Consider the following 57,671-nt stretch of genomic DNA (forward strand, 5'->3'; position numbering starts at 1 on the left):
AGAGCATAGCTATTCCTGTTCTTTCGGCAGCTTTATATGACACCGCACTTTTTCATTGATTATTGCATAAATATTATCTGTTGCTCAGTTATTGGATTTTTCATTTCTGCTATGGGCTATTAGCTGCTTTGTATTAGGTTCAGTACTTTTTGTCCATATTGACACTTGCTGGTCATGACATTGAGGCCCTAGTTTATAATAGTTGTACTCTTAAATCTAGTTTATCTCACGTTATAAGAATACTGGTATTAAACCATTTCTTCTTTTTTTATTATAGATCGGTAATCCTCGACGTCTACTTATATAAACACTTTCCTTACTTTACAAAATAGTGTACAGTATTTATATTAAATCGCTGTAAAAGATATTATATTTTTTAAAAATTTGGATATGGCCACTCATTCAGTTTGCTTATTTATCAATATTATTTTATTAAACTAATTGTTTGAAATAAGCAAAACTGGTCTGTAATTACTATTTCATTAATAAGAGAAGTGGTTTTGGCTTATCAGGCCTATCCTAATTATATCTTTGATATTTTCAGTGTTACTAATTATAGGTAAATATAAAGTAGTATTTGATGTGTTTTATAGTAAGGAGAAATTTTTGTTATTTGACCTAATGAAACAAGTATCTTGATGGTAGCCATTTTTTTGCCATAAACTCTTTATTATTAGTAATTTTTCGAAACAACTTCACCTATTTTTTATACTAAATAACCATACAAGCTGCATTACTATTTGTAAAAAGTAGTTGAAACTCATCATTTATGTTAAAACATTATTAATGTGATATAAATGTGTGACGAATGTTATTTTTTTTGGTTATCGCCATCATTCTAATGTCATAAAACAAGCTCTACTTTTGGTAAGGAAATCAATATTATAAGTATGCAGTTAGAGCAGTTTAATTATGACAATAAGATTGTCAGAAATTTCGGTATCGCTACCATTATTTGGGGGATAGTTGGTATGTCCATAGGACTACTTGTAGCTACTCAACTGGTGTGGCCTGCGATGAATTTTGGGATTCAATTTTCCACTTTTGGTCGGATCAGACCTGTACATACAAATGCAATAATCTTTGCATTTGTCGGAAATGCAATTTTTATGGGTGTTTATTATTCGCTACAACGTGTTTTAAGAGCGCGGATGTTCAGTGATATGCTCAGTAAAATTCATTTTTGGGGTTGGCAATTAGTGATTGTTGCGTCGGCAATTACATTACCACTTGGATTGACGACAAGCCATGAATATGCTGAGATGGAGTGGCCCATTGACCTTGGTATCACCTTAATTTGGGTGGTCTTTGGTATTAATATGTTTGGAACAATTATAAAACGTAGAGAGCGACATATGTATGTAGCAGTTTGGTTTTATATTGCAACGTTTGTTACCGTAGCAGTTCTCCATATTGTAAATTCTGTTCAATTACCGGTATCAGGTTGGAAAAGTTACTATGTTTACTCTGGTGTACAAGATGCTTTAGTACAATGGTGGTATGGTCATAATGCAGTTGCATTTTTCTTAACTACACCATTTTTAGGTATGATGTATTATTTCTTACCTAAAATGGCAAATCGCCCGGTATATTCTTATAAATTGAGTATTCTTCACTTCTGGTCATTGATCTTCATATATATCTGGGCTGGCCCGCATCACTTACTTTATACTGCTCTTCCAGGATGGGTTCAATCATTGGGTGTTGCATTTTCAATTATGTTAATTGCTCCAAGCTGGGGTGGTATGATCAATGGTCTGCTTACGCTACGTGGTGCATGGGATAAAGTACGAACAGAACCTGTATTGAAATTTATGGTTGTTGCCTTGACTTGTTATGGTATGGCGACATTTGAAGGACCAATGCTATCGCTGAAACAAGTAAACGCAATTGCCCATTTTACGGATTGGATAGTGGCTCACGTACACGTTGGTGCTCTAGGATGGAATGGCTTTATGACTTTCGCTATTCTTTATTGGTTGATTCCTCGCATTTATAGAACTGAATTGTACTCTAAAAAAATGGCATCTGCTCACTTTTGGATCGGTACATTAGGAATTTTATTTTATGCAATTCCGATGTATTGGGCAGCTGTTGTGCAAGGGTTAATGTGGAAAGAATTTACACCAGAAGGTGTTTTGAAATATCCTAACTTCCTTGCGACTACGTTGGAAATTATTCCAATGCATATGATGCGTGCTGTCGGTGGTGCTCTTTATTTAAGTGGTGCTATTTTGATGACATATAATTTGGTAAAAACAATGCGTCAAGGTAAGTTATTGGCTAATGAGCCCGCGCAAGCACCTGCATTATTGCCTGTAACGACCAATGAGCAATCTACACATAGACGTTTAGAACGTAAACCTATTATGTTTATGGTGCTGGCGTTAATTGCTATTTTGATCGGTGGAATCGTGGAAATGATTCCAACATTTACAATATCTTCTAATATTCCAACAATTGCAAGTGTTAAGCCATATACTGCATTGGAATTACAAGGACGTGATCTGTATATCCGTGAAGGCTGTGTGAATTGTCATACGCAATCGATACGTCCTTTCCGCTCGGAGACTGCACGCTACGGGGAATATAGTAAAGCCGGTGAATATGTGTATGATCATCCATTCTTATGGGGCTCTAAACGAACAGGTCCTGACTTGCATCGTATAGGCGGGAAGTATCCTAATAAGTGGCATTTTGACCATTTACTCGATCCTACAATAACATCTCCTGGTAGTATTATGCCTACGTATCCTTGGCTAATTGATCAAGAATTGGATAATTCTTTATTAACCGCAAAATTGGAAGCAATGAAAACATTGGGTGTCCCTTATACGGATAAGGACATTGCACAAGCACAGGCTTCTTTGGATAAGCAAGCGCAAGAGATTGCGGCGGATTTGAAAAAGAACCAAGTTCATGTTTTACCAAACCGTGAAATCATAGCCATGATTGCTTATCTACAGCGATTGGGTACGGATATTAAAGCTGAACCAAAAGCTAAGGAAATAGTTGATGAACTAAATTAAAATAGAAGATTATGTTCAAACAAATAACAAATTTAAATGGTAGCGAGCTGTATTTGATCGCTTCATTATGGATATTTTTAGTATTCTTCATTATCGTAGGAATTATGTTGTTCAGAATGAATAAAGAACATATTACCTATATGAAGGAGCTTCCATTTCAAGAGGATGATATTAACAAAGGTGAATCATCAGATAGTCTATAAATATGAGTTTATTTTTAAATACAACAGTTGTAAATGCAGAAACTTGGAGCATAAGTTCTGGTAATATATATCAGAATATTTTAATCATCGTACTCGTTGTAGTCATGCTTGCTTTATTGGCTTCGGCATTGATGGTGAACAAGGCGATGCGCTCAATTTTGCGTATCACGATGCCTGAGATTTTAAAAGAGGAGCAAGTTACTAAAATTAGAAAAAAAGAGTCACGTAAGGCTTCCTGGAATAAATTGCTAGGGCTACGTCCTATTTCGGAAGAGAAGGATTTAATCATTGATCACGAATATGACGGTATTAAGGAATTAGATAATCCAATTCCAATTTGGTTCAATGCTTTATTCTATTCGACAATGACTTTTGCGGTTGTTTATATCTTAATTTATCATGTTTTTGGCTGGGGTCTAAATCAAAATCAAGAATATGCTCAGGAGATGGAGAAGGCTGAAATCGCAAAACAAGAATACCTAGCGCAAGCGGCTAATTTGATCGATGAATCCAGTGTGGTATACGATGAATCAAAAGTTGCAGCCGGTCATGCTGTTTTTCAAGCAAATTGTGTTGCATGTCATGGTGGAGCTGGTGAAGGCGGAATAGGTCCTAATTTGGCTGATAGATTCTGGTTACATGGTGGGGAGATCAAGGATATTTTTAAAACGGTTAAGTATGGTGTTCCTGATAAGGGGATGGTGCCTTGGGAACAGACTTTGACTCCGGGACAGATTGCGGAGGTGAGTAGCTACATTATTTCGATCCGTGATACTAAGCCTGCAAATCCTAAAGAACCTCAAGGTACTGAGGTTACATATGCAACGGCTGATGCTAAAGCAACAACCGCCGATTCTACAAAAGTTCAATAAAAAAAGTATTTATGAAAGCAGTAGCAACAAATCTTCCTGACAACCAGAGTAATAAAACAAAACGAGCCTGGATATATGCAAAGAAACCTTCGGGGCAATTGTATGCAATAAGGCAATGGGTCGGGTATGGGTTGCTGCTGTTTTTATTCGGAGCTCCTTTTATTAAAATTGGAGGTGAGCCATTATTGATGTTTAATATTCTTGAGCGAAAATTCAGTATTTTGGGAAGTATTTTTTATCCTCAAGATTTGCACATTTTTGTTTTCGGAATGCTTATCGTGATGGTTTGTGTCGTTCTATTTACAGTTGTTTTTGGTCGCATCTGGTGTGGCTGGACTTGTCCACAGACAATTTTTATGGAACTGATATTTCGTAAAATAGAATACTGGATTGAGGGGGACTGGCAACAGCAGAGAAAATTGAATGAAGGACCTAATACGGATGATAAAAAGTTAAAAAAGGTATTAAAGCATAGTATATTTCTATTGATTTCATTTTTAATATCTAATATTTTTTTATCTTATATAATTGGTGTTGATGCACTTTATAAAATTGTAACCGACCCGATTGACCAACATTTAGGGGGGCTTTTAGCCATTACGATATTTACATTTGTTTTCTACGCAGTGTTTGCACATATCAGAGAAATAGTCTGTACAACAATATGTCCGTATGGACGGTTGCAAGGGGTATTGTTAGATGATCAAAGCATAACAGTTGCTTACGATCACCGCCGTGGTGAGCCACGGGGAAAACAGAAAAAAGATGTAGAACAAGTAAAAGGAGATTGTATTGATTGCCAGTTATGTGTCCATGTCTGCCCTACAGGGATAGATATTCGAAATGGTCTGCAGATGGAGTGTGTCAGCTGTACTGCTTGTGTTGATGCTTGTGATGCCGTGATGGACAAAATAGGTAAGCCGAAAAAACTTATTGGTTTTTATACCATGGGTGAGATTCAAGGAACTATAACCAAAAGAAGCAATACTCGAGCTATTGCGTATTCTGTTGTATTGGTTGCATTAGTTTCTGTCTTTGTTTCGCTTATATTGATGCGATCTGATGTAGGTGCAACTTTGTTAAGGGCCAAAGGAAGTTCTTATCAATTACGAGATGATCATACAATCAGTAATTTGTATTCATTGGAGTTAGTGAATAAAAGTAGTGCTGAAATGCCTTTTACACTCGTGCCTCAAGATGAAAAACTAAAAATACAAGTTGTAAATCCGATCAAATCGTTGACAAAAGGAGGATCGGCTTCTTTAAGCTTTTTTCTCATCATCAATAAAGATGATGTAAAACGCTATAAAGAAGATGTGAAAGTTGATGTATATTCGGGAGATCGAAAAATAGAAACCTTAAAAACGACCTTCATTGCTCCTCCGGGGATGTGATAAAGGAAGGGTTAAATTATAAAGAGATAAAGGATGAATTGGGGTACTAAAATATTTTTAAGCTTGGGTATATTTATGCTCTGTATCATAGGTGCTGGGATTTATATGATCAGTCATGATACAGATACATTAGAAGATACAGATTATTATGAGCAAGGTCTAAATTATGATCAGGTTTATAATAAGAAATCAAATGTTGCCAAGCATAAAGCTGAACCTGTTATTAAAATTAATCATGATACTTTGTATATTCAGTTTGCCACTGTTGCAAATAGCGGTAATCTGATCTTTAAACGTCCTTCGGATCGCAGTATCGATTTGCAGTTACCATTTGAAACAAATACAGGTGTATATCAGTTACCGATTTCTACTTTAAAAAAAGGAGCGTGGAATCTGGAAATTGTTTGGAAGAGTGAAGGTTTAGAGTTTTTGACAGATCAGCAACTGCATTTATAAGATGAGTTACCAATATTTTGCTTTTTTTATGGGTTTGTTTGGCAGTGTACACTGTGCGGTGATGTGTGGTCCTTTGCTTTTTGCTGTGCAGGGTAATCATGAACTGACCTGGAAAATAGCGTTCAATAAGATATTATATCAGATAGGGCGGATATTGACCTATGGTGTTTATGGTCTTGCGCTCGGTATGATTGGTAGAATTGCATCGATCCAGGGATGGCAAATGGGATTGAGCATTTTAACGGGATTGATACTACTTGTTATAGGTTTAGTGCAATTATTTAAATTTAAAAACCAGGATTTTATAAAATTGCAGACACGTTTGGTTCAACCGATAGCTAAACTTATGGGACGTTGGTTATACCGTCCAGGTGGAAGTTTTTTTGCGGGTGTATTGAATGGTATTTTACCTTGTGGCATGTTGTATATGGCCGCAGCTGCAGCAATGAATACAGAATCAAGTTTAACAAGTTTCTATTTTATGGTCATGTTCGGTTTGGGAACATTGCCACTGTTATTAATCTTCTCTTTTTTAGGCAACTTTATTCGGACATATTTTAAAATGAATTTTTCGAAATGGTTACCTTTTCTCTATATCTTAATGGGAATCTGGTTTCTGTTGCGTGGAGCAAATTTAGATATTCCTTATTTAAGTCCATTGCTCCATGTCGACGGAGCAATGAACTGTCATATTATTTAGTTTCTGCCCATCCACCTCCTAGGGATTTGTATAGTTCAACGAATGAATCCAGCTGGGATTGCTTTATGGAAACGAGGTTAAGTTCGGATGTCAAGGCATTGGATTGCGCTGTAATAACTTCGAGATAGGTTGCATATCCAGATTTAAACAATAAACTAGCATTTTTTACTGCCAAATGAGAATTTGCGACTCGGGCTTCTGCGAGTACCAATTGCTCTTTTAATTTCGCAAGTGATGTGAAGCTATTGGATACTTCGTTGACCGAACGTAATACTGTTTTCTGTAAGTTGATCTCTGCTTTTTCACGTTCTAATTTTGACACTTCAAAAGCTGTCTTTAGTTTTTTGTTTTTAAATATGGGAGTTGTAATATTTCCCAATGCGGAACCTAGCAATGATCCGGGAATATTAAACCAATTTTCAGGTAACATGGAGTTTAGACCCAGTGTACCTCCGAGCGTCAATGAAGGGTAGCGTAAAGCTTGATTAATATTAACTTGTGCATTTGATGCGATTAAACTTAATTCTGCTTCACGGATATCTGGTCTGTTGCGGATCAGATCTATAGGAGATCCCATTGAGATCTTAGATTCATCAATTAAATACTGTAGACTTTTGCCCCGTTCAATTTTATCGGGCATTCTACCGGTCAATTCTAAAAGTGAATTTTCTTGAATCTGTATTTCTTGTTCCAACTGCGGAACTAGTGATGCTGCGAGCAATCTTTGGGATTGCGTTTGCTGAATGGCTAATGAGGTGATTTCTCCGGCATCAAACTGTAATTGAATCATACGTAAAGTGCTATCATTGAGTTGTACATTACGTAAGGCCACTTCAATCTGAGCATCTAGCTTTAAAAGATTGAAATAACCCTTAGCAATATTTGCAATCAGACTAGTTTGAATCGCTTTTTTTGCTTCTGCAGTACCTAAATAGTTAGCGAGTGCTTCTTCTTTCTGGGCAGATATTTTACCCCAGATATCAATTTCCCAACTGAGGTTTAATTCCGTTAAATACTGAGATTGGGTTCTAAAAAGATTATTTTTTGCTTCTTTACCATTATAGATTTTGGAAGCAGGTCCTGCGTAATAATTTTTGGAACGCCATTCTTGGCCTACACCTGCAATCGTTGCATCCAATTCTGGCAGATAACCTGCTTTAGCCTGCGTTAATTGACGATTTGCGATTTGAATATTCAAGATAGCGCTACGCATATCATAGTTATTTGCCAATCCGGCATCAATTAGTTTTATCAGGCTTGAATCTCTAAAGAAATCGCGCCAATTGACATAGGCGAGTGTCCCTACACTATCTTGATAGGTCGAATCCGCACGGTATTGATCTGGAAGATTATATTTTGGAGCAGTATAGCGTTGTCCAACTTTACAGGAAGAGAACAGAAGTAAGATAGCCCCGAATAGGAAGATATGGCGATTGATAAGATTCATATATATCGGACTAATTTGATTTGAATTTAATTTTTAAACGTTCATCTAAGGTTTTGAAGATGATATAAAGTACTGGGATAATAAAGATCCCGAGCAATACACCGAAAAGCATACCACCAGCGGCACCAAAACTAATGGAATGATTTCCTTTTGCTGATGGTCCTGATGACCACATAAGGGGTATTAATCCTGCTACAAATGCAAATGACGTCATTAGGATAGGACGCAGACGTAATTTGGCTCCTGCAATAGCAGAGTCGTAAATGCTCAAACCTTTGTTTCTTTCCTGTACGGCAAATTCAATAATCAGAATGGCATTTTTGGCAAGCAACCCAATCAGCATGATGACACCAACCTGTACGTAAATGTTATTTTCTAATCCTACGAGTAAGATTGTGGCATAAACGCCTACTAACCCAACTGGAATGGATAACAGAACGGCCCAAGGTAAGATGTAGCTTTCATATTGTGCCGATAATAGGAAGTATACAAAAACAATACTCATGATGAAAATCAGTATGGTTTGGGAACCTGATTCCGATTCTTCTAAGCTCATACCTGTCCATTCATAACTATAGTTTCCAGGTAATTTTTCCAAAGCTAATTTCTCTATCGCCTTCATGGCATCACCTGTACTGTACCCTTCATTTGGATTGGCATTAATGGTAATTGCATTGTACAGATTATAACGAGTGATGGTTTCCGGTCCCACTACCTTTTTTAAGGTAAGTAATGTACTGATGGGGACCATCTCGTTGTTTTTGTTTCTGACAAAAATGGATTTAAAGGATTCGGGATCTGTTCGGTAATCGTAATCTGCCTGAATGTATACACGATATTGTCTGCCGAAACGACTAAAATCGCCGGCCTGTACACGGCCGTAGTAAGCTCGTATGGTAGACATCAAGGATTTAATATCGACTCCCAATGATTTTGCTTTAACAGCATCGATATCCACTTCATATTGTGGGAAGTTTGCTTTAAAGGAAGTGTATGCACTTTTAACTTCTGGTAATTGATTGATTTCATTGATGAAGTTGTCTGCAATACTGCTAAAATCCAAGATCTCTCCACCTAATTTATCTTCTAAAACCAGCTGTATACCTGCGAAATCCCCAAAACCTTGAACAGTGGGACGAGGAAAGACATTGAAAGTGGCTTCATTGATTACTGATAAGTCCTGACGGATCGAATCCATAAAGGCTTCAATATCTTTAATTTTTTCTCTTTTATCGTAGCTTTTTAGGTTAATGTAACCAACTGCATATGCAGGACTTGTACTTCCATCTAATGCATTAAATCCTGAGATGGTGGTCATTCCTGCAATATCTGGATTTCTTTTTTGAAGAATACTATCTGCTTGTTTTAAAACTTCTGTAGTTCTTGCTAGTGAAGCACCTGGTTGCATGGCCAGCGAATAGGTCACAAAACTATCGTCTTCCGTAGGGATAAAACTTTTGGGTGCTAAAAGTAATAAGGTAAATCCGATTGCTGAAATACCGATCAATCCTGTAATGGCAATCTTCTTATTTCGGATCAGATATTTAACACCGACAATGTAGCGTGAGGTTAAGCTATCAAATGAGGTGTTAAAGGCCGTGAAGAAGCGCTTTTTATATGCGGTAAATTTATTTTTTTCTTTCTGATCCGTCTGATCTTCATGTTCGGGTGCTTTTAGAATCAAGGCACATAAGGCCGGACTTAAAGTCAAGGCGGTTAGAGCAGAAATCAAAATTGCTGTTGCCAGGGTATAAGCAAATTGACGATAGAATATACCTGCTGGTCCCTCCATAAAACCGACCGGAATAAATACGGCCGCCATGACTAAGGTAATGGATACAATGGCTCCGGAGATCTCGGACATTGTAGAAAGCGTTGCCTCCCTGGCTTTCATACCTGTCTCATGCATTTTTAAGTGAATGGCTTCGACGACGACAATGGCATCATCAACAACAATACCTATCGATAGTACCAATGCAAACATGGTGAGCACATTGAGTGAGAAACCGAATAGATTGAGGAAGAAAAAGGTACCTATGAGGGAGACCGGAATTGCAATCGCTGGAATTATGGTTGATCTAAAATCCTGTAAAAAGATAAAAACAATAATAAATACCAAAATAAATGCTTCAAATAAAGTATGTTTTACTTGAGAGATCGATGCGTCAATCTGATCTCTTACAGAGTAGGAAACTTCATATTTAATGCCTTCTGGAAAAGTTTTGGATAACTCTTCCAATACTTTACGCACTTCGATATCAATATCGTGGGCATTGGAACCTGATGTCTGTGTGATATTTAAGGTTAATCCGGGTTTTCCATTTACTTTATTGTCCGAACCTAAGTTAGAAGAGCCAAACTCTATACGGGCTAAGTCTCGTAAATATAATACGGAACCATCTTCATTTGTTTTTATAACAATGTTTTCAAATTCCTCGGGTTGACTGAATCGTCCTTTATGCTTAATTACGGTTTCAAATACCTCATCGGATGTTTCACCAAATTTTCCGGGAGCAATTTCGAAATTCTGATCTTTAATGGCTGTTATGACATCGTCAGGAACTAGATTAAACAAAGCTAGCTTTTCAGGATTCAACCACATACGCATGGAGTAATCACGTGCTCCAACACGAGAAACTTGGGCAATGCCATCAACACGAAGTAATGGCCGGATGATATTGATTTGGGAATAGGCTTGAAGAAAAGTTTCATCAAACATACTTTCTTTGGAATCTGCAAAGAGGTTGATGGTCATGATTACCCCAGATTGACGAGGCATTACCGTTATACCGGCTTCATTGACTTCTGAAGGAATAGAACCTATTGCTTTCGATATTCTGGTTTGGACATTTACAGAAGCTATATCTGGATTAATACCTGTTTTAAAGAACACCTGAACAGATCCTGAGCCGGAATTACTGGCCGTTGAACGGATGTAAGTCATATCTTCTACACCATTTACGGCTTCTTCAATTGGAAGGAGAACAGATTTAGCAACGGTTTCTGCATTCGCGCCAGGGTAACTTAATGAAACGACCACAGACGGAGGAGCTATTTCTGGGAAACGGGATACAGGTAACATCTTTAGCCCCACAGCTCCTAATACTACTAAGAGCATGGAGACAACGGTAGCCAATACGGGTTTATTAACAAATGTTTTTAGCATTTATAGTGCGTTTAATTAAAAATTGGAAAAGTATTTTATTGGGTCTTGTTGATCGGAATGATGGTAGCTCCTTCCGAAATCTTGTCGAAACCGGACATTAAAATTCTGTCTCCTACAGCTAACCCTTCTGAGATAATATAGTTCGAATTGGATTTACCCTCAATTTTGATAGACCTGCGGTGAACCGTATTTTTGTTATCAACAACGTATACAAAGGTTTTATCTTGTAGCTCCGATGTTGATACTTGTGGGATTTGTATCACTCCTTTTTGCGTTTCCACAAATTTTAATGTACCGGTACTACCTGTACGTAATATATTGTCAGTATTTGGGAAAGTGGCACGTAAAGAAATTGCACCAGTGGTTCTATTTACTTGACCATTTACGGCATCAACTCTTCCTTTTTGACTGTAGGCTTCTCCGTCTGCAAGTACCAATGATACTTCTGGAAAAGCAAGTTTTCGGATTTTTCCATCCGATTTATAGGATTCATCTTGCTGGTCTTGTTTTGCTTGTTTCTTTGTGAAATATAAGAAATCGGATTCGCTCATCGAAAAATATACATAGACTTCTTGCACATCGGATAGTACGGTAAGAGACTGGGAATCATTTTTAGTCACTAAATTTCCTACGCGTTTGGGAATACGACCTATATAACCTGAAACAGGTGCTTTGATTGTTGTAAACTGTTTGTCAATATCGGCTGAACGTACCGCCGCGGATGCCTGCTGTAAGGATGCTTTTGCGACATCATATTCTGATTGCGCAGATTTTAAGCGTACTTCTGAAATGACCTCATTTTCTACTAAAGGACGGAGACGCTCTACTTCTAAACGTGCATTCTGTAATTTTGCTTTGGCTACATTTTCTGTCGCGACCATATTATTTAATATCTCATCATAGGCTGAGGCATTAATTTTAAATAATTTTTGATCAGCTTTCACAAAATCACCCTCATCGACATATATTTCTTCTAAAATCCCTTCAACTTGTGGGCGGATCTCAACATTGACTTTTCCTTCAATCGTACCAATATAATCTTTTATTGTATTCGCAGAACTTGTATCAATTGAGTATATTGGTAGTGCAATAGCGTTGTTTTTTTTGTCTAATTCTTTGGTTTTACCCGAGTTACAGCTAAAAAAGAGTACTCCGGTCGAGGCAAGGGCTAGGGTAAAAAGTGCGATTTTATTCATAAATATTATTTAGAGTTAATTGTTAATTAACTTTTGACTTTTAGATTATTATACATTAATACATAAATGTTGCCAATAAGTTCTGTATAGTATGATTTAACATTTGTTAACAAAATAAATTAATCAGATTTGACTTCATTTAGAGATACTTTATTTCCAAATGTATCTGATATGTTACAAATGTTAACGTTTGATAGGGCTATTTGTTACTTATAAGATTAAAATAAGTTGATTTTTATATGCAAAACTTCTTTAATGAGATTGAAATAGATTGGAACCAATTGTGGCAATGGCTATTAAATTGGTATTGGCTTCCCTTATTTGTGTTATATTTTGGGGTAATAAGTACAATACTGATTGAAAATAGGAATCCAACGAAGACGATTTCATGGGTAATGGTTATTGTATTTCTTCCAGGTATTGGATTGGTTCTATATTATCTATTCGGACAAAAATTTAGAAAAGTTAGGCGACTGCAACATATTAATCGCGAGCAGAACACAAAACTGTTAGCAGCATGGCAGGAAAGTTTAATACGAATGGACGAGCAACTGGAAACAATTCATGAAAAAATAGGAACTTTATCCCGCGTTTTTGACTATCTGAAAAACCAAAAATTATCTTTTTTCTCTTTAAATAATAGGGTCGAATTGTTTATCAATGGCGAGGAGAAATTTCCAGTTTTATTAAAAAGACTTCGAGAAGCAAAACATTCCATACACTTGGAATATTATATTTTTGAATTGGACAATATTGGTCGTCAGGTGCTTGAAATTTTGGAAGAAAAGGCAAAAGCGGGGGTAAAAGTGCGACTAATACTGGATAGTTTTGGTTCTCCTGATGTGATCAAATATTTAGTTAAAAATCCACCTGGTTATCCTTTTGTTGCATTTTTACCAGTCAATTTTACTTCTTTAGCAAATAGTAATTATCGAAATCACAGAAAGATTGTAGTGATTGATTGTCAATATGGTTTTGTGGGGGGAATTAATATTTCTGATCGATATATCAATACTCCGGATCAGATTGATTATTGGAGAGATACTGCAATGGCTGTAGAAGGAATAGCAGTTAATAATCTGCAGATCCAATTTTGGAACAGTTGGAATCAAACTGAAGGTGAACCCTTTTTATTGACTGATGAATATTTAAATTTTAGTGTACCGCACATTCCCGAGCGTGCCGCTGTTGCATTTTCTTCTAGTGATCCGGGCTCCCTTGGTCCTTTTAATATGGAAGCTATCATATTGGCGATCAATGATGCCAAGGAAAGCATTCAATTGTGTACGCCTTATTTTATACCGAGTGAGCAATTATCTACGGCTTTGGAGATAGCTGTTTCCTCTGGGGTAAGAGTGGAGCTGATGCTCCCAGAGAAAGCCGATTCTTATATTGTACAACATGCTTCTTTTTCCTTTTTGAAGCCTCTTTTGCAACGTGGTGTGCAGGTTTATCTGTATAAGAAAGGTTTTATCCATGCTAAGACAGTATGTATTGATGGTCAATTGGCTTTCGTAGGGACTGTAAACCTTGATATGCGGAGTTTCTACATCAATTATGAAATAGCAAGTATTGTTTCTGATGAGGCTTATTGTAAACGTCTTGAAAATCAATTTGAAATCGATAAGGAGGCGTCTGATCTGATTACTTTGTACATCTGGGCACATCGAAAAAAATGGAAAAGGGGTATTGATTCTTTATGCCGGCTTTTGGCACCTTTATTATAGCCTAAAAAATGTTAAAAACTTGTGATACTTCCGATATCTAATTAAAATTGAATATATTTATCTATTCTATTTTAATTACCAATAGTATTAGATGAAGTATATAAAATTATTGACGCTTACGATGGGGGTTTGTGGAGTAAAGCATGCCGTTGCCCAGACAACCGAAGCTACACTACCTATCAATACAATAGTCGAAAGAGTACAAAAGTTATTTCAAGTATTTCCTGTTGAAAAAGTGCATCTTCACTTTGATAAACCATATTATGCGGTAGGTGATACGTTGTGGTTTAACAGTTACTTATCACGCAATCTTGCGGAGTATGAACCGAGTAAGGTTACATATGTTGAGATTCTTAATAGCAGAGATTCGCTGATTCAAACGTTAAGGATTCCGTTGGATAAGGGAGTGGGAGATGGTTATCTTGTTTTGGATCCGCAGTACCTGGCGCAGGACAATTATCGATTTCGAGCGTACACGAAATGGATGAGTAACTTTTCATCGGATTATTTTTATAATAAAGTGGTTCCTATTGGAGATGCTATTAGTAAAAAACTAATCACTGATATTACATTTGTTAACAATGATCAGAATGCTGCTAAAAGTCAGGCTGTTATTCAATTTAGAGATGCTGTTGGTAAGCTATTGATTAATTCGAAAGTGAATTGGTCTATGATTTCTGGATGGGAAACCATTGCTGATGGCAAAGGTGAAACGGATAATATGGGTAAGGTCACTGTGAATTTAAGTGCTAAAGATAAAGAAATCCTGAAAAAGGCATATCTAGAAGTCTCACTTCAAGAGAATAAGAACGACAAGCCACTAAAGAGTACATTTTCCTTAAAAAATGCCTTGTGGGATGCCGATGTTCAATTCTTTCCTGAAGGGGGTGATCTATTAGCTGGAATCGCTAAAAACGTTGCTTTTAAGGCTGTTTCTGCAGATGGAAAAGGTATAGCTGTTAAAGGCCGTATCTTGGACGGTAAAGGAAAACAAGTCGCAGAATTTTCAGATTTAGGCTTAGGTATGGGTTTTTTTAGTCTTTTACCTCTCCCAAATGAAAAATATGTAGCCTCGATTACATTTGCTAATGGTCAGGAACGAAAGTTTAAATTGCCGGAAGTGGTTCAGAATAAAGCGAATGTTGTTTTTGTAAAACAAGATGAAACAAATCTGAATATGGCGATTGTGACGAGTGAAGAAGATTTTGCTAAAAATCCAAATCAATCGTTCTATGTGCTGGTACAATCAAACGGTCATCTCGTATATGCGGCACAGGCGAACTTGAAAAGTGCAACAGCATTGATTACTATTCCGAAGGAACGTCTTCCTAATGGTATTGCTCAAGTAACCTTGATGACCCCCGCAGGTAAGGTGATCAGTGAACGTCTTACTTTTGTTAAAAGTGAGAAACTACTGGATATCAATTTAGCGGTCAATAAGGAACAGTTTAAAGCGAAGGAAAAGGTTAATCTGAAACTTTCTGTACTTAATAACGGTAAAAAATACCCGGGTAGTTATTCCATTTCTGTTATTGATGAATCTAAAGTTCCTTATGATGATAATCAGGATTTATCAATTGTCAGTAATTTCTTGTTGACTTCTGATCTGAAGGGATATATTGAAAGTCCAAATACGTATTTTGATGAAAAGAATGTGAATCGCGATAAAGCATTGGATGCTTTATTAATGACACAAGGATTCCGTCGATTTGATTATCAAGACCTGGTGGCTGAGAAACTTCCTGTACTATCATTTATGCCTGAACAGGGAATTGAGATTGGTGGAACGTTAAGACTGAACACGGGTAGAACTGTGCCGAATGGGGGCTTACTCTTATCTATTCCTTCTAAGAGTATTCGTAAAGATACTTATACAGATGATAAAGGGCGTTTCCTATTTAAAGATCTTGTATTTACAGATTCTTCAAAAGTTACTGTTAATGCCCGGGGAAATGATAATTACCGCAGTATGGTGATTAATATGGATCAGACTTATTTTCCGGAGATTGATAAAAACAATGCTTATAAGAATAATTTTGTCATGAATATTGATCGGGCAATGGTTCCGTATCTAGAAAATAGCAAAAAGGAATATCGTAAATCTATTCTTTTGGATGAGGTCGCGGTTACTGGTGTGCAGAAAAAGGTGATCACCAACAGAGATTTTCCTTCCATTTCAGGATTGTCGATGCCTGAACATCGTATTGATGCAGAGCGTTTATCGGGATGTAATGTATTGACGATGTGTCTGAACACATTGTTGACTGGTATTACTTACGATTCGCAGACGCAGAAATACTATGTTACACGATCTTATAATAGTGGAAGTCGGGTGCCCGTTCAATTTTTCTTAAATGGAATGGCAATCGATGAACCAGGATTAAATAGTATTAATGTTCCGGATATTGAGGGAATTGAGATTTTCCTAAAGGATGACCTCGGAACTGTTTCCAGAATGTACCAGAATAATGGGGTTGTGTCTATCTATACGAAGAAAGTAGAGAAAAAACCTAGAATGTCATTGACGGAAATTGAAAAATTATTACCAAAATCAAATGTGATTGATCTGTTTCCTTTGGGTTATATAAAAGAAAGAAAGTTTTATGAGCCAAAATATGAAACACCAGAAAGTAAAGCTGTGAATGATTTGAGGACAACAATTTATTGGAATCCAAAAGTTAAGGTTACTGAAACGGGTGAGGCTGCTTTAGAATTCTATAATGCTGATGGAAATGGACAATATAAAGTCATTGTGGAAGGTATGGATGAAACAGGTAATGTGGGTCGAAAAGTGATTCGTTATAACGTTACTCCATAGGGAAGTAATCAATATTATTATAGAAGGGTGCATTTTGTTATAAAGTGCACCCTTTTTTTATTTTAGAACATGAAGAATTTCTCCTTCTTTGGAATCGGCTTCTTCGCCAACTTTTTTAATGCGTTCTGTTTGTTCGATAACAACAGCGAATGAGGAAGGTTCAATACCGCCACCTAATTTTTGAGCATAGAACTTGGTGAATTCAGCGCCAAAATATAAAATTGCTGCAGAGTAGTATATCCACAATAACATAACGATGATCGAACCTGCGGCGCCGTACAAACTTGCTGTAGAGGATAAAGTCAAGTATAGTGATATAAAATAGCGACCTAACATGAATAATAAAGCTGTGAAGATTGCTCCACCAAGTATATCTTTAAATTTCACCTTTGCATCTGGCAAAAATGAAAATATGAAGCCAAAGAGCGTCGTGATAATGATAAACGTGACACTGGTATTGATCCAGTCAATTAATGTAATCGGGATAAAAGGAAAATATTGTAGCACAAGATTTGTAACTGCTGCAATGACGCCATTGATCATTAATGAAGCGATAAGAAGGAAACCTAATGCAATAATAATCGAGAAGGAGATGAGCCTGTTAATGATTAATTTTAACCAGCCTTTTTTTGGTTTGGGTTTCACTTTCCAGATTTGATTAATAGAATCCTGAATGTCGACAAATATCGTTGTAGCACTAATAATAAGGGTTACAATACCAATAGTAATTCCTAAATTAGATTTATTTTCAAAGTTTATTTTTTCGATAAAGGATTGAATTTGTTTTGTAACATCTGCTCCGAATAAGACCATTAGCTCATCAAAAACTTCCTTCTGTCCAGTAGTTTCTTTACTCAAATGCTGTCCATAAAAGAAACCGATACACCAGATCACGATCATCAATAATGGACCAATAGAAAACACCGTGTAGTAGGCTAATGATGCACTTTTTTTCATGCAGTTGTCGTCCATAAAGCCATTAAAGGCATCATAAACTAATCTTAAAACTTGTTTCCAGTAGGTAGGGGTCAATAAATCTTTAAAGTATACTTCTTTCATAATATGATGGCGGATAAACAAATTTTATTTCAAAAATACCCTCTATTTTTTAGATAGAGGGTATTTTTTCTAATTTTCCTGATAGAGCTTCTCAATTTTCTCATCAAACTCTTTGAGAATGACTTTTCTTTTTAAGCTTAATTTTGGTGTTAACTGACCATCGTTGATGGTCCATTCTTTAGGAAGTAAGATAATTTTTTTGACTTTTTCCCAGTGACCGAATTCTGTAGATAACCTGTCGATTTCTTGATTATATTTTTCGATTACTTTTTGATTTGTAACGATCTCTTCTTTGGAACCTACAGGAATGCCTTTATGTTTCATCCATTTTTCGATTTCTTCAAAAGCGGGAACGATTAAAGCTGATGGAAATTTTCTATTTTCTCCCACGACCATAATTTGTGCAATGAGGGTAGATTCCATTAGTTTTGTTTCAATAGGCTGTGGTGCGATGTACTTGCCACCTGCTGTTTTGAACATTTCTTTTTTGCGGTCTGTAATTTTCAGAAATCCATCAGTCGATATTTCGCCAATATCGCCTGTTTTGAAGAATCCGTTTTCATCAAATGATTCTTTTGTTGCTTCATCATTTTTGTAATAGCCAGAGGTGACACTTGGTCCTTTTACTAAGATCTCTCCATCTTGAGCTATTTTTACTTCTAAATTTTTCAGAGGCCGACCAACTGTTCCGAATTTGATACCCGTGTCAAAAAATGTGTTGACTGCTATAACTGGAGATGTTTCGGTTAGACCATACCCTTCTAATACTTTCATATCAGAAGCCCAGAATACACGCGCTAATCTTTCCTGAAGAGCTGCACCACCAGAAACAATAATTTTTATGTTACCACCAAGGGCTTCTTTCCATTTTGAAAAGATTAATTTTCGAGCAATGGCTAATTGAAAATTGTACCAAGCGCTGTTTTTTGTTGGCTCTTGGTAACGAAGGCCAAGGTTTAATGCCCACATGAACAGTGATTTTTTGATTCCAGTTAAGTCTTTTCCTTTCGCAACGATTTTATCATATACTTTTTCGAGTACCCGCGGTACAGTGGTAAAAAGATCCGGTTTAACTTCGTTGATATCCACAACAACATTGTCCAGTGTTTCACAAAAATAGATCTCTATACCTTTTGAATAATACATGTATACAACCATCCGTTCAAAAATATGACATAAGGGTAAAAAGCTGATCGCTTTTTTAAAATCGGGTCTTATGAGATGGTAGCAGGCGAGTACATTACTTAAAATATTTTTATGGGATAAGTATACTCCTTTCGGTTTACCGGTGGTACCTGATGTGTAGATTAACGTGAGTAGATCATCTTCCTGTATAGCGTCATTGTAAGGCTTTAGATCTGTATCCAATGTTTCACCAATTTGATATAAGGATTCTAGATCTTTATGATGTTCAGTCTTCTCAAAAGTATAGAGCGGAATTGTTAATTGATGATCTTTTAATGCTGTGTCAACACGTGCAGCAAGCTCGGCATTACTGACGAATATCAATTTAGCTTCTGCATCATTGACAATATAGGATAGGTCCTGTGGAGCTAATGTAGGATACAGCGGTACAAGTGCAATACCCAATTGATTACAGGCAAAATCAATGATACTCCATTCAGGACGGTTTCCGGACATCAGCGCAACTCGATCTCCTTTTATTAAGCCGATACTTAGTAGCGCTCTGCTGAGACTATTTATTTTATCAATGAATTCACTGGTCAAGTAGGTTTTCCAACGACCATTTTTATCGCGTCCAGCAATAATCGTTTTATCGGAGAACTCGGATTTATAATTTGTGATGAGGTCAAAAATTCTACTTTGTTGTGCCATAATGAAATATTTAAAATATTTGCTTAATTGGTTTATTACTAAGTATTCAAATACAATCTAATATATGAAAAATGTTTTGATGTACATTTTTTATATTTAAAATTGTTAATAACAATTTAGTATTTGCGTCGTTTAATTATTGATATTAACTTTGAACGAATAAATTGAAAAACAAATAGGCACGTTAAATATGAAAAAATTATCTTGGATCTTTGGAGTGACAGTTGGCTTATTGGGCGTATCGAACGAAGCTTCCGCGCAATTAGATTCAAAAGGGGCAATTGGGGCTCGTTTTGGTTCTGCTCAGGGAATTACCTATAGACATACACTTTCAAATGACCGAGCTTTCGAAGGGCTTTTGAGCATTCAGAGCAACTCAAATTATAGACGTTTTAGAGTCGTTGGATTGTACGAATATTATAGGCCTATATCAGGTGGTTTTAATTGGTATTATGGATTTGGTGGTGGCCTGGGGTCTTATAAGGAAAAAGACAAAACGATTGATGGAAAACGTGTTGAATATGATTCGGAGCTGGCGCTTAGTATTGATGGAATTATAGGGATTGAATATAATATTCCTGAAACTCCTTTCCAGGTTTCTTTGGATGTTAAACCTTATTTTGATTTCTTGCAATCGAGTACTATTAAGCTTATAGATCCAATCGGTTTTTCATTTCGATATAAATTTTAGATATCCTCTAATATAAAAAAAGGTCACTTGATAAATCGAGTGACCTTTTTGCATTTTTATGATAACCAGAATTCTGCTAATTGTTTTTGCTTTTCCGATTGTTCTTTGAGGGGTTGTATACGGAATAATTTTTTATTGGCCGCCCGTATCTCAATTTTCAGTTCTTTTATAATACCATCTCTTGCTATTAAAATATCTAATATATCTCCTTCATTGCTATGCTGCATAAAATAGTCGTATTCTTTATCTTTGAGGTCGAGTCTGATGCCATTGATGGCTATTAATTCATCACGGACATTTAATCCTCCATCCCAAGCTCCCGAACCTCGTTCTACTGCAGTAACGGTTTGAATCCCATCATTTTTTTGATGACTTATTCCAATTCCTAAAGTTTTGCTTTCGGCATTAATGTCTATGATCTCATAACCTACTAGGTTGAAATATGCATTATAGTCAAGTTCACCATTTTCGTGTGCAGCTTTGAAGATATCGGAAACGGATATACCTGTAAATTCTTCTACGAGTCGCTGAAATTCATCTTCTTCAAAACCCCTGTTCTGATCTAAATAGAAATGGTTATATGCTTCTTTTAATACATGATCTAATTTTTTTGTTCCTTTTGAAGCTGCTATAATTTTTAAATCCAGCAACACCGTGAGCATAGCTCCTTTATTATAATAGGATATACTTGAATTAGGTGAATTTTCATCTTGTCTATAATATTTGATCCAGGCATCAAAGCTTGCTTCTGCGGCTGATTGTATGTGATGTCCAGGACGATTCAGTACTGTTGTGAAATCATTTGCTAGTAGATTCAGATATTCTAGTTCTGAGAAGAAACCACATCTTTTGATGATCAGGTTATCGTAGTATGAGGTAAAGCCCTCCATAATCCACAGCCCCGTGGTGTAATTTTCCTGATCATAGTTAAATGGTCCCAATGCTTTGGGACGAAGTCGTTTAACATTCCATAAATGGAAATACTCATGGGCAATTAGGCTGAGGTATGTCTTGTATGATCCTTCATTACTATATGCTGTCCTTGATGCTCCCAGTACGGTCGAATTGAGATGTTCTAATCCTCCCCCTCCGGATTGGTAGTTATGGGTAATGAAGACGTATCTTTTATTGGGGTTAGAACCCCAAATGCGGGTTTCTTCTTCGACTATTTTTTTGACATCGGCACTTAATCGTTCTTTGTCATAAGTACCACCACCTACCATGGCAAATTCATGCTCTACGTTGGAAGCTTGAATGGTCCAAATATCTTGATTACCGACTTCAAAGGGTGAATCGTAAAGAATATCAAAATCGGGTGCATAAAAAGTATGCGTATCGATTTGTTCAAGACCTGTTGAAATACTGCTCCAGTTTTCAGCGGGTCTGATGGTAACAGTTACTGGGCTGTCAATGTTGCCGTCTATATGTAAAAAGGTTGCAGTCGGTACTATAAAGGCATGCTCGTCATTAATAAAATTAGTACGTACGGATGTTTCAAAACCATAGATATGGTAGTTGATAACAATTGAGCTTTTATTTTTGGTAAATATACGCCAAGTATTTTTGCTTATTTTTTCATATTCTACTTGATCTTCAACAGAGAATCGTTCTACTTGTTTAGAATATTCGCGTACTAGGTAGGATCCTGGAGACCAAACGGGCATTTTAACATCAATAAAATCAGACTGAATTTCTTTGATGGACATTTTTACGGCTGCGTAATGTGCTTGAGGCTCACTAAAGGAAACATCAAAATGTATTTTTGACGTATAATTACTTTTTTCAATCATTTTAAAGCGTTAAATAACTGATAGCTATACCAGTTCAAAATTTATTTGTGGTATGCAAAAGTACAAGGTTATGAGGGTTATACAAAATTATTTGACGTAATGTTTTGTAATGGTAGGCCATTTTATTTTATGGCTACATCTTTGGTTAATTTAAACTTGAAAATTTTGTATATTTGATACGCTCGATGTAGCATAATCTTATAATTTATGATTTTAGTCGTTGATAGCGGTTCTTCTAAGTCAGACTGGAAATTAGAGCTTCCAGATAGTCCACCTTTGTCTTTTTCGACAAATGGGCTTAATCCTTTTTTTGTAAACGATAAAGAAATAACCCGAGTAATTAAAGAAATACCTGAGATAATACCTTATGCGAATGAAATAACGGAACTTTATTTCTATGGCGCAGGTTGTATATCTCCAGATCGTAGGGAAATGGTTTCCAATGCGCTGACTCCTTTGTTTGAAAATGCTTTTATTTCGGTTGAGAACGATCTTGTAGGTAGTGCTTTAGCGACTTGTGGTACTAATAAAGGGTATATTGCCACATTGGGTACTGGCTCTGATATTAGTTTTTTTGATGGACAGGAGGTGCAACCCTCTAACCATGGAAATGGATATGTGCTGGGAGATGAGGGATCGGGTGCCTGGTTTGGCAAAAAGTTAATTACATTGTTTCTTTATGGTCGATTGCCTAAGGATCTGTCAGAGAATTTTGCAGAGAATTATCGCATAACAAAGGAGATCGTTATTAAGAATGTGTATCAAAAGGAGAGACCGAATGCTTATTTGGCTTCATTTGCACCATTTTTATCTGCGAATATTACGCATCCGTTTATAGATGAAATTATTCGTTCGGGTTTCGAGGAATATGTACAGACTTGTGTATTAACTTATCAGAATTATCAGGATTACGAGTGTCACTTTGTGGGATCAATTGCTTATTATCTGGATCTGATATTACGTGATGTCTGTAATGGATATAATATTAAAATTGGAAAAATATTGAAATCACCGATCAATGAATTGTTTGATTTTGTGATAGAAAGAGAAAAAAGTTCACTTATTAATTTTTAAAATAACATGATGATTTTATCAACGATTATTGCTTGTTTTTCCATGATATTTGGAAATCCTAGCATTTACGATTATAGTTTTAAAAGTCTCGATGGTAAAGATGTTAAAATGTCGTCTTTTAAAGGGAAGAAAATTTTAATAGTCAATACAGCCTCAAAATGTGGCTTTACTAAACAGTATAAAGATCTGCAAGCATTGTATTCGGAGTATGGAAATGATTTGGTGATCATTGGGTTTCCGGCGAACAATTTTGGGAATCAAGAACCTGGTACGAATGGAGATATTCAGGAATTTTGCGAACAAAACTATGGTGTAGAGTTTTTAATGGCAGAGAAGGTTGAAGTAAAAGGTGATCAGATTGATCCTTTATTTAAATACCTGACTTCGCAAGATAATCCGGATTTCAAAGGTGATATCAAGTGGAACTTTGAAAAGTTTCTAATCGATGAGAACGGAAAGCTGGTTCATCGCTATCGTTCGGCAGTTAATCCACTTGCAGATGAAATTGTCAATTGGGTGAAGAAATAGAAATTGAGAAACCAGGAAGTAAATCTTCTTGGTTTTTTTTGTGAAATTAGATTGTAAAAAAGAAAGTCCACCTTGGGAGGGTGGACTTTAACTAACCAATTATAAACCTAAATTATGAAAAGTATTTTGTAGCTATTACTAGCTGTTATTATCTTGTTATTATAGTTATACAAAGGTAATGCCAAAATATGCCATCATATATTAAGTAAATGTTAATAATTTGTTAAATTATAGTAACATCTCCTGCATCTTGCTTCGTAAGCTTCTTTTTCACCCAAAAGGACTGTTTTTGTATCTGTAGAAGTCCTGAAAGAGTAATTTGCTGGCGCTCCGCATTGCATGCATACGGCATGTACTTTTGTTACATGTTCGGCAATTGCCATTATATGGGGTATAGGACCGAAAGGTTGTGCTTTAAAATCCATATCTAGACCTGCAACTATGACACGAATTCCTTTATTTGCCAAATTGACACATACCTCTGTCAAACCTTCATCAAAAAATTGCGCTTCATCTACACCGACAACCTGAGTATCATTGCTCAGTAATAAAATAGAAGAGGAGTGTTCAACAGGGGTAGATGGTATACTGTTGCTGTCGTGCGAAACAACTAAGCGATCATCATATCTTTTGTCTACTGCTGGTTTGAAAATTTCGACATGGAGTTTAGCATATTGTGCCCGTTTTAGTCTACGGATGAGTTCTTCGGTCTTACCGGAAAACATCGAACCGCATATCACTTCGATACTCCCGTATACTGGGCCCCTTTGTGTGAAATTATGTTCAGAAAAAAGCATTTAAATGAATTAAAATCAATAAATTGAATATTACTTTCAATCAGTATTAAATCTGATTTTTTAAATAAAATAATACTACTTATGTCCTGCTAATATCAGAATTTAATATTAAATTTGAGTCTATAAAAGCTACAATACTTAACAATAAAGTATAAATCAGTAAGTTGAAAATGAAGTTTTATTCCTTTTGTAAAATTTAGTGTTTTACTGGAATTACGAACAATGAAATGTATTAATTTATGGTTACGAAACAAAATTTATTTGATAAAATAGGAGATTTATTGCAGGAGTTGGAAGCGCAATATCTTGCGCTTTCAAAGGATGGCTTTGAAGATAAGAAAACTGATTTAGCTCTTTTTGAAGCTACCGCACAATATATTGCCGCTCAGATTGGTGTTTTAAAAGCACAGAATCTGTTGGGTATAGCTCAGAAAATTGAAAGAGCTGATGAACCTGCGGCTCCAAAAGTAGTGCATGACCGGATAGAAGAGGAGAAAGTTTCTTTTAATAACTACTTTACACCTCCTTCCAATTTGTTTCAAAGTGTTCCTGAAAAGAAAGAAGAACAACCTAATGTGGTAACTGAGGTGGTAGATCAAACAGCTGATATCAGTTTGAATACATCACAGAAAGAAGTTGCCCCTGTCGAAGATTTAAATTTGAAAGAAGAGCCTGCCAAAGAAGAACTTACTCAAGAGGAGGTCATTCCTGAAGCAGAGAAAGTGACTTTTGACAACAGTATCCCTGAGCCTGTGTCTGCTACTACTCAAGAGGATAAACCACGAGATCGTGTAACTCCAACATATGAAAAAGAGGAGGCAAAGCCTCAACAGGTAGCTGTTAATCCGGTGGAACAAGAGAAGCTAGTTGTTAATGAAGTTATTGAAGAATCAAAACAAATCTTGATTGAAGAAGAGATTCGTCCAGATGTGGAGCAAGAGACTCCTTCAAGACCGTTAACGTTAAATGAAATTATTTCACAACAGAAAAAAGCTGGTGTACAAAACCGGGTTTATGAGATGAACAATGCCTCCGGAAATTCGGGGCAGGTTAAAGATATCAAATCGATCATTAATTTGAATGATAAGCTACTGTTTATTAAGGATCTCTTTAATGGGTATAGTTTAGCTTATAGTGAAGCTGTTGAATTATTGAACAGATGTAACGATTATGCGGAAGCGGATGCTTTTCTGCAAACGAATTATGCGGTTAAAAATAGATGGGTTGAAAAACCACAATCGGTTGAAAAGCTGTATTTATTGATTCGTAAAAGATTTGCATAAAAAAAAAGCTGACTTCAAGTCAGCTTTTTTTTTATTGTAATTGAAACTGTATCCAGGTATTTCCCTCTAAGCCGTAAAAAAAATATTTGGGCTGCAGTATTTCCGCTAATGTTTCTAATTCTAAGCAATAGTCAGCTCCCGGAGTTTTTCCAAATTCCTCCTTATTGATTAAAAAAACTTGATTTAGCTTAACGGCATTACTATCAGACCAGTTTGTGTCAGATAATAGTGCGGGAATTTGTGCTATTGTTAATTCTTCTGAATTGATAATAATAACTTTATCTGCTTCCGAAATGGTGTAAGTAGGTATACCACCTGCTATTTTAATACACTCTTGTAAATAGTCACTGGTATTGATTACGGCAGGGTTGAGGCCATCTAAAAGAATTACTTTAGGGCGATCGCTTGCTACAATAAATTTCAATTTATGAATGATGATATGAACTTCATCATCCAAAATTTCTAAAAGCTCTGCGGTTTTTTCATCCTTATTTAATAGTCTTCCTATAGACTCTGTATAATTTATAATATCATGACTCGTGACCAAATTACTGGATAGGGTATAGATTTGCTCTAAAATATCCGTTGGCAACTGCGTTTTGTCTACTTCATATTGATTCAGAATAGCTTCAACTAAAATTTCTTGATTGCTTTGCATGATGCAAATTTACAAATGATGATTTGATTTGCGAATTAAATTGAAAGGTTATTTTGTCATCTATGATTTGAATTCAAATGTGTAAATTGCATTATATTTAGAATTGTTCATTTAGATCATATATTATGTTTGATAAATTATTCCAAGCGCAACAAAAAGCACAAGAAATTAAACAAAGATTAGATAATATTTCTGTTTTTGGAGAAGCTGAAGGTGGATTGATAAAAGTAGTTGCAACTGCTAATAAAGAAATTAAAGAAATTACAATTGATCCGATCTTCTTGAGTAATGCGGATAAAGAGGAACTGGAAGAATTGCTTGTCGTGGCTTTAAATAAAGCGATGGTCCAAGCTGAAAATGTGAGTCAATCTGAGATGTCTGCTGCTAGTCAAGATATGCTTGGTGGTTTAGGAGGCCTATTTAATCAATAGTTTTATGAAAGCGACATATTACGGACAATCTTGTGTTATGTTCAATTTTGATGGACACGAGGTATTAATGGATCCTTTTATCACTTATAATCCCTTGGCAAAGGGTGTAGACGTTAATGCTCTATTACCAGAATATATTTTTTTAAGTCACGGTCATCAGGATCACGTGGCAGATATGGCACAGATTCAAAAAAATAGCCAAGCAACTGTTGCAGCTATTGTAGAGACTGCAGCATGGGTTAGGAAACAAGGAGTTCCGGATGAAAAAGTAATTGAGTTCAATTTAGGAGGTACTATTGTCACTTCTTTTGGGACTGTGAAGATGGTATATGCTATGCATACAAATAGCACTCCTGACGGACAATATGGTGGATTTCCTGTTGGTTTCATTCTGCATTCTGGTAACAAGAAAATTTATTTTGCAGGAGATACAGCGCTTACAATGGAAATGAAGCTTTTGGCAGATCTTGAATTGGATTGGGCATTTTTACCTATCGGTGGACATTATACCATGGATGTTGATGATGCGGTAAAGGCGGCAGAATTTATTAATTGTGATAAAATAGTGGGTGTGCATTACGATACATTTCCCCCTATTACCATTGATAAAGTTAATGCTTCTGAAAAATTCGCAAATTATGGTAAGACACTATACTTACCTGCAATTGGTGAATCAATTGAATTATAACAAATAAGGGGGATGCAAATCCCCCTTATTTGTTATATCGTTACCAGATTTTTTAGATCTTCTAAGGTGAATAGTGGTGTTTCTGTCAGCTTGTTTTTGAGAATGGATTCTTTATAATCTTCGTAATGAAATAATCGCCATTCGCCGTTATGATATTCTAAACTGCTTAAGTTTTCAACCCAATCACCTGAGTTCATGTAAGTCACTGTTCCTTTCCGGGTAATGACTTCTTTGATTTGTGGTTGATGGATGTGTCCACAAATCACATAGTCGTAATTTTTTTCAATAGCTAGTTCAGTGGCTGTTTCTTCAAAATCAGAAATGTATTTGACAGCTTTTTTAACACTGTTTTTTATTTTTTTTGATAATGAATATTTCTCACGCCCCATTTTAAGCAAGATCCAATTGATAATATGGTTTAATTGGATCAGTTTATCGTATCCCCAACCGCCTAATTTTGCTAACCATTTTGAATGATGGATGGAGGCATCAAATACGTCACCATGGAATATCCATGCTTTCTTATTGTTAAGGGATAGTAAGAGTTTGTTGGTTAATTTGATATTGCCAAGTTTTAAATCTGCAAATTTTCGGAGCATTTCATCATGATTACCGGTGATGTAATGCACTTCGGTGCCATTGGCGCTGAGATCGATTATTTTTTTGATAACATGTAAATGCTCGGATGGGAAATAGCTTTTTTTGAATTGCCAAATATCGATTATATCGCCATTTAAAATCAGCATTTTTGGTGCGATCGACTCTAAATAATAGAGTAACTCTTTTGCGTGACTTCCATGTGTTCCGAGATGAATGTCTGATAATACTACGATATCGAGATTTCTTTTCATAACTTCCGTTTTTCAAAAGACGCATTTTATTATGATCTGTATATAAATGCTTTGTTATGAAATTATTAAAAATATAAAGGGTGAAGATACGATCTTCACCCTTTATATTTTTAATACTAAAATAGCTTGAAACTATTTTGACGCTCTATTGATGTGGAATTGAACTAAATCATCGATAGGGGAACGTAATATTTTGCCAACTTTCATGCCGTACTGTACTGCTTTTTCCTCCAAAACATTACGGAAATTATAGCCTACAGAACCGATACAGTTGAATGTATATTCTTGGTAGTTTGGATATTTACTAACTAAGTTTTTGAAAAATGCTTCGAAAGCATCATCTACAATAGCACGTGTATATTCAATATTCACATTGTTGTCGTAAACAAATTTGCTGAAACTTGCGCAGAAACGGTTCGCTAATGGCTTTGTGTAAACGGTATCCATGATTTCATCTGGAGTGATCTTGTAGGTGTCGTAAAATACTTTACGAACATCTTGAGGCATTAAATCACGGATGTAATCTGTTAATAATTTTTTACCGATATAACTTCCGCTACCTTCATCACCTAAGATGTAAGCACATGAGTCGATGTTATAGGTAATGTCATTTCCATCATAAATACAAGAATTGGTACCCGTTCCTAGAATGGCTGCAAAACCTGATTCAGTACCTAATAAAGCTCTTGCGGCAGCTAATAAATCGTGACCAACCTCAACTTGAGCTTGTTGGAAAACTTCTTGGATAGCTTTAATAACGATTTCTGCTTTTTCTTTATTATGAACGCCTGCACCGTAATAGTTAACCTCTTTAATTTCATCAAAAGGTAAATCATTTGGTAAGCCTTTTCTTAAAGAGTTAACGATGTATTCGCTATCTACAAAATATGGGTTATACCCTTCTGTATTGAAGTAAATTTTTTTGTTTGAATCATCCAACAAACACCAGTTTGTTTTCGTTGACCCGCCGTCAGCAATAATAATCATTATTGAGTAGTTTTAATTGAGTTTTTTCGTTTTAAAATTGGATCATTTGAATCCGATTTTCGAAAATACATTTTTTTATTTATAATTTATGTATGATCAAAGCACTAAAATGAAAAATTATTTCATTTACTTTATAGCAATTTGAAAAAAAAGGCCTTAAAATTGTATTTAAGGCCTTTTTTTTAAGATGCTATTAAATTGATTTAATAGTGTATTTTTTACAATTAGTTAGCTTTATCAATAAGCTTAATGTGATCCCTCTGCTTCGACATCATCAATATTAATTCCTTGTTTTTTGAGTACTGATTTTACTGCTATTGCAAAGAATACAATGTAGGCAAAACCTAACAATGGAAGTAGGTAAGAGTTGTGGATACCTATGATATCAGCTAATTTTCCTTGGATAGGGGGAATAACACCACCGCCTAAGATCATCATGACTAAGAATGCTGATCCTTGTGCTGTATATTTTCCAAGTCCTACGATTGAAAGGCTGAAGATTGATGACCACATGATGGAACAAGCTAATCCTCCTGCTAAGAAAGAGTAAATAGCTACTGTACCTGAAGATAATAAACCAACAGTCATAGCGATAATTCCGAATAGACCGAAAACGATTAATGTTCTAGCAGGTTTTTCTTTACTTAGGTAAAATGCTCCGATTTGTATAAGTATACAAACAACATAATAGTATAGGTGTGACATTTCAAAGCCCGCCATTGCATTAACGCCGATAATAATAGAAAATGCGACAAGTGGAACAATGATAAGTAATATGTTTTTAGTTGTTTTAGTTAGGTTGAACGCTGTAATCGCTCCAGCCCAACGACCAATCATCATACTACCCCAATACATAGAAACGTAAGGCGTAATTTGCGATGATTGTAGGCTTCCAAATTCTTTTAATGTAAGTAGTTCGCCTAAGTTACTTCCTATGGCTACTTCAACTCCAACGTATAAAAATAGGGCAATCATACCCAATACTAATTGAGGGTATCTCATAGCTCCCCATCCTTCTGGGTTTTTCTGCGCTTTTACATTTGCAAAAATCAATCCACCAACAACAACAATCAGTGCACCTGCTAACCACAGCATACGTTGTATTTCAAGTGGGTGAGCAATCTCTTTAATCTGAAGTTTTAATTGCTCAATACTTGCTGGATCAACTAAAGATTTTAATTGCGCCTGTAATTGATCTACCTGAATTGCTACTTCACTTTTGTAACTTAAAAATACAGGAGCGAACATGGCAAAAAGCAAGATGGTCATGATAACCAGAGTATTAAGGGCTTTATTAGCTTTTTCCATGGGTTCATTGCTTATTCCTGCAGGCACCTTTTTACTGAAGTAAAACAAACTTGCTGCTAGTAGGAACAATAAACCAACACCTATATATAGGAAAACGACTTTGTCTAAAGGTAAATTAGCAATTTCGGAATCGGATATTTTCTCAAATGTTCCGAATAACGCAAAACCGATAACTAAGGGTCCTATTGTTGTTCCGAAAGAATTGATACCACCGCCTAAATTGACACGTGAAGCACCAGTTTTGGGATCTCCTAATAAAACTGCAAATGGATTTGCAGCGGTCTGTTGTAATGAAAAACCTAAGGCAACGGTGAAAAGTCCAAGTAACATACCGATGTATACATTTACTTCTACTGCCACGATCATTGCTCCCGCACCTAATGCTGAGAATAATAGACCATAGACAATACTTTTTTTATAGCCCCATTTACCAACTAAATCTTTTCCTGAAAATGTGCTGAAAATAAAAAGTAATAATGCACCAAGATAATAAGCGGTGTAAAATGCAAAATCAATCAATTGTGACTGAAATTGGTCTAAGTGAAAGTAGTTTTTACAAAAGGGAATAAATACGCTATTTCCTGCTGCAATAAAACCCCAAAAGAAAAATACAATTATTAATGTATATAAGGCGGGATAATTTGTTTTAATGAGTTTATTTTCCATCTAAATCGTTTGCTTTGTTTTTTTTGCACCGCTAACTTACAAAAAAATATATCATATTTAAATATAATATTGTTGTTAATAACTACGTTTGATTTTTTAGTAAAACGTTTTAACAAGATATGATTTGTTATAAGTATGTTTTTTTTTACAAATAATTTTGAATTGTCAGATTTGTTTTTTTTCTTTGTGCAGGTTCTCATAATTTATTCCGCTTCAGGTATAGAAGAAATCACTTAGTTCTTAAATCCCTTTGTTTGTTAATCAAAATGATTAATGGAGTGTAATAAATTTCATTTTAAAATAAAATCCTAATATATCATAATAAAAATTTAATGGATATTAATGAATTAAATGCAAAACTCGTGTCTGAATTACGCGAAATTGCAAAATTAATAGGTATCGGTGACGCTGATAAGCTTAGAAAGCAAGAGTTAATTGAAAAAATAATCAGCACTGGTGATGAGTCCGAAAATACTTCTGAAAAAAAGGAAGAAAATCATGATGAGTCAACGGAGAGACCTCGAAAAAGAATAAGAACCGCAAAAGCGTCTGAGCCGGTTACTATCCGTAAAAAAGAAAATGAAGAAACAGATTCAGCTAGCGAAGTAGCAATCTCAGAATCTGAAGAAAATATAAAAGCAGCTCCCGCAATTAAGTCAGCACCTCCAAAAGTAGAAACAGCTTCATCAAATGCAGATTTTGACAATGTTATTGTCAATGAAGGTGTGTTGGAAATTATGCCTGATGGATATGGTTTTTTACGTTCTTCTGACTATAATTATCTTACATCTCCAGATGATATTTACGTTTCTCAGTCGCAAATCAAATTATTTGGTTTGAAAACTGGTGATACAGTCAGGGGTAGCATTAGACCTCCAAAAGAAGGTGAGAAATATTTTCCATTGGTACGTGTAGAAGCGATCAATGGTCAAAATCCTGCTGAAATTCGTGACCGAGTTCCTTTTGATTTCTTAACGCCATTATTCCCTAATGAACGTTTGAATTTGGATTTGGGTACAAGCAACTATTCGACTCGTATCATGGATTTGTTCACTCCTATAGGTAAAGGACAACGTGGTCTTATTGTAGCTCAACCTAAAACAGGTAAAACCAATTTGTTGAAAGAGGTTGCAAATGCTATCGCTAAAAACCATCCTGAAGTTTATTTGATTATCTTATTAATCGATGAGAGACCTGAGGAGGTGACAGATATGGCAAGAAGTGTACGTGCTGAAGTGGTTTCATCTACTTTTGATGAACCTGCAGAGCGTCATGTAAAAATTGCAAATATTGTTTTAGAGAAAGCAAAACGTATGGTCGAGTGTGGTCATGATGTCGTGATCTTGCTAGATTCAATTACACGTTTGGCTCGTGCTTATAATACAGTTGCCCCTGCATCTGGTAAAATATTATCAGGTGGTGTGGATGCAAATGCTTTACATAAACCAAAACGTTTCTTCGGTGCTGCCCGTAATATCGAGCACGGAGGTTCTTTAACTATTTTAGCAACAGCTCTTACAGAGACTGGTTCTAAAATGGATGAGGTTATTTTTGAAGAGTTTAAAGGTACTGGTAACATGGAGTTACAGTTGGATCGTAAATTGGCGAACAAACGTATTTTCCCTGCTATCGATTTGACAGCTTCAAGTACGCGTCGTGATGATTTATTAATGGATAAAGAATCGATTCGTCGTCTTTGGATATTACGTAATCACTTGGCGGATATGAATTCTAATGAGGCAATGGAGTTTTTATTAGCGCAAATGCGTGGTACTAAGTCTAATGAAGAGTTTTTGATTAGCATGAATGGGTAATTCCATTTGATTTTAATAATTTAGCCATCATTTATAAAAAATGATGGCTTTTTATTTATATTGAAAATATGAAAAAACATATTCCTAATACCATAACCTGTTTGAATCTATTTAGTGGATGTATCGGGGTGTTAATGGCACTTAAAGGTGATTATATGACAACAGCTTATTGTGTATTGGCTTCTGGTATATTTGATTTCTTCGATGGTATGGTAGCACGGCTTTTACATGTCAAATCCAACATCGGTAAGGAATTAGATTCACTGGCTGATATGGTTAGTTTTGGTTTCTTGCCAGGTGCTATCCTTTATATGTTATTGTCTGAGGTTTTTATTGAGCAACCCTTGTTTGCTTATTTAGGTTTTGTGGTAACCGTGTTTTCAGCGCTTCGATTGGCAAAATTTAATCTGGATGAACGCCAAACGACTGATTTTATAGGGTTAAATACACCTATGAATACTTTTTATGTCTTATCACTGCCTTTTATTGCTGAAAAATATCCAGATATTATATTAAATCCCTTCTTTCTCTTGATCAGCACTGCACTAACAAGTTTTTTATTGGTAAGTGAGATTAGATTGTTTTCTATGAAGCTATCGTCATTGGCTTTGTCTGAAAATAAATATAAATTTATTTTTGTGATTTTAGCGGTTGTCTTATTTGCTATTTTTCAATTCGTGGCATTGCCAATTATTTTATTAAGCTATATCTTGCTTTCACTGTTACATTTTCAACGTTTGAAATAAAGATTAAATCGATTTTTCATACTGCTCTAATTCTGTAAATAATTCATCGAATTGTATTTTTAATAGGGAGCATTCCGATTCAATGTGATTGATGTCAGCGGTTTCTTTTGCTAATGATTCTATAAGCTGCAGTTGCTCTTTTAAATGTGGTGCTCCAATGTATTCCATAGTAGGTTTGATATGGTGTGCCGCATTATTAATCTCTTGATAGTCTTTCGCTGTTATTGCTGCTGTTAATTTTTCAAAATCTAAAGGAGTTTGTGTTCGGTAAAGGGCGATAAACTCTTTTATCATGTCCTCATTATTAAACATACTTTGCTTGATAATATCTGGTTTTATGTGTTTATACATTTTTTTTGTAGATGTTTACGTCTAAGGGATCTGTGCATATTGCTAAGAGTTCCTTATTACTCTTTTTTAAAATCGGGTGTATATATTCTGGAGCGATCTGGACTAATGGTATTAGTGTAAATTTACGATCCTGTATATAGGGATGTGGAATTTGGAGGTTAGGCAAGTTAATCTGCTCATTTTCGTAATATAAAATGTCAATATCGATCACACGTGCTCCCCATTTTTCTGAACGAACTCTCCCTAATTGATTTTCTATACTTTGACAGATTTCAAGCGCCTCTATTGGGTTAAGAAATGTTTTGACTTCAATTACTTGGTTTAAGAAATTGGGTTGATCTTCTACCCCCCAAGCTTCGGTTTCGACAATAGCTGAAACTTTTGCAATGTTGCCCAAGGAATCCTCCAGAGCGCTTAATGCGCTGTTTAATTGCATTAAACGATCACCCAGGTTTGCTCCTAATAAAATGTAGATGCTTTTCACCTTATAAATATAGAATTTTAGTTAATTAAATAAAAGATTTAAAAATTTATTTGTAACATTTGTACTAAATTGGCAACTAATAAATCAATTGAACTTTAGATTATTCATTTTATGAAATCATTTTTTAAGTATGTACTTGCTACTGTCACGGGAATTGTGATATCATCGGTAGTTTTATTTATTATAATGTTAGGTATTATCGGCGCGTTAGTAACTTCTGCATCTTCGGAAAAAGAAGTAATGGTTAAGGATAATTCAATATTGTATCTTTCTTTTAATCATGAGATTACAGAGCGTTCCATAGATAATCCTTTTGGTTCCTTGGATATTCCTGGTTATAATTTGAAAAATCTTGGTCTTGATGATATTCTGTTGAGAATAAGAACAGCTAAAGAAGATAGTAAGATTAAAGGGATCTTTATGGATGCAAGTACAATTGCTACTGGATTTGCTAGTCTTAAAGAGATTAGAGATGCTTTGTTAGACTTTAAGTCATCGGGTAAATTTATTGTGGCTTACAACGAGGGTTATTCTCAAAAAGCTTATTATGTCGCTAGTGTTGCAGATAAGGTGTATGTGAATCCAGAAGGAACTGTTGATTTTAAAGGATTGGCAAGCTCCACCATGTTTATGAAAGATGCTTTTGATAAATTTGGTGTGGATATGCAGGTTGTAAAAGTGGGAACTTTTAAAAGTGCTGTTGAACCTTATTTCTTAAACCAAATGAGTGAGGCGAACCGTTTACAGGTTAATTCTTATTTGGGAAGTATCTATGATTCATTTATTCAGGAAATTTCAACTTCAAGAAAAATGTCTGCCGACTCATTAAGGAGTATAGCTACAGATTATTTGGTTCGTAACGCTGATGATGCTGTAAGGTATAAATTGGCTGATGCTAAATTGTATAAAGATGAGCTGATTTTAGAATTAAAGAAAAGATTGAACGTAGCAACAAAAGATGATCTCTCTGTTGTATCCCTAATTGACTATAAATCGAAGATGCCGAGTGGTTCTGAATCTAATCAGGTTGCTGTTTTGTATGCTGAAGGTGCTATTGTAGGAGGAGAGGGGACTAAAGGTGAGATTGGATCCGATAAAATTTCACGTGAGCTACGTTTGTTAAGACAAGATGATAATGTGAAAGCAGTTGTTTTCCGTGTTAATTCTCCTGGAGGTTCTGCTTTAGCATCTGATGTTATATGGAGAGAGGTTGAGTTGACAAAGCAAGTAAAACCGATCATAGTTTCTATGGGGGATTATGCGGCTTCGGGCGGTTACTATATTTCGGCGGCAGCAGATTCAATCTTTGCTGAGAATAATACGATTACAGGTTCAATCGGGGTGTTTGGGGTTATTCCAAATTTTAAGAATTTATTGAATAATAAAATAGGTGTTCATTTTGATGGTGTGAAAACTGGTAAATTCTCTGATTTAGGTATGGTTCCGGATCGTCCTTTAACTGCTGAAGAACGCGATATCATCCAGATGGAGGTTAATCGTGTTTATCAAACGTTTATGAAGCGTGTGTCTGATGGTCGTAAAATAACGGTTGCTCAGGTTGATACTATTGGTCAAGGCCGTGTGTGGACTGGTAAACAGGCTGTAGAGATTGGATTGGTAGATCGTATAGGTGGTATTGATGATGCTATTAAAGCAGCAGCAAAGAAAGCAAAAATAGGACAATATGCAGTTAAGCAATATCCTGCCAAAGAGGATGCAATTTCAACTTTTTTAAATTCGTCTAAGGAAAAGGTTCAAATATGGATGGCACAACAGCAAATGGGAGAATTCTATAATTACTTTGATGTGATCAAAAAAGTTTCTGGACAATCTGGTATTATGGCGAAATTGCCGTATTCGATTGAAATACATTAATTATTTTTCATTTTATCAAAAAAAGCCTTTTATTATTCGGATAGTAAAAGGCTTTTTTTATATTTAGCTGTCCATTTGAATAGGTGGGTAAATACTTCATAATAAATAATAGAGATGAAAACAGTTGACAACTTAAACTTCGCTGACAAAAAAGCGCTAATACGTGTAGATTTTAATGTTCCTTTGGATGACAATTTTAATATTACAGATGATAATAGAATTCAAGGTGCGACACCCACGATTAAAAAAATATTAAATGATGGTGGATCTGTTATCTTGATGTCACACTTAGGTAGACCAAAAGATGGGCCTACAGATAAATATTCACTAAAGCACATTGTTTCACATTTATCTGGAGTGTTAGGGGTTGATGTTCAGTTTGCTGCTGATTGTATTGGTGAAGATGCGGTTGAAAAAGCAAAAAATTTGAAACCAGGTCAAGTTTTACTTTTGGAGAATCTTCGTTTTTACAAAGAGGAAGAAAAAGGTGATGTTGCATTTGCAGAGAAATTATCAAAATTGGGTGATGTGTATGTCAATGATGCTTTTGGTACAGCTCACCGTGCTCATGCTTCTACTGCTGTTATTGCTCAATTTTTCCCTGATGCGAAATATTTTGGGTATCTAATGGCTGCAGAAATTGGTAATGCAGAAAAAGTGTTGAATAAGGCTGAACGTCCATTTACTGCTATCATGGGAGGGGCGAAGGTTTCTGATAAATTAGAATTAATCGAAGCTTTATTGGATCGTGTTGATAACCTGATTATAGGCGGAGGTATGGCTTATACTTTTATTAAAGCTCGTGGTGGAGAGATCGGTAAGTCATTAGTTGAGTTAGATAAGTTGGACTTGGCAACAGAATTGGTTAAGAAAGCAGCGGCAAAAGGCGTTAACCTGGTATTACCGACTGATGCTCAAATTGCGGATAAATTTTCAAATGATGCAACTGTTTATGATGGACCAAATGATCAGATCCCTGCGGAATTGGAAGGATTGGATATTGGTAAAGAATCTGGAGAAGCGTTTGCAAAAATAATTGAATCGTCTAAAACTATTCTTTGGAATGGTCCTATGGGGGTTTTTGAATTTGATACCTTTGCTAAAGGTACAAAAGCTGTTGCCGATGCGGTGGTCAATGCAACTGAAAAAGGTGCATTTTCATTGATCGGTGGTGGTGATTCTGCAGCTGCAGTTTCTAAATTTGGAATGACTGAACAGGTAAGTTATGTATCCACTGGTGGCGGTGCTTTGTTAGAATATATGGAAGGTAAAGTTTTACCTGGCGTAAAGGCTATCGAAGGGTAATAACTTTGAAATATAAAACAGGAAAAGGCATCGTTAGATGCCTTTTCCTGTTTTAAGATTTTAGTAGGTATAATTTAAACTAACGGTTGGTACAACTCTTTGTGTAGCGGTAACATCGTTGATATAAGTGAGTTTAAGAGCGGCTTCAAAATTGGGTAATGGGTATCTGAAAGCATTAAAATCTGCTGATACAGAAAGACCGAAAGTTTTTGGACTCATGTCGGACTGGTGATGGATATTTTGATAGTCGGCAAATACCCCTCCCTTAATTCGTTTGATGTACGTTATGCCTCCAACTGCCCAATCTGGATAGCTGATCGGGAATCTGTAGTTTAGTAATAAGGTGTTTTTAATTTTCTCGTACTTATAGTACCCGTAGCCGCTAATTGTTGGTATATCGTTGCTGTATTGATAGCGGCCTGATGCTTTTTGATAACTAAATCTAATTTGAAATCCATGATTACTGACAAATCCAGGAATATAGAATCCACTTCGAATGGAGAAAAGATTTCCTTCTTGATCTTCGAATGGAAGGTGGCGATAAGTCATACTAAAGTTTTGTCCCCATCGAGGTGTGATATCCATTTTTGACATCATGGCGTTTCTATTCCAATAAATTTGATAAGTTAACGGGAACAATACCTTTGAGTCGAAGTTTTTAAGGTTTTTAATACTTGTGTTGTATCGTTGAAGGTATGATGTCGCAAAATTGAAACCTAAGCTATAGACATAATTGCTTTTATAGTAAGCCAATGGAATGGAGATCTGACCACTTATATCATGCTCTCTCCAATCGAAATTGATCGTGCTATCAGATTTACTATTGATTTTTGCTGTTCCTATCTGTCCTTTGTTTTCATATTTAAGTGTGAATTTGGGAAAATATTTATTGTAATTTAAGGTTGCAGAGTAAATAGATTTTTTAATATCGGTATCGTATTCGTAACCGAGTACAAATTGTGTTGTATTTAGAATATTGTTGGAAAGCCAGAATACACCTGGTTTGAAGTTGTCTAAGCTTTCGAAATTGGTGTTGCTAAGGGAAAGGCTGTGAAAATTAAATGTTCTAGATAGGCCTTTATAAGGACTTACATTGTAATCTGAAACACTTTCTGTGATGCTATCAATTTTGTTTTTTAAATTGTTACTAATAGTTTTTATGCTATATGAGTTCTTAAGAACTGTATCGGTGTCATTAAATGTTATTTTGGATATTTTATATCCATTGTACTGGTAATTATTAAAGAGAATTTCTTTTTTATTGACATCATAAGAGGGGTTGAAAGCTCCGAAAGTGGTATTTGTAAGCTTCGTTAATGCTTTTGATAGTTTATTATATTGATATAAATTATCGACACCTGAATATTGTGCTTTAAACAGAAAAAGTTGATCGTTTATGTATTGCGGTCTTTCAAATTGTTCATTGCTCCAGTCCTGAAGAAAAGTAATTTGGGAGGATTCTAATTCGATTTCTACTAAGTTTGTGCCTTTGTTTGAAATAGCAATAGCTACTATTTTTGAGCCCTCTTCATTAAATGAAGGCTGTTGAAGATAAATATCGGAAGCTATCGGAATTCTTTTTAATATTTTTTTGGTTTTAATATCGAGCAATAGAATTGCTGTCTGATTACTTAAATCCACTTCAATTGTCAGTATTTCTGCTTTGGATGGGTGTAGTATGGGATAGAAATAGCGACTTTTAAAACTAATCTGCTCTCGCTTTTTTGTTTCTAAATGGTAAAGGTTGATTACATTGTAGGATCTTTTGGTGTATCGGATATCTCTTTTAACTTCATCCCATACAATCATATTATTTCTGAAATCATAGTTTGGGACGATTTGATTTCCCAATTTTAACAATGATTCTATTTTATTGTTGTTATCTATTTTAACAATTTCAGCTGTTTTTTCTGGGGTCTGTAAAATAGATAGGGTGCTATTGTCGTGATTGTTTTTAGGCAATAACCAATCCTGGTAGTTTTTACTGGATGTTGGTTCAATTATCGGGTAGGATATCGTTGGTCTTTCATGTTCTTCTTTTTTCCATTTAATATTCAGATCATCCATCGTATGTGCAAATAGACTCGTATTATTAAATCCAGTTGTTTTTTTTAGCGACCGACTAAAATTGTAGGGCATCAATATATTTTTGTTGATGTTTTGATACAGTTCGGGTTCAAAGTTCTCCTTTACGTTTTGTTTTAAATAATTGGTCATGAAATAACCAATGGTATAATAGCTCGGTATTTTATCACGATAAGAACCTAATAAATATTTCTCGAATTTATATTTTTTATCAGTTCTTTCATTAGCTTTTAGCGTCATTTCAAAAGAGGGGAGTCGACCTCTTCCTCCTTTGGAATAAAATGTTTCTGCCCAGACTGCATCACCTTCAAAATACCAGGAAGGCAACGTTAGACCGTATATAGCAAGGGCAAGCTGTTCTAAGAACGGTGCCTTTAATTTTCCGGTCAATTTATCAAATTGAGCAACGTGTCTAAGTTCGTGCAATGCTAGATTGGAGAGCCATTCCTGATTATCTGGCTCAGGGGTTGGACTGCTGTACAGCTCCGATTTGCGTGGAGCGAGTTGGACAAAACCATTAGGACGAAGTTCGGTGTTTTGAAGAATTAAAGAAATTTTACGCGGTTTTACTTGTAAGTCTTTATGATTTATTTTTAAATACTGTGTAATTTGACTGGCAAGCGTTGAAGCCTTTTTTTTCATTTCGACCGGAAAGATCAGTTTAAATTCTTTAGTGTCAATCTGATGCCATTTTTGCGATGGAGGTGCCTGACTGTCTTCAAAGATTTGGCAAATACCTTTATGAAAAGTTAAAATCGATAGTATGAAGGAGAGTAGGTAGATTTTCATGTACTTAAGTTGCTGTTGCTAATTATTTTAGATCGATGGTTGTTTTTTTAACTTTCGAATAACTATATAGCTTGATCGTTAGGTGTTTATGTTTTGTAATTCGTTTAAATGTATTCAATAATTTGCAAATTAAATATAGGTTTTTTATTTCAATTTACTGAGTTACTTGTTCTTTATGTTGTAATGAATTGATAGTTAGTGTTGTTGTTATTTTCTTTGATTTAGATTGTCTTATTTGGAGATTTTATGAATTGGATTTAAGAAAAATAAGATCTAACTTTTTATAGATGACTGTTTTTCAGAAGGTTGTTTTTGTAGATTATTGTTGGAGACACTATCATTTATTTTTCTATAGATTAGGTGTATCGATTATGATCACGATCTTTATTTTATGATCTAATACTGCATTAGAATATGTTTTTTATTGTTTTATTACCTATTGAAAATTTCTATTTTCAATAGGTAATAAATAAATTCTTATATTATTTTTAAAAAGACGATTTTTGCATAAAATTTTAAATACACCGATGTAGCATATTAGTAAAGAAAGGGAATTATGGAAGAATTGGAAATGCAGGTAGAACAAATCGAACAGTTCATTGAGTCGAAGGATAATGAGGGGTTACAAGCATATTTAAATGAGCTAAATATTTCGGATGTAGAGGCGTTGATCGATGAGCTACCCGAATATGGCCACATATTCATCGAAACATTAAATTTGAACCGTGCGGTTAATGTATTTCGTATTTTAGATTTCCCTACGCAAGAGCGTATTTTTAAGAAGCTTTCAGGTGCAAAAATTAGTGAATTAATTAATGAGATGCCTCCGGATGACCGGACATCATTTTTCAGTGAACTGAAGGATGGTGATGTCGTAAAACAATTGATTATTTTACTGCCACCTCAGGATCGTAAAGAAGCTCTTTCTTTATTAGGTTATCCTGAAGATAGTGTGGGGCGTCTGATGACCCCAGACTATATCACTGTAAAACCACATTGGAATATCATCCGAATTCTTGAGCATATTCGCCGTTATGGTAAAAATTCGGAAACAATTGATGTGTTATATGTCATTGATGCCGCAGGTAAATTAATAGATGATATTCGTATTAAAGATGTGTTAATGGCAGATCCAAATGTTGTTGTTGGTGATCTTATTGACAATAGGCTTATTTCTCTACATGCGAATGACCCACAAGAAGAGGCTGTGAATATTTTCCGGATGAATAATCGAGTTGCTTTACCTGTTGTTGATGAGCAGGGAATAATGTTAGGTATTGTTACGATCGATGATATTCTTTGGGTGGCAAATGAAGAGTATACGGAGGATATGCAACGATTTGGGGGAACTGAAGCTTTAGATGAACCATATTTGGATGTGTCGATTGTTAATTTAGTTAAAAAACGTTCTGGGTGGTTAGTGGTCTTATTTTTCGGTCAACTGTTAACTGCGACAGTCATTGAGCATTTTGAACATCAATTGGCGAGTGCTATCATGCTCTTCGCATTGATGCCACTGATCATATCGAGCGGTGGTAACAGTGGCTCACAAGCATCTACCTTGATCATTCAAGCCATGGCATTGGGAGAGATTACGATAGGGGACTGGTGGCGTGTTATGAAGAGGGAGATCGTTTCTGGTTTTCTGCTTGGTTTAATATTAGGTATTTTAGGTTTCATCAGAATTATGACTTTTCAGGGTTTTTCTGATGCTTATGGTGAACATTGGGTTTTAGTGGGGCTTGTGGTTGGCTTTTCTTTAGTAGGAGTAGTGCTGTGGGGATCCTTAATGGGATCTATGCTTCCTTTTATTTTAAGAAAGCTTGGTGCTGATCCTGCTAGCTCTTCAGCTCCATTTGTATCGACTTTGGTTGATGTGACCGGCCTATTAATTTACTTCACATTTGCTGTTTTACTCTTGAAGGGTGTTTTGATCTAAATGAGATGAAAATTATTCTTGTTGGAAGCGAGGGAGTTGCAAAAAATGTTTTTAAAAGATTTGTAAGATTGCAATAATCTTCCGATAATTGCATCACCGAAACGGAAATGACGCTTCGGAAAATTAACCGGATTCCTGAATAGCTCAGCTGGTTAGAGCATCTGACTGTTAATCAGAGGGTCGCTGGTTCGAGCCCAGCTTCAGGAGCAAAACGATTTTAGATAGTAAAATCGTGATTCAATCGAAAGTCTAGATTGAATGTATTTAAGAGATAAGAATGCAAATTCTTAAATAACCAAAGAGCTATAGTGATATACTCTTGAATGATTCCTGAATAGCTCAGCTGGTTAGAGCATCTGACTGTTAATCAGAGGGTCGCTGGTTCGAGCCCAGCTTCAGGAGCAAATGAAAGCCTTTCCAGTTTGGAAAGGCTTTTTGCGTTTAGTGTGATTTGATTCTGTTTTCAATCATTCCTTTAAATTGAGGAGGAGAGAGCGCTTTTAATTTTTGAAGTTGGTTTGAACCCGATGCTTTACCGGAGAGCATAGATGTACTATTCGAAAAGTTTCCTGTTACGATGTAATCATATGCGGCTTTAAACGATTGTTCATTTAAATTGCCGAAAGGGTAGTAGGCGTCATCGTTACTTGATTTGTTAACGGATATACCGTTATAATAATCGCTTTCATTTGATGCATTTCGTGATTCAAACATACTGAAATAGACATCATAACCGCCGATTGTCAAGGGGAAAAAACCAATTGGTTTTCCATAGGTTTTTGCTCCCACGATTTTTACGTTTAGATGTGGTTTAAATATATTGATCAATAACTCACTTGCTGAGGCTGTATTTTCTGTTACAATAAATACAAGGGTATTGATATTTATATTACCTGTAGGGTTGAATTTGAATGTATTCCCCGAAATACTGTAATCTAAATCGGTGTATCTGACCTTAACTTTCTCGCCTTTACTGTCTGTCGTTTCAAGGCTCAAGTTCTTTAAATATTTTGTTTTATTGTTTTGCATGGTGCTGTTGAAGTTTTCAGTAAACATAACTTTCCCATTTAATGAATTTGGAGCTATTTTATTGGCAAGAAATTCGGCAGTATTGATATACCCACCTCCGTTGTAGCGCAAATCAATTATGAGATCTGTAATACCGGCGTGCTGAAATTTATTAAAGGTTGCCGTTAAATCGGCTTGGGTGTGGCTTAGTTTGGAGAAGGAATTGAAAACAAAATAGCCAACCTTTTTTGTTTTATCTAAATATATGCTGTCTTTAATGACTGATTTTGTTTGATATCTTATTTTGTTCAAAGTTATCTCAAATGGGGTACCGCTACTTTTTTTTCCTTTAATAATTGCAGATTGGCTTTCAAAAAGCGCGTTGCTTAAGGAGGGTACTTCATGATTGAAATTGGTGCCATACTTAACTCCATTGATTTCGGTGATGATATCTCCACGTTGTAATCCCGAAATTGCAGCTGGTGATCCAGGATAAGTCAATTGAACTAGGATCTTGTAATTCTGCTCGACCCCGTATAGACCTATCTTCAGACCTAAATCGTCTCCATTTCCTTCTAAATCGAGGTTTGACAATTCATTTTTTTTAATGAATGATTTACTTCCATCGTAGCTTTCTTTGTCGATGTAACTGTATTTTGTATCGTTATTATCGATTTCATTGTATTCATAGGGTTTTCCAGTAGCAGGGTTTGTACCATATCTAGTAATATTGAATAGTACTTTATTCAAGCTATTGAATTCGACGCTTCCTTTGCTAAATTGTCTCGAATTAAATACTTCATAAGTGGGTAATTGGTCGTTCCAGAAATAAATGTCCTGTGCATAGTAGAATAGTGAGTCAGCTAATCGATCTACGCGACTGACTTTTTTTTCAGATTCTGGTTCTACAACATTCTCCTTTGGCTTTTCTTCCTCTAGATTTTTTTTACTGCAACTGAACAGCATAGGAGCAAATAAAAGCAATGTGATTGTTTTTAAAAGTGGTTTATTCATGAAAATCGGTTATGTAAGAAATTTATAGTGATGGTTAAGCTATGTAATTGCCTTGTTTTCAATCGCTACAATTTGATAATCTAAATATGATGAATATTTAGATGAAAAAAAAGTAAAAAATCTTTAAAAAAGATTTGGAAATACGTTGGATTTAGCTATTTTTGTGGCATCAAAAGAGAAAGATATATAGTCATCTTTCTTATGAAGATTCCTGAATAGCTCAGCTGGTTAGAGCATCTGACTGTTAATCAGAGGGTCGCTGGTTCGAGCCCAGCTTCAGGAGCGTTAGGTGAAACCGGCTTTATAGCCGGTTTTTTTTTGTTTACAGTTATTTATTTATATACTATGAGTTTAGTAGTAATGGGCACGGTAGCATTCGACGCTATCGAAACGCCTTTTGGTAAAACAGATAAAATTGTTGGCGGAGCAGGTACTTTTGCAGCTCTTTCTGCGTCTTTTTTATATGACCAGGTGAAATTAGTAGGTGTAATCGGTGAAGATTTTGGTGATGATAACTTAAATATCATTACGAGTAAAGGTGTAAATGTAGAGGGGATTCAGATTATTGAAGGTGGAAAATCATTTTTCTGGGCAGGTAAGTATCATAATGATATGAATAGCCGTGATACAATCACTACAGAATTGAATGTATTAGCTGACTTTGATCCGATTATTCCTGAGAGCTACCAGGATTGTGAGTTCTTGCTATTAGGCAATGCTACTCCTCAGATTCAGATGACTACTTTAAATCGTCTAAAGAACAAACCTAAATTGGTTGTTTTGGATACCATGAACTTCTGGATGGATATCGCGATGGATGATTTGAAAGCGGTGTTGAAGCATGTTGATGTTTTGACAATCAACGATGGTGAAGCGCGTCAATTATCTGGTGAATATTCGTTGGTGAAAGCTGCCGCAACTATTCTTGAGATGGGACCTAAATATTTGATTATTAAAAAAGGTGAGCATGGTGCATTATTGTTTGGTGAAGGACAAATTTTCTCTGCACCAGCATTACCACTGGCAGAAGTATTTGATCCAACAGGTGCTGGTGATGCATTTGCTGGTGGCTTTATAGGATATCTGGCGAAGGTAAAAACGATTAACTTTACCAATATGAAAAATGCGGTTATCTATGGATCGGCGTTAGCATCATTCTGTGTTGAGAAATTCGGTACGGAGCGTTTGCAAACGTTAACGCAAGACGAGATTGAAGCTCGATTAAAAGCCTTTGTTGCTTTATCTAAATTTGATATTTAATTATCCGATCTTTCCTATTATAGGAAATTTTTTAAATACTTGATCTGAGTGAGGAGCTTCTGAAAGCTCCTCAGTTAGGTCTTGACCTGCCCAATGTTCGTAATGTTTTCCGGACCTCCATAATCGACTTTCTGTAACATCATATATAATGCCCTGAAAAGCAACCCATATTTCAGGCTTATCTTGCCCATTTCGTAAAGCAAGTTTTGATTTAGAATATACCGTTAACTCCTCATGATTGTCCATAGGACGAAGTTATAAAAAACTTAGTCGATAAGTTTATATGTGGATAATGATTTCTTCATTACTTTGCGGGCGATATGTATCCGGGTTTTTACAGTACCAATTGGGATTGCTAAATATTCTGAAATTTCATGGTATTTATAGCCTTCGAAATACATGCTGAATGGAACGTAGTAGTCTTCTGATAATTTTGAAAGCGCATCATGGATGTCTTCCATGACAAATTTGTTTTCACCTTGATTTTTTGATGCTGATAAGATCAAGTTTGCATTTGAAATTTCTTCTTCTTTTGTTATGAAAGAATTCGTTTTAACAATTCTGCGGTAATTGTTAATGAATGTATTTTTCATAATAGTATATAACCATCCTTTAAGATTGGTTCCTTCTCTGAAGTTGTTGAAATATGTAACAGCCTTAAGCAGAGTGTCCTGCACTAAATCGTTAGCATCTTCGTTGTCATTTGTAAACTTCTTTGCATAGTGTTTTAGAGAGTCTGACTGCTCTACCACTAACGAGTTGAATTCATACTTAGTCATATCACTGAATTTTTATTCACTTTAAAATGAATGGTTTACAAAACACTGAGTGAGAAATTGAAATGTTGATTCCTCAGCGATTTTAATACGGTTCAGTTGACTAATCGCAAATAGTATGCTAATTATTGAGAATTGATATAAATTTAATAAATATTTAACAGGAAGTTTCGTCTATAGAAATGTTATTTTGTGTAAAACGCCTAGCCAGAAGCTTTAAATGACCATTTTTATAAAGCTATTTTTAAAATATTTTTTTATTAAAAATCAAAAAATATTTACTTCACGTTCTAACTTTACATTGAATTTTTGATCAACATCGTTTATTATTTTAGACGATAATTCAAAAATTTCAGTTCCGCTTGCAGATTGTACATTTATTAGTACAAGTGCTTGATTTTTCCATACACCTGCCTGGCCGATTACTTTCCCTTTCCATCCGCATTGCTCTATTAACCAGCCTGCAGCTAACTTTACACCACCATCGGGCATGTTGTAACTGACTATATCTGGATAGAGTTCTTTTAATCCCTGATATTTATTTAATGAAATAATCGGGTTTTTAAAAAAGCTTCCAGCATTGCCTACCGTACTTGGATCAGGTAATTTTTCAACTCGAATAAAGGATACCACTTCTGCAATATCTTTTATGGTAGGATCACTTATATTTCTTTTTTTTAGTTCGGCACTTATGGCTCCATAAGAGGTATTTATTGATGGAGAAGAATTAACTTTGTAAGTAACCTCTGTAATTATATATCTTCCTTTTTGTTCTGATTTGAAAATACTATCCCGGTAAGAAAATTTGCAATCTTCATTATAGAATATTCTAAACACTCCTTCTAATGTGTCGAAAGCAATACAACTGTAAAAAATGTCCATAAGCTCGGTGCCGTATGCGCCTATGTTTTGAACTGGAGAAGCGCCCACTGTTCCAGGAATTAGAGCCATGTTTTCTAAACCACTATAATTGTTATTGACACAGAACCAAACGAGTTCATTCCATATTTCACCACCTGCAGCGGTGATAAAGATGTCGTTCTGATGCGGTTTTGCTGTAATCCCCTTAATGTTGATTTTAATGATATAACCTGCGTATGGTTGGGTAAATAAAATATTGCTTCCACTTCCCAATGTCAAGAAATCTTTTTCAAATATTCCGGCTTCATAAACGCTTAATAACTGAGTGGGTTCTGTTATTTCAATGAAATGTGAAGCAACTTCAGTAATGCCGAATGTGTTATATTTTTTTAAAGAGATATCTGACTGTATATTTATACCCATTGTTGACTAGTTTTTTCAAAAATTCAAAAAAATAAATTATCTTTATATAATAGTTAGTAAAGATAGTACAAAGCAGTTATTATGTGTAATTAATTTTTGAATTGATGGCAAATGCAGATTTAAAGAGGACAAGGATTTTAGAGGCAGCAACGCGTAGATTTGCTCATTTTGGTATGGCCAAAACAACCATGTCCGAAATTGCAACTGATCTGAACTTTTCAAAAGCACTTCTTTATTATTATTTTCCAGATAAGAATAGTCTTTATTCTGCTGTATTCGAGTATGTGATTGATAAGATGGTGCAGGATATTAGAGAGAAGATCAACACCTGTGATGATTTTGAAGAAATCATGATGTATACCATCGATAAAAGAGTTGAACTAATTAATCAATATTATAATCTTTTTGAATATACGATCAATATGGTCAAAGAACTTCCTGAAGAACTGGAACGCGTTTTCAAAGAATCTTATGTAAGGGAGGTTGATCTTTTTGCTGAAATATTAGAAATAGGTGTTGAAACTGATAAAATCGAGGTAGAGGATGTTGAAGAGACTGCCCGCATTTTATTATATTCTTTGTTTGGAATGAGAATGGGAATATTGAAAGATATGAAGAATATGCTGTTTCCGACCAAGGATGAATTTGATGTGATATTAAGTTTGCAGAAGAAGATGATGCAAATATTTTTGAGAGGTTTAAGAAAGTAAATTATTCTCTCATTTCTTTCTTCTTGATATCAGCTAAAATTTGTTTTGCGTGTATTCGTGAATTTTCAATGAACCATAAATGAGTATTTAAACCTCCGCAGACCACTCCTGCAAGATACAACCCATCAATATTTGTTTCCATACTATCAGGATCATGTTCAGGAAGACAGGGTGATTCGGAGGGAATATGAATACCGATTTTTTTAAGAAAGTTGAAATTTGGCTGATATCCTGTCAGGGCCAAAACAAAATCATTTTCTAGTATGATATCGCCTGTTGGGGTATGGACGTGCGCGTGCGAATCTGTGATCTCTTTTAATTTGCTATTATATAGTACACGTATTTCGCCGGAGGCGATTCTGTTTTCAATATCTGGTTTGACCCAATATTTTACTCTTGGACTAATTTCTTTCCCGCGAATCACGAGCGTAACGTCTGCGCCTTTTCTATAAGTCTCAAGTGCGGCATCAATTGATGAATTGCTTGCTCCAACTACAATTACTTTTTGATTGGCATAATAGTGCGGATCCTGATAATAATGTTTTACTTTTTCTAATTCCTCACCTGGAATATTAAGTAGCGTGGGGATGTCGTAAAACCCGGTAGCAATGATGACATTTTTCGAACTGTAGGTATTTTTTATCGTATTGATTTTGAAAAGATGGTGATCTTTTGTTATTTCAGTTACTTCTTCGAATAGTCGGGTATTGAGCTTAAATTTCTGCTGGATGCGGCGATAATATTCTAATGCTTCTGCTCTTTTTGGTTTAGGTAATGTGGTTACAAATGGGATGTCGCCAATTTCTAAGCGGTCGGAAGAGGAAAAGAAAGTCATATTTTGCGGATAATTATATAACGAGTTCACCAAACATCCTTTCTCCAGGATCAGGTATGTCTTGTCATTTAAAGATGCTTCTAAAGCACAGGCCAGTCCAATTGGTCCTCCGCCTACAATGATGATATCGTAATAATTATCGTGCATAGTTGCTTGTTGTATGAAAATTAATGCATTTTATTGTTTAACATGGGGTCGATCTCAGCGCTTGTTTTTTCTTTTAATTGCTGTACCAATTTAGCTACGTCTGCAACAATTTTAGTAATAAATTGAAGTTGTTCGGTCATTAAAGTACTGTTTTCATCGGCCGTTTCATCAACTGATATTTGATTTTCTGGTATTTGAAAATCTACAGGTATAAATTGATTTTCTTCATTGGGGTTGGCCAATGCTTTGATAGCCGTTTCTAAGGAACTTAATATTTTACGGATCAATTTAATATGTTCTTTTGTTATTGTGTGGTTGACTCTTGAGGATGTAACCTGATTATGTAGGGTTACTGCAAATGAGGCTAAAACATGGTTAAAAATAACAAACTTGTTTACATCTTTTGTGTATTTCTGTTTATTTTTTGGTTCCGTCAACATGCGTTGAAAGGTTGATCCCATATTGGCTGTTTCAACGTAAAGTTTTTTCCTTACCAGTTTGTATTCTGTAATAGTGGGCTCATTTCCTGCGATTTCTTTTAAAGTTAGTGCTATATAGTGATAGCTTGCGATAAGTAGTTTTTGCATGGAGAATTTGACCTGCGTCGCTTCCCAATTTGGGAAAATGACATAACTGGACAAAAATGCTATCATGCCACCTATGAAAGTATCTAAAATACGCTCTTTTGTTACCTCCATGGTATTTGTACTTACAAAACTTAGCATAATGAGTACATAGGGCGTCATAAAAATAACAGCAACGATATAATTGACCCGAAAAAGACTGTATGCACTTAGGAAGAAAAAAATAAGCAAAACAAAGCGAATCGTTTCATCGTGAACTACGAATAAAATAAGAGCGCCAATAAGACCGCCGATTACGGTTCCCATGAGACGCTGTATATTTCTTGATTTTGTTAAGCCAAAACCAGGTTTTAAAATCACCATAATTGTCAACAGTATCCAAAAGATATTTTCAGTTATATGAAATGATTTGGCTACAAAATAAGAAACAGACATGACAATAGCCATGCGTAATGCGTGTCTAAAATAAGTGGATTCTAGGGTTAAATTTTCTCTTATTTTTTTAAAATCAATGATCGAAGGTTCTATAAATTTTTTTGCTTCGTCAATTTCCATTTTATTAACTTCTGTAGATTTTAAATGGGAATAGCTGTAGATATCATTGATATGTCTGATGATATCTCGGACATTGATTAAAATCTTCCTTAAGGCAATCGTACTGTATTGAAGCTCTTTTTCAACAGTATCAATTTTTTTATGTAATAAATTGATCTCTTGATCAAAGTTATACATAGGTTTCGGCATTCTGTTGGCATTGAGTTGATATGCAATGTGATCGAGCTCATTCGTCAGTTTTAAAATGATATGTTTGAATTCGTTCAAAATACCGGTATGACCAAATTTTTCACTGACGGTGTTATAGTCATAATGTGTTGCCATACTTTGTTCAAAAAGGTCAATGATATCATTGAAGACAAAGGTTAGATAGCGGCCCGTTTTCGTGGTATCTTTTATGGATCGCTTACTTTGAAAAAGTAAGTTTCTTACATTTTCTTGATGATCATTTACTTCTACTTGTTTTTCGATAAGTTTAAGGTAATTCTTATCATTATCTACATTGATATCATAAAAATTAGCCTTTAATCTGAGGTAATCGGCAACATGACGAATGGATTCTGCGAGTTCCTGCTGTGTTAATCTGTATGGACGAATCTGCGTGATGGATAGGCTGATGATGATATACCAGAGGCATCCGATACTATAGTAAAATAGATATGATAGGGCACTAAATAGGGTAAATGGCGTATCGACATGTATCAACATCATTAGCATACACATTAATCCTACATTCGCAGCTCGGGCATTGAAAACTGCAAACATTGCGAAGATAAAACATAATGCCGCAATGAGTATGGTCAATAAATAGATATTAGCGTTTACGGAAACAGTAAGTATAAAGGTAATGATGGTTAATATACCTGCAAAATACATTCCGGTACGGCGATGGGAAGGGGCACCGGGCGTGTCTGATAATCCGACCAATAAGGCTCCTAATGACACATATGTACCATTTATGAATTGACCCATGGCGGCAAAAATAATGACAGGAACTATGCATCCAATGGTTATCCTAATACCATCTGCGAAATATTGGCTATAAAAAAAACTCTTTATCTCTTGTGTCTGCTTCATAATATCGAATACAAACAAATATACAAGATTGAATAGGAAAAGCTATGCTTTTTATTGTAAAAGCATAGCCTGTTAATATTTAAATATAAGAATCTAAATTCCAGTTATTTTGGTTTCTATATTTCCTTTGGTTGCCTTAGAATAAGGGCATACACGATGTGCTTTTTCGGCAAGCTTTTGAGATTCTGATGCACTTAATGTGGGAATGTGCAAATCAATTTCAGCTGAGATAAAAAATGCATTGTTTTCTTCATTAAATGAAGCTCTTACGGTTACGGTAGCATCTTTCATGTCGACATGATCTTTTTCTCCTACTGCAGCTACGGCACCTAAAAAGCATGAACTCCATGCTGCTGCAAATAATTGCTCAGGGTTGGTGGCATTACCTTCACCTCCCATTGCTGTTGGTTTTTTAACGATTAAATCAATTATTCCATCTGAAGATTTCACTTCGCCATTACGTCCGCCTGTTGCCGTAACTTCTGCTGTATATAGTTTTCCCATTTCGCTATTTGTTGAATGATGTAAAATAATATAACAAATGGCAAAAGGTTTTTGTTCTTAATAATATTGTAATATTACAATGTTATTATTATCTATTTTTCATTTAAATGATTATTTGAATATTAATTTTATATATTTGAATGTTTGATCTTATTCAAACATTCTCCATTAACGACAATTTGTTTTTTCTATAATATGAAATTGAGTACAAAAGAAGCCGTTTTTCAAAACGAAGTTTTGACGCGATTTGAACTTTTTAAAAGTCTATTTTTAACACTGCCCTTCCAGCAAGTGAAGGATACTGGTACCTTGTTACCTTTTTTTGCCCAACATTGTGAGAAGGGTGTTGAGAAACATCAAACTCCAGAGGAAATTATCAATTCTTTCTTTGTGCAGCATGAGCTTTATTCGGATGAACAAACTCAGGTCGATCTATTATTTCGATTTGTGCAATATATAGAAAGACAGGTGGTTCTTTTTGATGCTATTGAAGATTCTTCATTTAAAGCGATCGGCAAGACTGATCAATCTTCACAGCTTGGGTCTTTAATTAAATCTTCTGAAATAAATCCGGAATTAAAGCGTAAGATAGTTGGTAAATTGAAAGATTTTTCGGTTCGTCTTGTGTTAACGGCTCATCCAACTCAGTTTTATCCTGGGACTGTTCTATCGATTATCAATGATTTAATTGGAGCGATTAAGGAGAATGATATTCACAATATTCATTTATTATTGCAACAGTTAGGTAAAACACCATTTATTAATAACAATAAGCCAACTCCAGTTGATGAAGCTATTAGTTTAGCTTGGTTTTTGGAAAATGTTTTTTACAAGGTTGCTTCTGAAATCCAGACATATATTGATGATGAGCTAGGTATAGAGACGGAAGAGGTTAGGCAATTGATTGAACTGGGTTTCTGGCCGGGGGGAGATCGTGACGGTAACCCTAATGTAAGTGCTGAAAGTACTAAAAAGGTAGCGACACTTTTAAGAACAATCTTATTTCGCTGTTATTATAGGGATTTTAGAGTTGTAAAACGTCGCATTACATTTAGAGGGGTTGAAAAATATATGGATAATCTGCAGGAACTGTTTTATGAAAATAGTTTTAACCCTGTTGAGAATCCTGTTGATGAAACAGCACAGATTGTTGAAAATCTAAAAGCTATTCAAGTTGTGCTTAAAGAGGACCATAATAATCTTTTTGTTGAGATTGTTGACGATTTGTTACGCAAAGTAATGACCTTCGGTTGTTTCTTTACCACGCTTGATATTCGTCAGGACAGTAGTATTCTGACTCAAACTTTTGAATATATCATTAAGAAATATCCAGAAGAAACTGGTATTTCAGCTGATTTCTCATCGTTATCTGAAGTAGATAAACAGACTGCTATTGATTTTAAAGAGTTAGATCTAGCGTTTGATGAAGAGGCTACCGCATTGGAAGTTGATACTTTACAAGTTATTCGTTTACTGAAAGATATTCAAAAATCAGGATCTGAGCGTGCTGCACAGCGATTTATCATCAGTAATTGTCAGCAAGCGAGCGATATTTTGGGATTACGACAGTTATTTCTCTGGTCTGGCTGGAAGAAAGATACTTTAACTATTGATTTTGTACCTCTATTTGAAACTGTTGATGATTTGACGCGTGCTGCTGATGTGATGAAATCACTTTATACGAATAAGGAGTATGCAAAGCATCTTAAATTGAGAGGGAATAAGCAAACAATTATGCTTGGTTATTCTGACAGTACTAAAGATGGTGGTTATTTGATGGCTAACTGGTCTATTTATAGTGCTAAAATTGAATTAACCGCTATTGCTCGAGAATATGATGTGGATCTCGTATTTTTTGATGGTCGTGGTGGTCCGCCTGCGAGAGGTGGGGGTAAAACGCAACGTTTCTATGCATCAATGGGTGAAGAAATTGCTAATGATCATATTCAGTTAACTATTCAGGGACAAACTATAAGTAGTCAATACGGTTCTTTAGATACAGCACGATTTAATATCGAACAATTACTTCATGCTGGGATTATTTCAGATCTTAAACAAAGGTCGGGTGATACTTTAACGCCGCATCAGAAAGGTATTGTGGATAAATTGGCAGATCTCAGCTATAATAAGTTTATGGATTTACGTAAGAATCCTTTATTCTTAAGCTATTTAGAAAATTTATCACCTTTAAAAGCGCTTTCCTCTATCAATATCAGTAGTCGTCCAGTTAAAAGAAATTCGGATAAGGAGCTGAAGCTTAAAGACCTTCGTGCTATCAGTTTCGTAACTGCCTGGAGTCAATTGAAACAAAATATACCAGGTTTTTATGGTGTCGGTACAGCATTGAAATGGGCGGAACAAAATAATCTTTGGAAAGATGTTCAACAGTTATATTTATCTTCTGGTTTTTTTCAGACTTTAATTGATAACTGTATGATGTCCATGACCAAATCGAACTTTGACATTACTTCTTATATGCAATATGATGAGAAATATGGTGAGTTTTGGAAGATGTTGCATGCCGAGTTTTTAATTACCAAAGAGTATTTATTAAAATTGAGCAATACATCGAAATTAATGGAAAATTACCCTATTGATCGTGAATCTATATTGGCACGTGAGAATATTGTGTTGCCATTATTAATTATTCAACACTATGCTATCAAGGTAATCAATGAGGGTAAATTGGATGAAAAGAAGCGAGAAGCTTATGCTAAATTAATTGCCAGAACAATTTATGGGGTTGTTAATGCCGGTAGAAATGTGGCATAAAGTTCAACTCTTTTTTAATTAGAGTTTTGAACCCCGTTTATTTTATTATTTTTGTGCTGTTAATATAATTGATATGAAATTTAATAAGTTATTTGTAGCGGTAGCAGTTTGTGGAAGTTCTTTATTAGCTTCTTGTAACTACCAAACAGGTTTGGATAACCAATATAAAAATTCGCGTGCTTCTTTGGCTGATGGTGATGCTTATGCCATGTTTAAGTTTGTGGGTGAGCAAGGGAACTATTTGATGAATTTGGCGAAATTTGCTGAGTCAAAATCTACTTCTGCAGAGACGAAAGCTTTATCTGCAAAAATTCAAGAGTCGTATAGTACTATTCTTCCGCAGTTGGATTCATTAGCATTGAGCCTTCATGTTAATGATGCGATGAGAGGTGTTCCTGCTTTTCAAGCTCCGGTTGCTTTAGGTGCGGACAGTACTGCAGCATTTAATGATAAAGCTTATACTCATCTTGTTGCTGAGATTCAAGCTGAAGTAAATAAAAAATTGACGAAAGAGTCTCACAATACAAATGCTGCTGTTAATCACTTTTCACATGAGAGCTTAGAAAAACTTCAAGAGGTTTATAAACTTGCTGGTGGTAAAGTAGATGAGCATGCACATCACTAAATAAAATCTTATTTTAATGACTGTAAATAAAATAATTACAGGTGTTTTGTCGTATGGAATGTCCGGAAGGGTATTCCATACGCCATTTATAGCCAATAATGATCGCTTTGAATTGCGGGCAGTTGTAGAGCGATCAACTAAAAAAGCACAATTAGATTATCCTTCGATTATCAGTTATGATAGTGTTGAGGAGCTTCTCGCAGATGATGCAATTGAACTTGTCATTATCAATACACCAAACGATACCCATGTTTCTTTAGCTAAGCAAGCTTTGCTGGCAGGAAAACATGTTCTGATTGAAAAGCCTTTTGCGCCTACGGTATTAGAAGCAAAGGAATTATTTGATTTGGGACGAAAGGTTGGAAAGTTTGTATTACCTTATCATAACAGAAGATTTGATTCGGATTTTAATTCGCTAAAATCTGTTTTGGAATGTGGTAAAGTTGGTGAAACTGTTGAACTTCATTTACGATTTGATCGTTATCGTGCTGAGATTGGACAAAAGGTCTTTAAAGAAACTAAGCGTCCTGCCGCAGGAATTTTGTTTGATCTGGGATCTCACTTACTGGACCAGGTGATCTCTTTATTTGGCAAGCCATTAACTGCTGTCAAAAGAACATCTATACATCGTAAAGATTCTGAGGTTGATGATTTTGCTACACTTCTATTGACTTTTGATCATGGTCTTACCGTATTTATCACGGTCAGTATGTTGGTCTTAGAATCACAGTACAGCTTTCTGCTCCATGGTACACAAGGAACCTTTGTTAAGGATCGTACGGACGTGCAAGAGAATCAACTGATTGATGGTATTAGTCCTATTGATGAGCATTATGGAGAAGAGAATGAACATGCCGAAGGATTGCTTACTTACTTAGAGCAAGGTAATATGGTCTCAGAACGATTAAAAGCTTTAAAAGGTAATTATATGCTGTTGTTTGATGCTGTTTACGATCAAATAAGAAACGATAAGGCTTATTTTGTTACGGAAGAACAGATTTATTGGCAATTGGAAATTTTGGAATAACCGACTTAGTGTTAAATTATTATCTTGTTCATAATTATTTAACACTAATTTCACTTCGTCTTCATTTATTATTTATATTTTCGAAACAATTAAAGAAGGCTTATTGTGAAGGAGTATTTTATCCATTCTCAGTAAGAAATCAATTTCATTTTTATTTACTTTAAATGTATTAATGTGAGGTATGCTGCGATAGATATCGGCTCCAATGCGGTTAGACTTTTAATTGCTGATATTGTTCAAGAAAAAGAAGGTTTTTCTTTTAAAAAGAATACCCTACTAAGGGTGCCGTTGCGTCTTGGTGATGACGCTTTCATCCATCAAAAATTATCGCCTAAAAAAGCGGATAATTTAGTAAAGACTATGCGTGCATTTCGTGAATTGATGGATGTGTATAATGTTGAAGATTATATGGCATGTGCTACATCGGCGATGCGTGATGTAACCAACGGT

The 57,671-nt window shown here is 35.4% G+C and carries 46 protein-coding genes and 3 tRNA genes (1 of these 49 running past the window's edge); 28 read left to right on the forward strand and 21 right to left on the reverse strand.

Annotated features, from left to right (window positions below; all coding sequences use genetic code 11):
• Positions 1–890 precede the first annotated feature (890 nt).
• Genes ccoN through WH188_RS25300 form a run of 6 tightly spaced genes read left to right on the forward strand, consistent with a single transcriptional unit; the run spans position 891 to position 6,654 of the window.
• Positions 891–3,029, forward strand: a complete 2,139-nt coding sequence (gene ccoN / locus WH188_RS25275; RefSeq protein WP_132844110.1) for a cytochrome-c oxidase, cbb3-type subunit I — start codon at positions 891–893, stop codon at positions 3,027–3,029.
• 11 nt (positions 3,030–3,040) lie between these two features.
• Positions 3,041–3,232, forward strand: coding sequence for a hypothetical protein (locus WH188_RS25280; protein WP_021188306.1), 192 nt, complete (start codon positions 3,041–3,043; stop codon positions 3,230–3,232).
• 2 nt (positions 3,233–3,234) lie between these two features.
• Positions 3,235–4,104, forward strand: a complete 870-nt coding sequence (locus WH188_RS25285) for a cbb3-type cytochrome c oxidase N-terminal domain-containing protein (protein WP_021188307.1) — start codon at positions 3,235–3,237, stop codon at positions 4,102–4,104.
• A gap of 11 nt (positions 4,105–4,115) precedes the next feature.
• A complete protein-coding gene (ccoG, locus tag WH188_RS25290) occupies positions 4,116–5,498 on the forward strand; it encodes a cytochrome c oxidase accessory protein CcoG (RefSeq protein WP_031287216.1) in 1,383 nt (460 codons plus the stop codon).
• Between the two features lie 33 nt (positions 5,499–5,531).
• Positions 5,532–5,954 carry a FixH family protein gene (locus tag WH188_RS25295; protein WP_168128459.1) on the forward strand — a complete coding sequence of 141 codons (423 nt, stop codon included), beginning with the start codon at positions 5,532–5,534 and terminating at the stop codon, positions 5,952–5,954.
• Position 5,955: 1 nt separating this feature from the next.
• Positions 5,956–6,654, forward strand: coding sequence for a sulfite exporter TauE/SafE family protein (locus WH188_RS25300; RefSeq protein WP_132844106.1), 699 nt, complete (start codon positions 5,956–5,958; stop codon positions 6,652–6,654).
• Here WH188_RS25300 and WH188_RS25305 read toward each other — a convergent pair.
• The 3 genes from WH188_RS25305 to WH188_RS25315 are packed head-to-tail and all read right to left on the reverse strand — an operon-like array spanning position 6,647 to position 12,463.
• Complete coding sequence (locus WH188_RS25305; RefSeq protein ID WP_168128460.1) at positions 6,647–8,101, reverse strand: efflux transporter outer membrane subunit; 1,455 nt, start codon at positions 8,099–8,101, stop codon at positions 6,647–6,649. The two genes, WH188_RS25300 and WH188_RS25305, sit on opposite strands and share 8 nt — an antisense overlap.
• 10 nt (positions 8,102–8,111) lie before the next feature.
• Entirely contained in the window at positions 8,112–11,267 is a 3,156-nt protein-coding gene (locus WH188_RS25310) for an efflux RND transporter permease subunit (RefSeq protein WP_132772065.1), read from the reverse strand.
• Positions 11,268–11,302: 35 nt separating this feature from the next.
• Positions 11,303–12,463 carry an efflux RND transporter periplasmic adaptor subunit gene (locus WH188_RS25315; RefSeq protein ID WP_132772064.1) on the reverse strand — a complete coding sequence of 387 codons (1,161 nt, stop codon included), beginning with the start codon at positions 12,461–12,463 and terminating at the stop codon, positions 11,303–11,305.
• Between the two features lie 239 nt (positions 12,464–12,702).
• Between WH188_RS25315 and cls the strand changes: the two genes are divergently transcribed.
• The gene (cls, locus tag WH188_RS25320; protein WP_021188698.1) at positions 12,703–14,190 is read left to right on the forward strand and encodes a cardiolipin synthase; all 1,488 of its coding nucleotides are present in this window, start codon (positions 12,703–12,705) and stop codon (positions 14,188–14,190) included.
• Between the two features lie 91 nt (positions 14,191–14,281).
• A complete protein-coding gene (locus WH188_RS25325; protein WP_168128461.1) occupies positions 14,282–17,008 on the forward strand; it encodes a carboxypeptidase regulatory-like domain-containing protein in 2,727 nt (908 codons plus the stop codon).
• A 57-nt stretch (positions 17,009–17,065) separates the two neighbouring features.
• Here WH188_RS25325 and WH188_RS25330 read toward each other — a convergent pair whose 3' ends face one another.
• Together WH188_RS25330 and WH188_RS25335 are read right to left on the reverse strand one after the other, a co-directional pair.
• Positions 17,066–18,067: a YihY/virulence factor BrkB family protein gene (locus tag WH188_RS25330; RefSeq protein WP_021188696.1), complete on the reverse strand. Its 1,002-nt coding sequence runs from the start codon at positions 18,065–18,067 to the stop codon at positions 17,066–17,068.
• 69 nt (positions 18,068–18,136) lie between these two features.
• The gene (locus WH188_RS25335; protein ID WP_339424800.1) at positions 18,137–19,903 is read right to left on the reverse strand and encodes an AMP-dependent synthetase/ligase; all 1,767 of its coding nucleotides are present in this window, start codon (positions 19,901–19,903) and stop codon (positions 18,137–18,139) included.
• A gap of 190 nt (positions 19,904–20,093) precedes the next feature.
• Here WH188_RS25335 and WH188_RS25340 point away from each other — a divergent pair, with 190 nt between their 5' ends.
• The gene (locus WH188_RS25340; protein WP_132844099.1) at positions 20,094–20,594 is read left to right on the forward strand and encodes a hypothetical protein; all 501 of its coding nucleotides are present in this window, start codon (positions 20,094–20,096) and stop codon (positions 20,592–20,594) included.
• A gap of 56 nt (positions 20,595–20,650) precedes the next feature.
• Here the strand turns inward: WH188_RS25340 and WH188_RS25345 are convergent, their stop codons facing one another.
• On the reverse strand, positions 20,651–22,384 hold the full coding sequence (locus tag WH188_RS25345) for a M61 family metallopeptidase (RefSeq protein ID WP_168128463.1): 1,734 nt from the start codon (positions 22,382–22,384) through the stop codon (positions 20,651–20,653).
• Positions 22,385–22,591: 207 nt separating this feature from the next.
• On the opposite strand from WH188_RS25345, the gene WH188_RS25350 reads away from it, so the two are divergent.
• Together WH188_RS25350 and WH188_RS25355 are read left to right on the forward strand one after the other, a co-directional pair.
• Complete coding sequence (locus WH188_RS25350) at positions 22,592–23,458, forward strand: N-acetylglucosamine kinase (protein ID WP_132772058.1); 867 nt, start codon at positions 22,592–22,594, stop codon at positions 23,456–23,458.
• Positions 23,459–23,467: 9 nt separating this feature from the next.
• Complete coding sequence (locus WH188_RS25355) at positions 23,468–23,986, forward strand: glutathione peroxidase (protein WP_132772090.1); 519 nt, start codon at positions 23,468–23,470, stop codon at positions 23,984–23,986.
• A gap of 212 nt (positions 23,987–24,198) precedes the next feature.
• Here WH188_RS25355 and WH188_RS25360 read toward each other — a convergent pair whose 3' ends face one another.
• Positions 24,199–24,783 (reverse strand): thymidine kinase, encoded by a 585-nt coding sequence (locus tag WH188_RS25360; RefSeq protein ID WP_168128464.1) that lies wholly within the window; start codon positions 24,781–24,783, stop codon positions 24,199–24,201.
• A 239-nt stretch (positions 24,784–25,022) separates the two neighbouring features.
• Between WH188_RS25360 and WH188_RS25365 the strand changes: the two genes are divergently transcribed.
• Entirely contained in the window at positions 25,023–26,066 is a 1,044-nt protein-coding gene (locus WH188_RS25365) for a hypothetical protein (protein WP_168128465.1), read from the forward strand.
• Between the two features lie 31 nt (positions 26,067–26,097).
• Here WH188_RS25365 and WH188_RS25370 read toward each other — a convergent pair whose 3' ends face one another.
• Positions 26,098–26,724 (reverse strand): hypothetical protein, encoded by a 627-nt coding sequence (locus WH188_RS25370; protein WP_168128466.1) that lies wholly within the window; start codon positions 26,722–26,724, stop codon positions 26,098–26,100.
• A 125-nt stretch (positions 26,725–26,849) separates the two neighbouring features.
• Between WH188_RS25370 and WH188_RS25375 the strand changes: the two genes are divergently transcribed.
• Together WH188_RS25375 and WH188_RS25380 are read left to right on the forward strand one after the other, a co-directional pair.
• Positions 26,850–27,155, forward strand: a complete 306-nt coding sequence (locus tag WH188_RS25375) for a YbaB/EbfC family nucleoid-associated protein (RefSeq protein ID WP_045756141.1) — start codon at positions 26,850–26,852, stop codon at positions 27,153–27,155.
• Between the two features lie 4 nt (positions 27,156–27,159).
• Positions 27,160–27,843, forward strand: a complete 684-nt coding sequence (locus WH188_RS25380; protein ID WP_132772054.1) for a metal-dependent hydrolase — start codon at positions 27,160–27,162, stop codon at positions 27,841–27,843.
• Positions 27,844–27,875: 32 nt separating this feature from the next.
• Here the strand turns inward: WH188_RS25380 and WH188_RS25385 are convergent, their stop codons facing one another.
• The 3 genes from WH188_RS25385 to WH188_RS25395 all read right to left on the reverse strand — a co-directional run bounded on the left by WH188_RS25385 (position 27,876) and on the right by WH188_RS25395 (position 31,655).
• On the reverse strand, positions 27,876–28,694 hold the full coding sequence (locus WH188_RS25385; RefSeq protein WP_021188686.1) for a UDP-2,3-diacylglucosamine diphosphatase: 819 nt from the start codon (positions 28,692–28,694) through the stop codon (positions 27,876–27,878).
• A gap of 132 nt (positions 28,695–28,826) precedes the next feature.
• Positions 28,827–29,681, reverse strand: coding sequence for an N-acetylglucosamine kinase (locus WH188_RS25390; RefSeq protein ID WP_021188685.1), 855 nt, complete (start codon positions 29,679–29,681; stop codon positions 28,827–28,829).
• 246 nt (positions 29,682–29,927) lie between these two features.
• Positions 29,928–31,655 carry an MFS transporter gene (locus WH188_RS25395; RefSeq protein WP_132772053.1) on the reverse strand — a complete coding sequence of 576 codons (1,728 nt, stop codon included), beginning with the start codon at positions 31,653–31,655 and terminating at the stop codon, positions 29,928–29,930.
• A gap of 332 nt (positions 31,656–31,987) precedes the next feature.
• On the opposite strand from WH188_RS25395, the gene rho reads away from it, so the two are divergent.
• Together rho and WH188_RS25405 are read left to right on the forward strand one after the other, a co-directional pair.
• Complete coding sequence (rho, locus tag WH188_RS25400; RefSeq protein ID WP_021188684.1) at positions 31,988–33,469, forward strand: transcription termination factor Rho; 1,482 nt, start codon at positions 31,988–31,990, stop codon at positions 33,467–33,469.
• Positions 33,470–33,537: 68 nt separating this feature from the next.
• Positions 33,538–34,215 (forward strand): CDP-alcohol phosphatidyltransferase family protein, encoded by a 678-nt coding sequence (locus WH188_RS25405; protein ID WP_168128467.1) that lies wholly within the window; start codon positions 33,538–33,540, stop codon positions 34,213–34,215.
• 3 nt (positions 34,216–34,218) lie between these two features.
• Here the strand turns inward: WH188_RS25405 and WH188_RS25410 are convergent, their stop codons facing one another.
• Together WH188_RS25410 and folK are read right to left on the reverse strand one after the other, a co-directional pair.
• Complete coding sequence (locus tag WH188_RS25410) at positions 34,219–34,566, reverse strand: Hpt domain-containing protein (RefSeq protein WP_237682893.1); 348 nt, start codon at positions 34,564–34,566, stop codon at positions 34,219–34,221.
• Positions 34,559–35,050, reverse strand: coding sequence for a 2-amino-4-hydroxy-6-hydroxymethyldihydropteridine diphosphokinase (gene folK, locus WH188_RS25415; protein WP_168128468.1), 492 nt, complete (start codon positions 35,048–35,050; stop codon positions 34,559–34,561). The genes WH188_RS25410 and folK overlap by 8 nt, the downstream gene beginning before the upstream one ends.
• 111 nt (positions 35,051–35,161) lie before the next feature.
• Here folK and sppA point away from each other — a divergent pair, with 111 nt between their 5' ends.
• Positions 35,162–36,925: a signal peptide peptidase SppA gene (gene sppA / locus WH188_RS25420; protein WP_168128469.1), complete on the forward strand. Its 1,764-nt coding sequence runs from the start codon at positions 35,162–35,164 to the stop codon at positions 36,923–36,925.
• Between the two features lie 114 nt (positions 36,926–37,039).
• Positions 37,040–38,230, forward strand: a complete 1,191-nt coding sequence (locus WH188_RS25425) for a phosphoglycerate kinase (RefSeq protein ID WP_021188681.1) — start codon at positions 37,040–37,042, stop codon at positions 38,228–38,230.
• A gap of 60 nt (positions 38,231–38,290) precedes the next feature.
• Here the strand turns inward: WH188_RS25425 and WH188_RS25430 are convergent, their stop codons facing one another.
• Positions 38,291–41,104: a DUF2268 domain-containing protein gene (locus WH188_RS25430; protein ID WP_168128470.1), complete on the reverse strand. Its 2,814-nt coding sequence runs from the start codon at positions 41,102–41,104 to the stop codon at positions 38,291–38,293.
• Positions 41,105–41,660: 556 nt separating this feature from the next.
• On the opposite strand from WH188_RS25430, the gene mgtE reads away from it, so the two are divergent.
• From mgtE to WH188_RS25445, 3 genes are all read left to right on the forward strand, one after another.
• Positions 41,661–43,043 (forward strand): magnesium transporter, encoded by a 1,383-nt coding sequence (mgtE, locus tag WH188_RS25435; protein ID WP_132772046.1) that lies wholly within the window; start codon positions 41,661–41,663, stop codon positions 43,041–43,043.
• Between the two features lie 133 nt (positions 43,044–43,176).
• Positions 43,177–43,250: transfer RNA gene (locus tag WH188_RS25440), tRNA-Asn, on the forward strand.
• A 121-nt stretch (positions 43,251–43,371) separates the two neighbouring features.
• A tRNA-Asn gene (locus WH188_RS25445) sits at positions 43,372–43,445 on the forward strand.
• Between the two features lie 39 nt (positions 43,446–43,484).
• Here the strand turns inward: WH188_RS25445 and WH188_RS25450 are convergent.
• Positions 43,485–45,065 carry a S41 family peptidase gene (locus WH188_RS25450; RefSeq protein ID WP_168128471.1) on the reverse strand — a complete coding sequence of 527 codons (1,581 nt, stop codon included), beginning with the start codon at positions 45,063–45,065 and terminating at the stop codon, positions 43,485–43,487.
• Positions 45,066–45,274: 209 nt separating this feature from the next.
• On the opposite strand from WH188_RS25450, the gene WH188_RS25455 reads away from it, so the two are divergent.
• Both WH188_RS25455 and WH188_RS25460 read left to right on the forward strand, forming a co-directional pair.
• Positions 45,275–45,348: transfer RNA gene (locus WH188_RS25455), tRNA-Asn, on the forward strand.
• 62 nt (positions 45,349–45,410) lie between these two features.
• Positions 45,411–46,325 (forward strand): PfkB family carbohydrate kinase, encoded by a 915-nt coding sequence (locus WH188_RS25460; protein WP_031288945.1) that lies wholly within the window; start codon positions 45,411–45,413, stop codon positions 46,323–46,325.
• Here WH188_RS25460 and WH188_RS25465 read toward each other — a convergent pair whose 3' ends face one another.
• The 3 genes from WH188_RS25465 to murB form a co-directional block, all read right to left on the reverse strand.
• Positions 46,326–46,571, reverse strand: a complete 246-nt coding sequence (locus WH188_RS25465) for a cytochrome b5 domain-containing protein (RefSeq protein WP_021191075.1) — start codon at positions 46,569–46,571, stop codon at positions 46,326–46,328.
• A 20-nt stretch (positions 46,572–46,591) separates the two neighbouring features.
• On the reverse strand, positions 46,592–47,104 hold the full coding sequence (locus tag WH188_RS25470; RefSeq protein WP_021191074.1) for an RNA polymerase sigma factor: 513 nt from the start codon (positions 47,102–47,104) through the stop codon (positions 46,592–46,594).
• A 264-nt stretch (positions 47,105–47,368) separates the two neighbouring features.
• Positions 47,369–48,385, reverse strand: a complete 1,017-nt coding sequence (gene murB / locus WH188_RS25475; RefSeq protein WP_168128472.1) for a UDP-N-acetylmuramate dehydrogenase — start codon at positions 48,383–48,385, stop codon at positions 47,369–47,371.
• Between the two features lie 104 nt (positions 48,386–48,489).
• Here murB and WH188_RS25480 point away from each other — a divergent pair, with 104 nt between their 5' ends.
• Positions 48,490–49,095, forward strand: coding sequence for a TetR/AcrR family transcriptional regulator (locus WH188_RS25480; RefSeq protein ID WP_021191073.1), 606 nt, complete (start codon positions 48,490–48,492; stop codon positions 49,093–49,095).
• Between the two features lies 1 nt (position 49,096).
• Here WH188_RS25480 and WH188_RS25485 read toward each other — a convergent pair whose 3' ends face one another.
• The 3 genes from WH188_RS25485 to WH188_RS25495 form a co-directional block, all read right to left on the reverse strand.
• Positions 49,097–50,077, reverse strand: a complete 981-nt coding sequence (locus WH188_RS25485) for a YpdA family putative bacillithiol disulfide reductase (protein ID WP_132772041.1) — start codon at positions 50,075–50,077, stop codon at positions 49,097–49,099.
• Positions 50,078–50,097: 20 nt separating this feature from the next.
• Positions 50,098–52,293 carry an FUSC family protein gene (locus WH188_RS25490; RefSeq protein ID WP_206368720.1) on the reverse strand — a complete coding sequence of 732 codons (2,196 nt, stop codon included), beginning with the start codon at positions 52,291–52,293 and terminating at the stop codon, positions 50,098–50,100.
• 93 nt (positions 52,294–52,386) lie between these two features.
• The gene (locus WH188_RS25495; RefSeq protein WP_132772040.1) at positions 52,387–52,797 is read right to left on the reverse strand and encodes an organic hydroperoxide resistance protein; all 411 of its coding nucleotides are present in this window, start codon (positions 52,795–52,797) and stop codon (positions 52,387–52,389) included.
• Between the two features lie 195 nt (positions 52,798–52,992).
• Here WH188_RS25495 and WH188_RS25500 point away from each other — a divergent pair, with 195 nt between their 5' ends.
• The 4 genes from WH188_RS25500 to WH188_RS25515 form a co-directional block, all read left to right on the forward strand.
• Complete coding sequence (locus WH188_RS25500) at positions 52,993–55,569, forward strand: phosphoenolpyruvate carboxylase (protein ID WP_132772039.1); 2,577 nt, start codon at positions 52,993–52,995, stop codon at positions 55,567–55,569.
• A 73-nt stretch (positions 55,570–55,642) separates the two neighbouring features.
• The gene (locus WH188_RS25505) at positions 55,643–56,194 is read left to right on the forward strand and encodes a hypothetical protein (protein WP_132772038.1); all 552 of its coding nucleotides are present in this window, start codon (positions 55,643–55,645) and stop codon (positions 56,192–56,194) included.
• A gap of 16 nt (positions 56,195–56,210) precedes the next feature.
• Positions 56,211–57,221, forward strand: a complete 1,011-nt coding sequence (locus WH188_RS25510) for a Gfo/Idh/MocA family oxidoreductase (protein WP_132772037.1) — start codon at positions 56,211–56,213, stop codon at positions 57,219–57,221.
• A gap of 174 nt (positions 57,222–57,395) precedes the next feature.
• A protein-coding gene (locus WH188_RS25515; RefSeq protein ID WP_132772036.1) for a Ppx/GppA phosphatase family protein crosses the window boundary here: on the forward strand, positions 57,396–57,671 show its start. It continues 603 nt past the right edge of the window; only the first 276 of its 879 coding nucleotides appear in the window; its start codon is at positions 57,396–57,398; the stop codon falls past the right edge of the window.

The organism is Sphingobacterium sp. MYb388, from assembly GCF_037479535.1.
Taxonomy (GTDB): domain Bacteria; phylum Bacteroidota; class Bacteroidia; order Sphingobacteriales; family Sphingobacteriaceae; genus Sphingobacterium; species Sphingobacterium anhuiense.

What these genes read in the sequence shown, in the direction of transcription:
- WH188_RS25390 (WP_021188685.1), bottom strand. Translation starts at nt 29,681, where the DNA reads ATGATTATTATTGCTGACGGCGGGTCAACGAAAACAAACTGGTGTTTG.
- WH188_RS25405 (WP_168128467.1), top strand. Translation starts at nt 33,538, where the DNA reads ATGAAAAAACATATTCCTAATACCATAACCTGTTTGAATCTATTTAGT.
- WH188_RS25305 (WP_168128460.1), bottom strand. Translation starts at nt 8,101, where the DNA reads ATGAATCTTATCAATCGCCATATCTTCCTATTCGGGGCTATCTTACTT.
- ccoG (WP_031287216.1), top strand. Translation starts at nt 4,116, where the DNA reads ATGAAAGCAGTAGCAACAAATCTTCCTGACAACCAGAGTAATAAAACA.
- WH188_RS25325 (WP_168128461.1), top strand. Translation starts at nt 14,282, where the DNA reads ATGAAGTATATAAAATTATTGACGCTTACGATGGGGGTTTGTGGAGTA.
- WH188_RS25510 (WP_132772037.1), top strand. Translation starts at nt 56,211, where the DNA reads ATGACTGTAAATAAAATAATTACAGGTGTTTTGTCGTATGGAATGTCC.
- WH188_RS25490 (WP_206368720.1), bottom strand. Translation starts at nt 52,293, where the DNA reads ATGAAGCAGACACAAGAGATAAAGAGTTTTTTTTATAGCCAATATTTC.
- WH188_RS25295 (WP_168128459.1), top strand. Translation starts at nt 5,532, where the DNA reads ATGAATTGGGGTACTAAAATATTTTTAAGCTTGGGTATATTTATGCTC.
- WH188_RS25300 (WP_132844106.1), top strand. Translation starts at nt 5,956, where the DNA reads ATGAGTTACCAATATTTTGCTTTTTTTATGGGTTTGTTTGGCAGTGTA.
- cls (WP_021188698.1), top strand. Translation starts at nt 12,703, where the DNA reads ATGCAAAACTTCTTTAATGAGATTGAAATAGATTGGAACCAATTGTGG.
- murB (WP_168128472.1), bottom strand. Translation starts at nt 48,385, where the DNA reads ATGGGTATAAATATACAGTCAGATATCTCTTTAAAAAAATATAACACA.
- ccoN (WP_132844110.1), top strand. Translation starts at nt 891, where the DNA reads ATGCAGTTAGAGCAGTTTAATTATGACAATAAGATTGTCAGAAATTTC.
- WH188_RS25450 (WP_168128471.1), bottom strand. Translation starts at nt 45,065, where the DNA reads ATGAATAAACCACTTTTAAAAACAATCACATTGCTTTTATTTGCTCCT.
- WH188_RS25410 (WP_237682893.1), bottom strand. Translation starts at nt 34,566, where the DNA reads ATGTATAAACACATAAAACCAGATATTATCAAGCAAAGTATGTTTAAT.
- WH188_RS25465 (WP_021191075.1), bottom strand. Translation starts at nt 46,571, where the DNA reads ATGGACAATCATGAGGAGTTAACGGTATATTCTAAATCAAAACTTGCT.
- rho (WP_021188684.1), top strand. Translation starts at nt 31,988, where the DNA reads ATGGATATTAATGAATTAAATGCAAAACTCGTGTCTGAATTACGCGAA.
- WH188_RS25505 (WP_132772038.1), top strand. Translation starts at nt 55,643, where the DNA reads ATGAAATTTAATAAGTTATTTGTAGCGGTAGCAGTTTGTGGAAGTTCT.
- WH188_RS25310 (WP_132772065.1), bottom strand. Translation starts at nt 11,267, where the DNA reads ATGCTAAAAACATTTGTTAATAAACCCGTATTGGCTACCGTTGTCTCC.
- WH188_RS25430 (WP_168128470.1), bottom strand. Translation starts at nt 41,104, where the DNA reads ATGAAAATCTACCTACTCTCCTTCATACTATCGATTTTAACTTTTCAT.
- WH188_RS25315 (WP_132772064.1), bottom strand. Translation starts at nt 12,463, where the DNA reads ATGAATAAAATCGCACTTTTTACCCTAGCCCTTGCCTCGACCGGAGTA.
- WH188_RS25470 (WP_021191074.1), bottom strand. Translation starts at nt 47,104, where the DNA reads ATGACTAAGTATGAATTCAACTCGTTAGTGGTAGAGCAGTCAGACTCT.
- WH188_RS25340 (WP_132844099.1), top strand. Translation starts at nt 20,094, where the DNA reads ATGAAAAAATTATCTTGGATCTTTGGAGTGACAGTTGGCTTATTGGGC.
- WH188_RS25355 (WP_132772090.1), top strand. Translation starts at nt 23,468, where the DNA reads ATGATTTTATCAACGATTATTGCTTGTTTTTCCATGATATTTGGAAAT.
- WH188_RS25425 (WP_021188681.1), top strand. Translation starts at nt 37,040, where the DNA reads ATGAAAACAGTTGACAACTTAAACTTCGCTGACAAAAAAGCGCTAATA.
- WH188_RS25495 (WP_132772040.1), bottom strand. Translation starts at nt 52,797, where the DNA reads ATGGGAAAACTATATACAGCAGAAGTTACGGCAACAGGCGGACGTAAT.
- WH188_RS25385 (WP_021188686.1), bottom strand. Translation starts at nt 28,694, where the DNA reads ATGAAAAGAAATCTCGATATCGTAGTATTATCAGACATTCATCTCGGA.
- WH188_RS25370 (WP_168128466.1), bottom strand. Translation starts at nt 26,724, where the DNA reads ATGCAAAGCAATCAAGAAATTTTAGTTGAAGCTATTCTGAATCAATAT.
- WH188_RS25460 (WP_031288945.1), top strand. Translation starts at nt 45,411, where the DNA reads ATGAGTTTAGTAGTAATGGGCACGGTAGCATTCGACGCTATCGAAACG.
- WH188_RS25350 (WP_132772058.1), top strand. Translation starts at nt 22,592, where the DNA reads ATGATTTTAGTCGTTGATAGCGGTTCTTCTAAGTCAGACTGGAAATTA.
- WH188_RS25360 (WP_168128464.1), bottom strand. Translation starts at nt 24,783, where the DNA reads ATGCTTTTTTCTGAACATAATTTCACACAAAGGGGCCCAGTATACGGG.
- WH188_RS25480 (WP_021191073.1), top strand. Translation starts at nt 48,490, where the DNA reads ATGGCAAATGCAGATTTAAAGAGGACAAGGATTTTAGAGGCAGCAACG.
- sppA (WP_168128469.1), top strand. Translation starts at nt 35,162, where the DNA reads ATGAAATCATTTTTTAAGTATGTACTTGCTACTGTCACGGGAATTGTG.
- WH188_RS25330 (WP_021188696.1), bottom strand. Translation starts at nt 18,067, where the DNA reads ATGAAAGAAGTATACTTTAAAGATTTATTGACCCCTACCTACTGGAAA.
- WH188_RS25485 (WP_132772041.1), bottom strand. Translation starts at nt 50,077, where the DNA reads ATGCACGATAATTATTACGATATCATCATTGTAGGCGGAGGACCAATT.
- WH188_RS25280 (WP_021188306.1), top strand. Translation starts at nt 3,041, where the DNA reads ATGTTCAAACAAATAACAAATTTAAATGGTAGCGAGCTGTATTTGATC.
- mgtE (WP_132772046.1), top strand. Translation starts at nt 41,661, where the DNA reads ATGGAAGAATTGGAAATGCAGGTAGAACAAATCGAACAGTTCATTGAG.
- WH188_RS25395 (WP_132772053.1), bottom strand. Translation starts at nt 31,655, where the DNA reads ATGGAAAATAAACTCATTAAAACAAATTATCCCGCCTTATATACATTA.
- WH188_RS25380 (WP_132772054.1), top strand. Translation starts at nt 27,160, where the DNA reads ATGAAAGCGACATATTACGGACAATCTTGTGTTATGTTCAATTTTGAT.
- WH188_RS25285 (WP_021188307.1), top strand. Translation starts at nt 3,235, where the DNA reads ATGAGTTTATTTTTAAATACAACAGTTGTAAATGCAGAAACTTGGAGC.
- WH188_RS25345 (WP_168128463.1), bottom strand. Translation starts at nt 22,384, where the DNA reads ATGATTGAAAAAAGTAATTATACGTCAAAAATACATTTTGATGTTTCC.
- WH188_RS25500 (WP_132772039.1), top strand. Translation starts at nt 52,993, where the DNA reads ATGAAATTGAGTACAAAAGAAGCCGTTTTTCAAAACGAAGTTTTGACG.
- WH188_RS25335 (WP_339424800.1), bottom strand. Translation starts at nt 19,903, where the DNA reads ATGGCACAACAAAGTAGAATTTTTGACCTCATCACAAATTATAAATCC.
- WH188_RS25375 (WP_045756141.1), top strand. Translation starts at nt 26,850, where the DNA reads ATGTTTGATAAATTATTCCAAGCGCAACAAAAAGCACAAGAAATTAAA.
- WH188_RS25365 (WP_168128465.1), top strand. Translation starts at nt 25,023, where the DNA reads ATGGTTACGAAACAAAATTTATTTGATAAAATAGGAGATTTATTGCAG.